The 50,095-nt window shown below is 57.9% G+C and carries 45 protein-coding genes and 1 pseudogene (1 of these 46 running past the window's edge); 14 read left to right on the top strand and 32 right to left on the bottom strand.

What is annotated here, in order from left to right:
* The coding region (locus GHO42_RS10815; protein ID WP_153384151.1) for a phosphoenolpyruvate carboxylase at positions 1–1,742 on the bottom strand (1,742 nt) is incomplete at its 3' end.
* 270 nt (positions 1,743–2,012) lie between these two features.
* Between GHO42_RS10815 and GHO42_RS10810 the strand changes: the two genes are divergently transcribed.
* On the top strand, positions 2,013–2,426 hold the full coding sequence (locus GHO42_RS10810) for a DUF4398 domain-containing protein (protein ID WP_019822131.1): 414 nt from the start codon (positions 2,013–2,015) through the stop codon (positions 2,424–2,426).
* 66 nt (positions 2,427–2,492) lie between these two features.
* A complete protein-coding gene (locus tag GHO42_RS10805) occupies positions 2,493–3,272 on the top strand; it encodes an OmpA family protein (protein WP_095001282.1) in 780 nt (259 codons plus the stop codon).
* Positions 3,273–3,431: 159 nt separating this feature from the next.
* On the opposite strand, the gene GHO42_RS10800 is transcribed toward GHO42_RS10805, so the two are convergent.
* The 7 genes from GHO42_RS10800 to prfB all read right to left on the bottom strand — a co-directional run bounded on the left by GHO42_RS10800 (position 3,432) and on the right by prfB (position 10,233).
* Positions 3,432–3,758, bottom strand: coding sequence for a hypothetical protein (locus GHO42_RS10800; protein ID WP_029611547.1), 327 nt, complete (start codon positions 3,756–3,758; stop codon positions 3,432–3,434).
* Positions 3,755–4,666, bottom strand: coding sequence for an alpha/beta hydrolase (locus tag GHO42_RS10795; protein WP_138738570.1), 912 nt, complete (start codon positions 4,664–4,666; stop codon positions 3,755–3,757). Before GHO42_RS10795 ends, GHO42_RS10800 begins: the two co-directional genes overlap by 4 nt.
* 117 nt (positions 4,667–4,783) lie before the next feature.
* Positions 4,784–6,061: a flavohemoglobin expression-modulating QEGLA motif protein gene (locus GHO42_RS10790; protein WP_095001280.1), complete on the bottom strand. Its 1,278-nt coding sequence runs from the start codon at positions 6,059–6,061 to the stop codon at positions 4,784–4,786.
* 25 nt (positions 6,062–6,086) lie between these two features.
* Positions 6,087–6,635: a hypothetical protein gene (locus GHO42_RS10785; RefSeq protein ID WP_095026621.1), complete on the bottom strand. Its 549-nt coding sequence runs from the start codon at positions 6,633–6,635 to the stop codon at positions 6,087–6,089.
* Between the two features lie 12 nt (positions 6,636–6,647).
* A complete protein-coding gene (locus tag GHO42_RS10780; RefSeq protein ID WP_095001278.1) occupies positions 6,648–7,352 on the bottom strand; it encodes a TetR/AcrR family transcriptional regulator in 705 nt (234 codons plus the stop codon).
* 170 nt (positions 7,353–7,522) lie between these two features.
* On the bottom strand, positions 7,523–9,025 hold the full coding sequence (gene lysS / locus GHO42_RS10775; RefSeq protein WP_095001277.1) for a lysine--tRNA ligase: 1,503 nt from the start codon (positions 9,023–9,025) through the stop codon (positions 7,523–7,525).
* A gap of 112 nt (positions 9,026–9,137) precedes the next feature.
* Positions 9,138–10,233, bottom strand: a protein-coding gene (gene prfB / locus GHO42_RS10770) for a peptide chain release factor 2 (RefSeq protein ID WP_130872011.1) whose coding sequence is annotated in 2 segments (ribosomal slippage) — positions 9,138–10,160 and positions 10,162–10,233 — 1,095 coding nt in all. Because the reading frame shifts where the segments join, the coding sequence is not laid out codon by codon here.
* Between the two features lie 362 nt (positions 10,234–10,595).
* Here prfB and GHO42_RS10765 point away from each other — a divergent pair.
* From GHO42_RS10765 to GHO42_RS10740, 6 genes are read left to right on the top strand one after another with little or no spacing between them, the layout of a single operon-like run.
* Positions 10,596–12,104 (top strand): gamma-glutamyltransferase, encoded by a 1,509-nt coding sequence (locus GHO42_RS10765; protein ID WP_095018185.1) that lies wholly within the window; start codon positions 10,596–10,598, stop codon positions 12,102–12,104.
* Entirely contained in the window at positions 12,101–13,498 is a 1,398-nt protein-coding gene (locus GHO42_RS10760) for an MFS transporter (protein ID WP_146541357.1), read from the top strand. Before GHO42_RS10765 ends, GHO42_RS10760 begins: the two co-directional genes overlap by 4 nt.
* A 14-nt stretch (positions 13,499–13,512) precedes the next feature.
* Positions 13,513–14,157 carry a GTP cyclohydrolase II RibA gene (gene ribA, locus GHO42_RS10755; RefSeq protein ID WP_232527636.1) on the top strand — a complete coding sequence of 215 codons (645 nt, stop codon included), beginning with the start codon at positions 13,513–13,515 and terminating at the stop codon, positions 14,155–14,157.
* Positions 14,158–14,162: 5 nt separating this feature from the next.
* On the top strand, positions 14,163–15,035 hold the full coding sequence (locus GHO42_RS10750) for a 3-keto-5-aminohexanoate cleavage protein (protein WP_153326489.1): 873 nt from the start codon (positions 14,163–14,165) through the stop codon (positions 15,033–15,035).
* Between the two features lie 16 nt (positions 15,036–15,051).
* Positions 15,052–15,840, top strand: coding sequence for a bifunctional 2-polyprenyl-6-hydroxyphenol methylase/3-demethylubiquinol 3-O-methyltransferase UbiG (locus tag GHO42_RS10745; protein ID WP_165484566.1), 789 nt, complete (start codon positions 15,052–15,054; stop codon positions 15,838–15,840).
* The gene (locus tag GHO42_RS10740; RefSeq protein WP_095018188.1) at positions 15,840–16,466 is read left to right on the top strand and encodes a riboflavin synthase subunit alpha; all 627 of its coding nucleotides are present in this window, start codon (positions 15,840–15,842) and stop codon (positions 16,464–16,466) included. The genes GHO42_RS10745 and GHO42_RS10740 overlap by 1 nt, the downstream gene beginning before the upstream one ends.
* A 144-nt stretch (positions 16,467–16,610) precedes the next feature.
* Here GHO42_RS10740 and GHO42_RS10735 read toward each other — a convergent pair whose 3' ends face one another.
* The 12 genes from GHO42_RS10735 to GHO42_RS10680 form a co-directional block, all read right to left on the bottom strand.
* On the bottom strand, positions 16,611–17,612 hold the full coding sequence (locus tag GHO42_RS10735) for a diguanylate cyclase (RefSeq protein WP_095001271.1): 1,002 nt from the start codon (positions 17,610–17,612) through the stop codon (positions 16,611–16,613).
* Between the two features lie 52 nt (positions 17,613–17,664).
* Complete coding sequence (locus GHO42_RS10730; RefSeq protein WP_153326487.1) at positions 17,665–18,675, bottom strand: chemotaxis response regulator protein-glutamate methylesterase; 1,011 nt, start codon at positions 18,673–18,675, stop codon at positions 17,665–17,667.
* Positions 18,672–20,981 (bottom strand): hybrid sensor histidine kinase/response regulator, encoded by a 2,310-nt coding sequence (locus GHO42_RS10725; protein WP_153326485.1) that lies wholly within the window; start codon positions 20,979–20,981, stop codon positions 18,672–18,674. Before GHO42_RS10725 ends, GHO42_RS10730 begins: the two co-directional genes overlap by 4 nt.
* Entirely contained in the window at positions 20,978–21,664 is a 687-nt protein-coding gene (locus GHO42_RS10720) for a chemotaxis protein CheW (RefSeq protein ID WP_095001268.1), read from the bottom strand. The genes GHO42_RS10725 and GHO42_RS10720 overlap by 4 nt, the downstream gene beginning before the upstream one ends.
* Positions 21,661–22,947, bottom strand: coding sequence for a protein-glutamate O-methyltransferase CheR (locus GHO42_RS10715; RefSeq protein ID WP_153326483.1), 1,287 nt, complete (start codon positions 22,945–22,947; stop codon positions 21,661–21,663). Before GHO42_RS10715 ends, GHO42_RS10720 begins: the two co-directional genes overlap by 4 nt.
* Positions 22,944–23,459 carry a chemotaxis protein CheW gene (locus tag GHO42_RS10710; RefSeq protein WP_153326481.1) on the bottom strand — a complete coding sequence of 172 codons (516 nt, stop codon included), beginning with the start codon at positions 23,457–23,459 and terminating at the stop codon, positions 22,944–22,946. Before GHO42_RS10710 ends, GHO42_RS10715 begins: the two co-directional genes overlap by 4 nt.
* The gene (locus tag GHO42_RS10705) at positions 23,459–25,081 is read right to left on the bottom strand and encodes a methyl-accepting chemotaxis protein (protein WP_095001265.1); all 1,623 of its coding nucleotides are present in this window, start codon (positions 25,079–25,081) and stop codon (positions 23,459–23,461) included. The genes GHO42_RS10710 and GHO42_RS10705 overlap by 1 nt, the downstream gene beginning before the upstream one ends.
* 139 nt (positions 25,082–25,220) lie before the next feature.
* On the bottom strand, positions 25,221–26,897 hold the full coding sequence (locus GHO42_RS10700; RefSeq protein WP_153326479.1) for an acid phosphatase: 1,677 nt from the start codon (positions 26,895–26,897) through the stop codon (positions 25,221–25,223).
* 191 nt (positions 26,898–27,088) lie between these two features.
* Positions 27,089–27,796, bottom strand: a complete 708-nt coding sequence (locus GHO42_RS10695; RefSeq protein WP_095018194.1) for a tellurite resistance TerB family protein — start codon at positions 27,794–27,796, stop codon at positions 27,089–27,091.
* Positions 27,797–27,874: 78 nt separating this feature from the next.
* Complete coding sequence (locus tag GHO42_RS10690) at positions 27,875–28,981, bottom strand: NADH:flavin oxidoreductase/NADH oxidase (RefSeq protein WP_095001262.1); 1,107 nt, start codon at positions 28,979–28,981, stop codon at positions 27,875–27,877.
* Between the two features lie 205 nt (positions 28,982–29,186).
* Entirely contained in the window at positions 29,187–30,896 is a 1,710-nt protein-coding gene (gene recJ / locus GHO42_RS10685) for a single-stranded-DNA-specific exonuclease RecJ (RefSeq protein WP_153326477.1), read from the bottom strand.
* A 41-nt stretch (positions 30,897–30,937) separates the two neighbouring features.
* The gene (locus GHO42_RS10680) at positions 30,938–31,480 is read right to left on the bottom strand and encodes a YaeQ family protein (RefSeq protein WP_016781928.1); all 543 of its coding nucleotides are present in this window, start codon (positions 31,478–31,480) and stop codon (positions 30,938–30,940) included.
* A 134-nt stretch (positions 31,481–31,614) separates the two neighbouring features.
* Here GHO42_RS10680 and GHO42_RS10675 point away from each other — a divergent pair, with 134 nt between their 5' ends.
* Together GHO42_RS10675 and GHO42_RS10670 are read left to right on the top strand one after the other, a co-directional pair.
* Positions 31,615–32,814 carry a CaiB/BaiF CoA-transferase family protein gene (locus GHO42_RS10675; protein WP_095018197.1) on the top strand — a complete coding sequence of 400 codons (1,200 nt, stop codon included), beginning with the start codon at positions 31,615–31,617 and terminating at the stop codon, positions 32,812–32,814.
* 43 nt (positions 32,815–32,857) lie between these two features.
* Complete coding sequence (locus tag GHO42_RS10670; RefSeq protein WP_153326476.1) at positions 32,858–33,670, top strand: TIGR02285 family protein; 813 nt, start codon at positions 32,858–32,860, stop codon at positions 33,668–33,670.
* A 164-nt stretch (positions 33,671–33,834) separates the two neighbouring features.
* Here the strand turns inward: GHO42_RS10670 and GHO42_RS10665 are convergent, their stop codons facing one another.
* The 6 genes from GHO42_RS10665 to xerD form a co-directional block, all read right to left on the bottom strand.
* On the bottom strand, positions 33,835–34,254 hold the full coding sequence (locus GHO42_RS10665; RefSeq protein WP_095001258.1) for a response regulator: 420 nt from the start codon (positions 34,252–34,254) through the stop codon (positions 33,835–33,837).
* 131 nt (positions 34,255–34,385) lie between these two features.
* Positions 34,386–36,482, bottom strand: coding sequence for a transporter substrate-binding domain-containing protein (locus GHO42_RS10660; RefSeq protein ID WP_095001257.1), 2,097 nt, complete (start codon positions 36,480–36,482; stop codon positions 34,386–34,388).
* A gap of 120 nt (positions 36,483–36,602) precedes the next feature.
* A complete protein-coding gene (gene thrC / locus GHO42_RS10655) occupies positions 36,603–38,012 on the bottom strand; it encodes a threonine synthase (RefSeq protein ID WP_095001256.1) in 1,410 nt (469 codons plus the stop codon).
* A gap of 105 nt (positions 38,013–38,117) precedes the next feature.
* Positions 38,118–39,422: a homoserine dehydrogenase gene (locus GHO42_RS10650; RefSeq protein ID WP_016781922.1), complete on the bottom strand. Its 1,305-nt coding sequence runs from the start codon at positions 39,420–39,422 to the stop codon at positions 38,118–38,120.
* Positions 39,423–39,558: 136 nt separating this feature from the next.
* The gene (locus GHO42_RS10645; RefSeq protein WP_095001255.1) at positions 39,559–40,290 is read right to left on the bottom strand and encodes a DsbC family protein; all 732 of its coding nucleotides are present in this window, start codon (positions 40,288–40,290) and stop codon (positions 39,559–39,561) included.
* Between the two features lie 122 nt (positions 40,291–40,412).
* Positions 40,413–41,309: a site-specific tyrosine recombinase XerD gene (gene xerD / locus GHO42_RS10640; RefSeq protein WP_095001254.1), complete on the bottom strand. Its 897-nt coding sequence runs from the start codon at positions 41,307–41,309 to the stop codon at positions 40,413–40,415.
* Between the two features lie 120 nt (positions 41,310–41,429).
* On the opposite strand from xerD, the gene GHO42_RS10635 reads away from it, so the two are divergent.
* Complete coding sequence (locus tag GHO42_RS10635; protein WP_095001253.1) at positions 41,430–43,226, top strand: sodium:proton antiporter; 1,797 nt, start codon at positions 41,430–41,432, stop codon at positions 43,224–43,226.
* A gap of 6 nt (positions 43,227–43,232) precedes the next feature.
* Here the strand turns inward: GHO42_RS10635 and GHO42_RS10630 are convergent, their stop codons facing one another.
* The 6 genes from GHO42_RS10630 to ffh form a co-directional block, all read right to left on the bottom strand.
* The gene (locus GHO42_RS10630) at positions 43,233–43,646 is read right to left on the bottom strand and encodes an acyl-CoA thioesterase (RefSeq protein WP_095001252.1); all 414 of its coding nucleotides are present in this window, start codon (positions 43,644–43,646) and stop codon (positions 43,233–43,235) included.
* 97 nt (positions 43,647–43,743) lie between these two features.
* Entirely contained in the window at positions 43,744–44,094 is a 351-nt protein-coding gene (gene rplS, locus GHO42_RS10625) for a 50S ribosomal protein L19 (protein ID WP_003440273.1), read from the bottom strand.
* 45 nt (positions 44,095–44,139) lie between these two features.
* Positions 44,140–44,892, bottom strand: a complete 753-nt coding sequence (gene trmD / locus GHO42_RS10620; RefSeq protein ID WP_003440270.1) for a tRNA (guanosine(37)-N1)-methyltransferase TrmD — start codon at positions 44,890–44,892, stop codon at positions 44,140–44,142.
* Between the two features lie 2 nt (positions 44,893–44,894).
* Complete coding sequence (gene rimM / locus GHO42_RS10615; protein ID WP_048363294.1) at positions 44,895–45,434, bottom strand: ribosome maturation factor RimM; 540 nt, start codon at positions 45,432–45,434, stop codon at positions 44,895–44,897.
* A 5-nt stretch (positions 45,435–45,439) separates the two neighbouring features.
* A complete protein-coding gene (rpsP, locus tag GHO42_RS10610) occupies positions 45,440–45,691 on the bottom strand; it encodes a 30S ribosomal protein S16 (RefSeq protein ID WP_095001251.1) in 252 nt (83 codons plus the stop codon).
* 249 nt (positions 45,692–45,940) lie between these two features.
* A complete protein-coding gene (ffh, locus tag GHO42_RS10605; protein ID WP_095001250.1) occupies positions 45,941–47,317 on the bottom strand; it encodes a signal recognition particle protein in 1,377 nt (458 codons plus the stop codon).
* A 208-nt stretch (positions 47,318–47,525) separates the two neighbouring features.
* On the opposite strand from ffh, the gene GHO42_RS10600 reads away from it, so the two are divergent.
* The 3 genes and pseudogenes from GHO42_RS10600 to GHO42_RS10590 form a co-directional block, all read left to right on the top strand.
* Positions 47,526–48,338 carry an inner membrane protein YpjD gene (locus GHO42_RS10600; RefSeq protein WP_095001249.1) on the top strand — a complete coding sequence of 271 codons (813 nt, stop codon included), beginning with the start codon at positions 47,526–47,528 and terminating at the stop codon, positions 48,336–48,338.
* Positions 48,339–48,524: 186 nt separating this feature from the next.
* Positions 48,525–49,229 (top strand): annotated as a pseudogene (locus GHO42_RS10595) (transporter associated domain-containing protein); the annotation flags it as partial.
* A gap of 257 nt (positions 49,230–49,486) precedes the next feature.
* Positions 49,487–50,095 carry the beginning of an MFS transporter gene (locus tag GHO42_RS10590; RefSeq protein ID WP_153326471.1) on the top strand. It continues 708 nt past the right edge of the window, so only the first 609 of its 1,317 coding nucleotides appear in the window; its start codon is at positions 49,487–49,489; its stop codon lies beyond the right edge, outside the window.

Genomic DNA, 50,095 nt, shown 5'->3' with positions numbered 1-50,095 from the left:
GTACCGCCGCGACCATGAAACAACAGCAGCTCGACGCCTTGCTCACGGCAGATATTGACCAGGGCTTCCTGCGCCCGGTACTGCGCCCAGGCGGCCGCGGTGGTGCCCGCATCCTTGGCCGAGTCGGAATAGCCGATCATCACTTCCTGCGGGCCCTGCAGGTGCGCGCGATAACCCGGCAACAGCAGCAGGCGCTCGATCACCGGCCCCGCATTGTCGAGGTCGGCGAGGGTTTCGAACAGCGGTACAACCCGCATCGGCCGCTCCAGCCCAGCCTCCTTGAGCAATAGTTGCACCGCCAGTACATCCGAGGCAGCACCGGCCATCGAGATCACGTAGGAGCCCAGCGAGGCGCCCGGTGCGGCAGCGACTTCGCGGCAGGTCGCCAGCACTTCGGCGGTGTCGGCACCCGGCTTGAAATATCCGGGCAACAGCGGCCGACGGTTGTTCAATTCGCGCATCAGAAAGCTAAGACGCGCATCTTCGTCCCAGTCCTCATAGCGGCCCAGGCCCAGGTAATCGGTGATTTCAGTCATGGCCGAGGCATGGCGTGCAGCATCCTGGCGCACATCGAGGCGCACCAGGAACAGGCCGAAGGTTACAGCCCGACGCAGGAAATCGAGCAGCGGGCCATCGGCAATTACGCCCATGCCACAGGCATGCAGGGACTGATAACACAGCTGCAACGGCGCCAGCAGTTCGCGATTGTCCTGCAGCACTTCAGGCGGCGCGGCCTGGGTGCTCTGCAAGGCTGTATGCGCCCAATTGCGGGTGGCCCGCAGGCGTTCACGCAATTGTTTGAGTACGGCGCGATACGGCTCGGCGCTGTCGCCTGCGGCGGCCAGCAGTTGCGCCGAGGCCTGTTGCATCGACAGATCGGCCGCCAGTTTGTCGATATCGCGCAGGTACAGGTCCGCCGCCATCCAGCGCGCCAGCAGCAGTACTTCACGGGTAACGCTGGCCGTGACATTGGGATTGCCATCACGGTCGCCGCCCATCCAGGAAGCAAAGCGGACCGGTGCGGCCTCAAGCGGCAAATGCAGGCCGGTCGCGGCATGCAGGGCCTTGTCAGCCTTACGCAGCATATGCGGCACGGCGTGCCATAACGAATGCTCGATCACCGCAAAACCCCACTTGGCCTCATCCACAGGGGTAGGTCGGGTGCGACGGATTTCTTCGGTGTGCCAGGCCTCGGCGATCAACCGCTGCAAGCGCTGATGGATCTCGGATTTTTCCGCGAGGGTCAGGTCACGATGGTCCTGGGCCGCCAGTTGCTCGGCTATGGCATCGTACTTCTGGATCAGGGTGCGGCGAGTCACTTCAGTGGGGTGTGCGGTGAGTACCAGTTCAATTTCAAGACGGCTGACCTGGCGCGCCAGCGACTCGGGGTCATGGCCTTCGGCGAGCAGGCGCGCAAGCAGTTGCGGCAACACCAGCGCCTCAAACGGCTGGGGCTGGCCTTCTTCACGGCGGTGGATCAGTTCGTACTGCTCGGCAATGTTGGCCAGGTTCAAAAACTGGTTGAAGGCTCGCGCAACGGGCAGCACTTCGTCATCGCCCAGGGCGTCCAGAATGGCGCTTAACTCCTCGCCGGTGGTGCCGCGCCGGTCGGCTTTGGCCCCCTGGCGAATGCGCTCGATCTTGGCGAGAAAAGCTTCGCCGTATTGGTCACGAATCGTATTACCCAACAGCTCACCCAGCAGGTGAACATCATCGCGCAAGCGTGCATCAATATCGGTCATCAGCAGTTTCTCCAGCAGGATCCGGGGACAGCTCGTGCCCCAAGAGTGCGTTGCAAAGGCAGTTGGAGGCAAGCCATGGGAAGCACAGATTTAAAAAAATGCGCTGACCAATCGGTCAGAAAATCTTTTAGGCCAAATGCCATCTTTTATTGAACTATTCAAAAAACGCTTCGGTCACAGCCATTAACCATCACCGCTGGAACTCGTGTTCCAACACTCCGGGTGACGTCGCCAGTCGTGATGGAATTTGCTTTTTTAAGGAGCTTCCCAATGGAGTTGAAGACCATGATGACCCGCACTGTCAAAACCACCTCACCTCGCCTGCGCGGGCTAAAACTGGCTGCGCTGGCAATCGGCACCAGCTTCGTTCTGGCCGGTTGTGCTGGCAATCCACCTTCAGAGCAGTACGCCGTGACGCAATCGGCGGTGAACAACGCCGTGAGCGCAGGTGCCACTGAATATGCACCGGTGGAAATGAAGTCAGCCCAGGACAAGCTCAAGCAGGCCGAGCTCGCCATGCATGACAAAAAATATGACGAGGCCCGCCGCCTGTCCGAACAGGCTGAGTGGGATGCTCGCGTAGCAGAGCGCAAGGCCCAGGCAGCTAAAGCAGAGAAGGCTGTTCAGGATGCTCAGAATGCCGTTCAGCAATTGCGTCAGGAAGGCATGCGCAGCGTTCAGTAAACGCTGCCCTTTTTTGACTGCATCTGACGACACAGCATTCCTAATCGATAGAAAGGACGACATATCATGCGCAATACAGTAATGATCCCTGCCCTGTTGGCCCTGAGCGTTGGCCTGGCGGCGTGCTCGCACCAGCCCAACGTCAACCTGGAAAACGCCAAGACCAACTTCTCGGCTCTGCAAACCAACCCTGAAGCGACCAAGGTTGCAGCGCTCGAAACCAAGGACGCCAGCGAATGGCTGGACAAGGCTGAAAAGGCTTACCTGAACAAGGAAGACGAGTCCAAGGTTGACCAGCTGGCTTACCTGACCAACCAGCGTGTGGAAGTGGCCAAGCAGACCATCGCGTTGCGAACCGCTGAAAACAATCTGAAAAACGCCGGTGCGGCGCGCAACCAGGCCTTGCTCGATGCCCGTGATGCGCAGATCCAGCAACTCAAAGGCATGAACGCCAAGCAAACCGAACGCGGCACACTGGTGACCTTTGGTGATGTGCTGTTCCAGTTCGGCAAATCCGAGCTGCAACCCAACGGCATGCGCAATATCAACACCCTGGCCGAATACCTGCTGCAGAACCCGGACCGCAAGGTGATTGTCGAGGGTTACACCGACAGTGTCGGTTCGGCGGCTTTCAACCAGACCCTGTCCGAGCGCCGTGCCGAGTCGGTGCGTAATGCACTGGTGCGCAAAGGCGTAGACCCTACCCGCATCGTGGCGCAGGGCTATGGCAAGGAATACCCGGTGGCCAGCAACAGCACCGATTCTGGCCGCGCCCAGAACCGCCGCGTTGAAGTGACCATCTCCAACGACAACCAGCCGGTTGCTCCGCGTTCAACCATGAAGTAAGACATGAAAAAGCCCCGCCTGAGTAATCAGGCGGGGCTTTTTTTTGCGCAAATATATCCACAACTGTGGGAGCGGGCTTGCTCGCGATGCAGACAGCGCGGTTAGTCAGGCATACCGAGGCGATTCAATCGCGAGCAAGCCCGCTCCCACAACAGAACGTTACTGCTCCAGCTTCGGCGTTTCCTGGCCCAGGCAACGTACGGCCTGTTTCTTGTTGTTGACCAGCACACCGGTCAGGCCTTTTTGCTCGGTATCGAACAAGACGATGATGCCGTCGATGCACTGCGCCACCTGGTTGGCCGGCGTGAGCGAGACCTTATAGTCCTCCCCCGGGATAGTCTTGAGCATGGTGAAGTCGCTGAGCAGCAAGGCGTCCTCGGGCTTGGCAAAATGCAGGTAACCGTAGTACCACAGGGCGCCCACGGTGCCGATAATGCTGCAGATACCGGTGATGATCAGGGGGATGGCGTTGCGTTCTTCACTCATTGTTGGCTCTCGGATTCAAGTTCGGTGTTCGGTGACGCGGGGTAATTGGCAATTTCGCCCAGGCGCCGCACGCCATTGAAATGTTGCGGGTCATCCAGGTAACGCAGCATTACCTGACGCCAGGTCGGGTCGGCAAACGTCTGTACATGGCCGCCACGGGTCAGTTGCAGCACCTTGGGCGGTGGCGCAGCCTGGTACAGGCGCAGGCCATTGGAAAGCGGCACGATGGGATCATCGAGGCTGTGGAAGATCAGCATCGGCGTGTCGCCCATGTTCGGTATCGCGTAAAGAGCACTGTCGGCATCCGGTACCAGCCAGGACAGCGGCACCTGCAGCGGCCAGGTCAGCCAGGACGTACTCAGGGCAAACTGCCCCACTTCGCGGTAACTGGCCGGCACGCCATCGAGCACCACCGCCTTGACTCGCGCGCGCTGCTGCGGGTGCTCGCTCAGGTAGTGGATGCCCATGGCGCCGCCCAGGCTTTGCCCCAGCACAATCAGCGGCAGGCCCCGGGCTTGCGGCTCATGCTGCAACCAGTCAAAAGCGGCATCGATGTCCTGATACACCGCCGGCAGCCCGGGCTCTCCTTGGGACAGGCCGTAACCGCGGTAGTCGAGCATCAGCACTTGATAACCCTGCTCCGGCAACCAGGCAGTGGCGCCGAGATGGTAAGCCAGGTTGCCGCCATTGCCGTGCAGATGCAGCACCGTGCCCTTGAGCGGCACGCCTTTCTTGGCCGGTAGCCACCAACCGTGCAGGCGCGTGCCATCGGCGGCAGTCAGGGTGACATCGCTATAATCCAGGCCAGCGGCCTTCGGGGTAACCGGCTGGCCGGGCTCAGGGTAGAACAACAGGGAACTGCATCCGCTGAGGGTCAACAGCAGGCAGAGTGCAGCCAGGGTTTTCATCAGAAAGATTCGCCTGAACGAGTGAGTGTGGGAGCGGGCTTGCTCGCGATGGCATCGACGCGGTTCAACTGAAACGCAGCAGCGCCTGTATCGCGAGCAAGCCCGCTCCCACAGGGTTCACAAAATGTTGGAGTAATCCGCTTCGATACGGTCAAGGCTCAAATGGTTGAGGAAGTTGCTGAAGCACATCCAGGCCGAGAGCGCGTTCATGTCGCGGAACTGGTCCGGCAGGTACTTGGGCGCTACCACCAGGCCTTCATCCACCAACTGACGCAGGGTTCGCATGTCCTCCAGGGTGGTCTTGCCACAGAACAGCAGCGGCACTTGTTCCAGCTTGCCTTTACGTACGGCCAACTGAATGTAGTTGTAAACCATGATGAAGCCCTTGAGGTAGGACAAGTCTTTGGTGAATGGCAGTCCATTTGGCACCGACCCACGGAAAACCCGACTCGCGTTACCATAACTTTCTGGCATCTCGAAGCCTTGCTCGCGGAAAAACTCGTACACCTGCATGAAATCTGCGCCCTCCTCCACCATATGGATGGCGCGGGTTCGGTTGGTCAGTTTGCGCAGGCGACTGGGGTAGGAGGCAAAGGTGATGATCTCCATCAGGATTGCCAGGCCTTCCTGGGTCACGGTGGAAGAAGGCGGCCCCTTGGACAGGAAGGTGCAGATCGGCTGGTTCAGGCCATTGAGCGTGGTGCCCACATGCACCAGCCCTTCGTGGACTTCGAGGGCGCGCACGTCGCGTTCGTTGAACATCGCATCGGTTCGGATCTTGATGTAATCGGCACCCGCCGCCGCATCTGCCACGATACCGTCGGACTCGAACACGCGGATGGTTTCTTCAGCCTCGCCAAACACCTTGTTCAGGCGGCTTTGCAGCAGATTCACGGCATCCTTGGCGGTCAGGATCTTGGCTTCGTCCTTGAGCGCCCCGCGCCCGTCGATGTTGTCCAGGTAATCGGACATCATCAGGCCCAGGTCAGCCAGGGTCGGATCGCCAGCATGAAACGCATCGGAAGCTGCGCCATACAGCTCCTGGGAAATAAGCCCGAAATCCTCGGTGCCACGGGCTTCGAGCATGCGCACCACCATGCGGTATTCCTTGCACATGCGCCGCATGATCTGCCCGACCGGGTTGAACTGCCCCAGCTGGCGGGTGATATCCCGCTCGATGTTCTGGAACTCGGACTTCACCGCCGCCGAATCAAAAGCCAGTGGCCGGCCCAGGTAATAGTCGCGATCAACTGCAGGCATGGCCTTGCCTTTGGCCTTTAAAAAGCCCTGGCGGATGCTGTCATCCCACTTCACCGCATCCAGCACGCGGATCGGTGTCTGTGCCAGCACGATGCGGTCAGACAAGGTGCGTATCGTGCGCTGGTAGTCGTCCACCGGCAGCTTCCTTCAGTTAACAGCGTTATTTGGCCACACGTTTATAGCGGGCCGCTTCGACAAATACGTCGGAATTGGCCGGGTCATCCAGATAGGCAAAGACTTCAGCCGACGGGCTTTTGATCAGGGTACCCGTCCCTTCAGCGGTTTCCACCGGCTCACCGTTCAATGCGGACTGGCCAATGGCCTGCTTGATCTGATCCAGGTCAAGATCGTAGATCACCAGTTCGCCGTTATCGGTCAGCTCAAATCCGCTGAGGGTATGGTTGCCGCCCAGTTTGGCCGGTATCGCGGCCGAGGCATACCAGCGGCTGCCGTGGCGGGCGACGATAAAGACATAGCGCTCACGGGCCTTGGGTTCGCCCTTGGGGTAAACGACGGCCTGGTAGCGTGTTTTGTCGATGGCACTGATATCGAGATTGCGCGCCTGGCCCCAGGCATCCTTGCTGACCCATTTGCCCAGCAGCTGTTTGGGTGCCGGCTGCGCCTCGATCGGGGCCTGGCTGAAGGTCACGAGACAGCCGTTCAACATCAAAAACGACAATGCCATAAGCATCACGCGCCAAACTTTCATGCCTGCATCCTTCTATAGAGCGGCCAACACCAAGTGCATGTAACGCGTAAGAATAGCCAGACGGTCGTCATCCGCCTCGGGCTGCGCGCCATCAAGTAGGGCCTGATATTCCATCCGACCGATAATCGCCGTCAAGACTTTGGCATCCTGCTGAGGTTGTGTGGAGCCTAGCACTTCGAAGATCTGCCCGGCACCCTGCAGGAAAATCTGCTGATGGGCACGTACCAGCACCGCCAGCCGCGGGTTGATCAATGCGGCCTGATGAAAAGCTTGCTCGGCCATCAACTGGTCGCGGCGGGTGAGCAGTTGGCGCTGAAGGTAATCGGCGGTCATCCGTGCAATATCATCGGCCAGCAGCCCCCGCGCCCGGTGGCTGCCATCGCCCTGGGCCATCATTTCCCGCAACTTGCCTTCGGTGCCCTGCCACAGCTTGGCCATAAAGGCCGCACTGCGCTCCACATACTGGGCGAAGGTGTCGTTGATCAGGTCATCGATATCCTTGAAGTAATACGTGGTTGCCGACAACGGCACCCCCGCTTCGGCGGCCACCGCCCGATGGCGCACGCCCCGCACGCCGTCGCGTATGACGATGCGCATGGCAGCATCGAGAATCAACTGGCGGCGCTGCTCGCTGCCATGCCGGCTGGCCTTGCGACCCTGGTATTCGACACTTTGGGCAAGCGCCACCGCAACATTTGCTGCGCCTTGAGGAGGCATCACAGATTCCTTCTGAATTGAGCGGCGTTACCGAAACTGTGGGAGCGAGCCTGCTCGCGAAAGCCACCTTCGCGAGCAGGCTCGCTCCCACAAACTCTCCTGATTATTCTGCTGGCTGCATGCCAGGCAATAAAAAGCCGCCTTTAACGGCGGCTTCTTATTCTGCATCGTTACGCTTGCGGGCGCATATGCGGGAACAGGATCACGTCGCGAATCGACGGTGAGTTGGTCAACAACATCACCAGACGGTCGATACCGATACCTTCACCGGCAGTCGGCGGCATGCCGTATTCCAGGGCGCGGACGAAGTCGGCATCGTAGTGCATGGCTTCGTCGTCACCGGCGTCCTTGTCGGCTACCTGTGCCATGAAGCGCTCTGCCTGGTCTTCTGCGTCATTAAGCTCGGAGTAGGCGTTGGCGATTTCACGGCCACCGATGAACAGCTCAAAACGGTCAGTAACGTTCGGGTTCTCGTCGTTGCGACGGGCCAGCGGCGACACTTCGAACGGGTACTGGGTAATGAAGTGCGGTTGCTCCAGCTTGTGCTCGACCAACTCTTCAAAAATCATCACTTGCAGCTTGCCCAGACCTTCGAAGCCCAGCACCTTGGCGCCGGCTTTCTTGGCGATGGCGCGAGCCTTGTCGATGTCGTTGAGGTCGTCAGCGGTCAGCTCGGGGTTGTACTTGAGGATCGAGTCGAATACCGACAGTCGCACAAACGGTTCGCCAAAGTGGAACACCTTGTCACCGTACGGTACGTCTGTAGTGCCCAGAACCAGCTGCGCCAGTTCACGGAACAGCTCTTCGGTCAGGTCCATGTTGTCTTCGTAGTCGGCGTAAGCCTGGTAGAACTCCAACATGGTGAATTCAGGGTTGTGACGGGTCGACACGCCTTCGTTACGGAAGTTGCGGTTGATCTCGAACACTTTCTCGAAACCACCCACCACCAGACGCTTGAGGAACAGTTCCGGCGCGATGCGCAGGTACATGTCCATGTCCAGGGCATTGTGGTGGGTTTCAAACGGCTTGGCCGCAGCGCCACCCGGGATGGTTTGCAGCATCGGCGTTTCGACTTCCAGGAAGTCGCGTGCCATCAGGAAGCTGCGAATGTGGGCAATCACTTGCGAACGTACACGGAAGGTGTGACGCACGTCTTCGTTAACGATCAAGTCAACGTAACGCTGGCGATAGCGCTGCTCGGTGTCGGTCAGGCCGTGGTGCTTGTCCGGCAGCGGACGCAGGGATTTGGTCAGCAGGCGCACGCTGGTCATTTCAACGTACAGGTCACCTTTGCCGGAGCGGGCCAGGGTGCCTTCAGCGGCAATGATGTCGCCCAGGTCCCAGGTTTTTACTTCGGCCAGGGTTTCTTCCGGCAGGGTCTTGCGGTTGACGTAGACCTGGATGCGACCGGTCATGTCCTGGATCACCATGAACGAGCCACGGTTAAGCATGATGCGACCGGCAACCTTCACCGGAATGGCGGCTTCGGCCAGCTCTTCCTTGGACGCTTGCGCATACTTCTTCTGCAGGTCAGCGCAGAGGCTGTCACGGCGGAAGTCATTCGGGAAGGCATTGCCCTTGGCACGCACGGCAGCAAGCTTTTCCTTGCGCAGGGCGATCAGGGCATTTTCTTCCTGTTGCAGGTCTTGCGGGTCGAGTTGTTGGTCGCTCATGTCTTTAAAAATTCCATCACAGTTCTGTTGCCCCCGCCTTGCGGCAGGGGGAAGCGGGCTTTGGCGCGCCCTCTGGGCATCGCACTGGCTTCGCACACGTTTTGTTGCCGACTTACAGCCCTTGTTTCAGGCTGGCTATCAGGTATTCGTCGATATCGCCGTCGAGCACCTTGTCGCAGTCGCTGCGCTCGATATTGGTACGCAAATCCTTGATCCGCGAGGCGTCGAGAACGTACGAGCGGATCTGATGACCCCAGCCGATGTCCGACTTGGTGTCTTCCAGGGCCTGGGAAGCGGCATTGCGCTTCTGGATTTCCTGCTCGTAAAGACGCGCCCGCAGCATTTTCATCGCGGTGTCTTTGTTCGCATGCTGGGAACGTTCGTTCTGGCAGCTCACCACGGTATTGGTCGGCACGTGAGTGATACGTACGGCCGAGTCAGTGGTGTTTACGTGCTGACCACCCGCTCCGGAGGAGCGATAGGTATCGATCCGCAGGTCAGAGGGGTTGATGTCGATTTCGATGTTGTCATCGATTTCCGGCGAAACGAATACAGCCGAAAACGAGGTATGACGACGGTTGCCCGAATCGTACGGGCTTTTGCGTACCAGACGATGGACGCCAATCTCGGTGCGCAACCAACCAAATGCGTATTCGCCTTTGATATGAACGGTTGCACCCTTGATACCGGCAACTTCACCGGCGGACAGTTCCATGATGGTGGCATCGAAGCCGCGCTTGTCGGCCCAACGCAAATACATCCGCAGCAGGATATTGGCCCAGTCTTGCGCTTCGGTGCCACCGGAGCCAGCCTGGATGTCCAGGTACGCGTTGTTGGCATCCATCTCACCACTGAACATGCGGCGGAATTCGAGTTTTTCAAGGGCTTCGCGCAGGCGTTCAACTTCAGCGGCCACGTCATCGACGGCGCCCTGGTCTTCTTCCTCGGCGGCCATCAACAGCAGGTCTTTGGCATCGGCCAGGCCTGTGTGCATCTCATCGAGGGTTTCAACGATCTGCGCCAGCAGGGAGCGCTCGCGCCCCAGTTCCTGGGCGTATGCAGGGTTGTTCCAGACACTCGGATCTTCAAGCTCGCGATTGACTTCGGTCAGACGCTCATGCTTTTGATCGTAGTCAAAGATACCCCCGAATGGTTTCGGAGCGCTCTGACAGGTCCTTGATGCTGTTAAGGATCGGGTTGATTTCCATGGCTGGCGGCACTCTCAGGCGATTTTTACAAAGCCGGGGAGTATACCGTAAACCGAGCGTATCAGCAGCCCGCCTGGCGGGGTTATGTGGCCAGTGACAACAGGTCGCAAGCCTTCTTCGATGAGCGATACGTCGCACACGATTATGGGCACAGAATTACATCTGAAAGACGAGGCCATCTCAGCCGTACGACAAGTTTGAATACTACATAGGAATAATTACCCAATTTGAGAGAAAAGTACTACACGCCAAATAATTGCACTTAAAAACCTGCACCGCTATACCTACAACACACTTACAACACCTGATTACCTGATACCCACACGCCATATCCGAACAACCAATAATTAAATGGCAGCCCCATGTCGAACTTAGCGAACGGTCACTCATTCGGTATAGCGACCCCCCACTTCAAGTCCTCGATGATGGCCATGCAGGCCTATCTAACATCAGGGGCGACCCCGCATGCCGTATTAAGTGCAGCCGTGTCACTGACGTATAACCTCCCGCACTTATGCGGTCTGGGAGGCGACGCAATTATCATGCAATCAACCCCCCATAACCTGGCCATTTTCAATGGAACGGGCAGAACAGGTTTTCACCAGCATCACGACAACTACTTGCATAAAGGCCTTGTATCAATTCCTCGCAGAGGGATTTACAGCACCATGATCTATGGCTGCCCTTCAGCTTATGATCGTTATACACGCCTACATGACATCGACTTGAACGGCGTATTTAAACACCTGCACGACAATGACTTGAAACATGGCGTGGTGGCGTCCAGCAGTTTGATTCAGGCGTTTGATAACAGCACTAAAGACTCACTCAGACAGACACGGTTTTCACAATGGAACAAATACTTTATTCAACAGCAAGATCCAGCGCCCTTCTACCGTCAAACCCTGGCCACTTTGGCGCGTGAAGGTTTTGCATCCATGTACAGGGGGCAGTTGGCGGCGCAGGTATTTGACGCGCTGTCGACCTGCGACCCGCATTTGTATACACCTGAAGATTTTTCCGACTTTACCCCTAACCCCTCTGAAGTAAAAAAAACCACCTTCATGCACGCCAATGTCACGGCGCATGGCAGTAACAGTCCATGGAAAGAGCTGTTCCTGCTCTTGAAAGTCTACCAGTGGAGTGCCGAAGACACGGCCTTGCTCACACCGGCACAGCTCTGTACGGCAGCCGGGCTGATCGACAGCTGGGTGGCATCGCCGCTTTCTTCAGAGACGCACAGCGATGACAGCCTGAGCCAACAGGCCGCCCTGATCTATCAACAGCTCAAATTCGACAACCCCGAACCTGTGCCTCAATTGTCCAAACCCTCCCACACCATCTTTATGGCATGTGCCGAGGCCGACGGGACCCTGACCGGCATAACCAACTCGATCTTTACCCCCCTGGGGTCACTGTTCGAGATCGATGACACAGGCATTATCCTGAGCAACCGGGCATTCTCATTCAATGGCCCCCACCTGGGTTCGACCTTCAAAGGCAACACAGCCGCCAAACACACCACCAACTGCGTGCGCGTCACCACCGATCACCTGGAATTTATCATTGGTACATCCGGGGGACCTGTGCAGTCCCAGACACTGGCGTACGTCATCTACAAAATTATCGCTGAGCAATGCCCGGTTCAAACCGCGCTGTCGAGCCCGCGCTTTGCCAATCTGGGCCGGCACCCGAAGACAAACGGCATTACCTATTTAAGCGAATCCGCACAAACGAACCCGATATTTACCTGTACTCACGGGCTATCCGATAAATTCGGGGTGGTACAGCTGGCTGGCATCAACACCCTGACCGGTCAGGTGTTCGCCGCTGCAGACCCTCGTGGCAGCGGTGTGGCGCTGGCGGTATGAAGGCTCACAGTTGCGGTTCAGGCCATGCAGCCATACTGACTGTCGCCAGTGCTTTCTTTCTGGAAGTACTGGATGCAACCATCATGCTGATGGCCATCATCCCCATGGCCAACGACCTGGGCGCCAGCATCAGCGGCGTGACACTGTCACTGGCCACCTATCTACTGGCCCTGGTCTTGTTCCTGCCCCTGAGCGGGCATTTGTTCAACCGTTTCGCGCTTGCCCAACAATTCCTGTGCGGCCTGGCGATTTTTTGCCTCGCCTCCCTGGCCTGCGCCATCAGCCAGAATATTTACCTGCTGTGCATCGCCCGCCTTGTCCAGGGCTTTGGCAGTGCGTTGGTGGTACCTGCCGGACGAGCCTTGATCCTGGCCAACACCCCGAAGATTGCCATTCCCAAAACCATGGCCTGGCTGATTGCGCCTGCGCTCGTCGCCCCGATGGTTGCCCCCTATATGGCCAACCTGCTGTTAAACATCGGCAACTGGCGACTGATTTTTGCCTCTATCGGACTCTTTGCCGCAGGATTGATTATTGCCTGCCGCATCACCCTGTACTCACTGCCTGCCCCTGAAACCCCGCGTTTACAGCTTGATAAACATGCCTACGCACTATGGGCACTGTCCTCATCGGCCTTGTTCATGATGTTTATGGCGGCTTCGAATAACTGGCTCTTCTGCAGCGTTCTGGCCGCAGGTGCAATGCTCTATGGCAGCAAACGACTGTGCACAAGGCTGCACCAGCACGCGAAGGCGCAATTGTTTGATCTGTCCTTGCTCAATGATCCAGCGTTCAAGTTCAACATTTTCTCCGGCAGTTTGTTCCGTATCAGCATTTATGCATTTCCAACGCTGCTGATTATTCACCTCATGAAAAATTCGAATTATTCGCCCGTTTCGATTGGCCACTGCCTGTTGTTTATTTTCGCCGGCAACCTTGTTTCAAAACCCGTGGCAGCCCGGCTATTAACAGGCTGCCGCTGCCTGAAACGCTATTTCATCTATTCGGCACTGACGACATCCGTCACGTTGGGCCTGTTTCTTTTCCCGCCACTGCTCAGCCAACTACCGGCACTGTGGTTGATGTGTTTTCTACACGGTTGCGCACGCTCATTTCAATTTCTCGGCTACTCATCCACCGCACTGCGCAATGTGCAACAGCACCGCATGCATCACGCCAATATCCTGATCAGTTCGGTGATGCAACACAACGCCCTGATCGGCCAGGCAGTACCTGCCCTTCTGAGTGCCTTCTTTATTCCCGAACACCTGCCGTTCTTCACGATCGGCATGTCCACCGTGACGCTTGCGTCACTTCTTACCGTGCTTGGCGCACTGCGCCTGCCCAACTCAAACAGGAGCCATATCGACCCCATGCACTTCAAGTCCGATTAACGGAAAACCTGGGTATGTCCCGTACTCATGTGGTGTTACGCAAGGAGCTGAAGATGAAAGCATTGACGTTGAAAACCACCGTTGAAATTCCGATAGAGGGCGTTCCTCAACTCACCCGATTTGTGTCATTTGAAGGTGTCGATAAAGAACACTTCGCGCTATTGATTGGTGACTGTCAAACCACTCCCGTACTCACCCGGGTTCATTCCGAGTGCCTGACAGGCGATGTATTCGGCTCAAAGCGTTGCGATTGCGGCGCCCAGCTCAAAGAAGCCCTGTCGCAAATAGCCGCGCGAGGGGGTGGCGTATTGATCTATCTGCGTCAGGAAGGGCGCGGTATTGGCCTGTACTCCAAGTTCGATGCCTACCTGCTGCAAAACCAGGGCATTGATACCTTCACTGCCAACGAGATGCTCGGGTACGCCGATGACTTGAGAGAGTTTGAAAGTGCGGGGGCCATGCTCAAGGCCCTGCATATTCATCACATCGACCTGATTACCAACAACCCGGCAAAAATCCTGGCCCTGGAAAATTGCGATATCACCATCAATACCACCCTGCCCTCCGGGGTTTTCCTGACCGTCGAAAACGAGGACTACCTGCGCAGCAAAATCAATAAAAAACACCATACGATCAACTTGAAAAACAAAAAATGGTGATCGCAATGAGCACTTACATTCTGAATTTTTCACCTACAGGCATGCTACCAACAAAGCAGATGAACCCCCACACACCCATCAGCACCTCAGAAATTATCGACGATGTATTGATGGCCGCCGAACTGGGTGCGTCCATTGCGCACCTGCACGCCAGGGATCAAAAAACCGGCGAACCGACCTGCGACCTCAACACATTTGCCACTCTCTTCGAAGGCATCAGAAAATATAATAAACAACTGATTTTATGCGCCTCACTCAGTGGTCGAAACATTTCCGATCCAACTCTCAGAGCGCTGCCCCTGTCATTGGACGGTGACGCAAAACCCGATATGGGTTCATTGACCTTGTCGTCCATGAACTTTTCCACGCAGCCCAGCATTAATGCCCCGGCGACAATCAACTACCTCGCCGAACAAATGGCGCTAAAAGGCATCTCGCCCGAGGTTGAGATATTTGATAGCGGCATGTCGAACTACCTGCATTGCCTGATCAAAAAATCGTTAATGCCGCCCACTGTCTACGCCAATATTTTGCTGGGCAATATTTTTGGCGCACAGCCCAGTTTTGCGCACATGGCAGCCATTACCAGCTCACTGCCGGGCAATGTCGTCAGTTCTTTCGCCGGGCTGGGTAGCTATCAACTGCGCAGCAATACCCTGGCTCTCGCCTCTGGTCACGGCATCCGCATCGGCCTTGAAGACAATATCTGGCTCGACCATAAACGCACCATCCTGGCGAGTAATCGCAGCCTGCTCGAGCGCATCACCGCCATTGCCAACCTGCAGGAGTTGACACCCGCCACCCCCAGGCAGGTCAGGGAACAACTAGGACTGCAACCTGGACAAGGTCGCTATGGCTTGCCCCCTATCGTTGACTGATACGAGGAAACAGAAAATGGAGAATGTCTGGTTTACTCCCGAAAATTATCAACGCACCTCCAAAAACCTGCAGAGACGCTGTTTGAAACTATTGCTGTCGTTCGCGCCCCCCCAAGGCACATTGCTGGATGTCGGGTGCGGAACCGGTAATACCCTGCTCTTCACGGACAAAGAAAAGATTGAGCAGTACGTGGGCATTGATATTTCCGCTGACATGATTGCGTACGCCAACCGCGCTCATGCAGCACCCAATATCAGATTTATGGTCAGCGACTTCCTGGACTGTCCCCTCGAACACTGGCCAGCGTTTGACGCAGCCGTCTGTGCCGCCTGCCTGCATTGGTTTATTCCCAACGAACAAACTGTTATCGATAAATTATTCAGGGCTTTGAAACCGGGCGGTTACTTATATTTATCCTGTGCTTTCGACTTCGATTATGTACAAGGTGAGCGATCGATCCAGGAGCGGGTGCTGACCGCTATCCGCCAGCAATACCCCTGTATTGCTGAGCCCGTGGTATTCGATGATTTCAGGTTCAACAGGCACTCCCTTGTCACGGCACTTCACGGTTTCGAGATCATTCGCTCGCACCGTATCGAGGAACCCGTGCACTTCAAGACGTTTGAAGATTTCAGGGATTGGCACCTGGGTAGCGGCTCCGTGGTCTATGGACAGTTCGAAGAAAGCGTCCGCGACCTGGCAATCGCCGCTTACTATCAAAAACTCTATGAGCACTATTGCGCCGCAGAATACAAAACCGCGTATTCCACTGGCTTGATGCTGCTTAAAAGGAGGGCTGCCTGATGTATACCGGAATTGTTCAAGGCACTGCCCGAGTGCTGTCGGTGCACACGCAGGCTGGGCACAAACGTATCGTCCTGGCCCAGAAAGCCTCTCTATTCGAAAACGTTGATATCGGTGCCAGCGTGTCGGTCAACGGCACCTGCCTGACCGTCGTTGCCTACTCTGCAGGCACCGCGACGTTTGATATTTCTCACCGAACGGCCGAAATCACGACACTCAAACACTTGAGTATCGATGAGCAGGTCAATATTGAACGCTCACATCGAACTGGCGATGAGAATGGCGGGCACGCACTGTACGGCCATGTTGAAAGTACCGCGCAGGTCGTGTCGTGGCAGCCACTGGGCGAAACGGTGACTGCGCAACTCCAGCTGGATGCGTCGACCTTTGCCTACCTGTTCAAAAAGGGTTTTGTCGGTATGCATGGCTGCAGCCTCACCATCGATAGCCTGGATGAAGAGCGGCACTGGGTGACGGTCAACCTGATTGCGCAAACACTCGCCCTGACCAATTTGAGCAGCTTGCGGGTGGGCGACCGGGTCAATATCGAAATCGACCAGACCACCCGCACCCTGGTGGATACCCTTAGGACTACCCTGGCCCGCCTGCTCCCGGGAAACCTGTAGCGTGCGGCAAAGCCGTCATCGTTGATGCCATCGCGCGCAGGCTCGCTCCCACGACAGTGCTGTAAGCACTCCGGCTGTGTAAACGACACAAAACCTGTGGAAGCTGGCTTGCCTGCGATGCAAGCGACAAGGTCTTGAGAGCAATCACTCAATACCCACCTGATTACGCCCATTCTTCTTGGCCAGGTAAAGCCCCTTGTCCGCCGCCGAAATCAGCTCACGGCAGTTGCTACCCTGCTGCGGGGTCATGGTCGACAGGCCAATACTGATGGTCAGGCTGGAGCCTGCTGTCGGCGAAATATGCGGGATTTTCATCGCTTCAACCGCCATGCGCAGTTTTTCTGCCACCAGCCGCGCGCCGCCCTGGGAAGTGTTGGGCAGTACAATGGCAAATTCCTCACCGCCATAACGGGCCGGCAAGTCAGATGGCCGGCTGCTGGCATCACGGATGCCCGCCGCCACCTTGCGCAACGCTTCATCGCCGTCCAGATGGCCAAATGAGTCGTTGTATGATTTGAAGTAATCAACATCGATCATCAACAACGACAATTGGTTCTGCTCACGCATGGCGCGACGCCATTCCAGCTCAAGGTATTCATCAAAGTGGCGGCGGTTGGACAGCCCGGTCAGGCCATCGGAGTTCATCAGCCGTTGCAGCACCAGATTGGTGTCCAGCAATTGCTGTTGGCTGACCCGCAGCGCACGGTAGGCAGCATCACGCTGCAACAGCGTCATGTAGGAGCGCGAGTGATAGCGGATACGCGCCACCAGTTCGATGTTGTCCGGCAGCTTCACCAGGTAATCATTGGCCCCGGCCGAGAACGCCGCGCTTTTGATCAACGGGTCCTCTTTGGTGGACAACACGATAATCGGGATATTTTGCGTCGCCGGGTGGTTGCGGTATTCGCGCACCAGGCTCAAGCCGTCCAGGCCCGGCATCACCAGATCCTGCAAAATCACCGTCGGCTTGATGCGGATAGCCTGGGCAATGGCCTGGTGCGGGTCGGCACAGAAGTGAAAATCAATGTTCTGTTCAAGGGCCAACCCTCGGCGCACGGCTTCGCCGATCATTGCCTGATCGTCTACCAGCAACACCATGGCCGCGTTTTCATCAGTTTTAACGTCGTCCAACTGCAAGTCGCTCATGCGCGTTCACCTGAATTACTGCCTTCAAGCCACTCTTGCCGGGTTCTACCAGTCATTTGGCAAATTTCTCCAGCAAGCGTGGCGCAATCTTGTCCAATGGGCGAATCTCGACTGCGGCATCGATGGCCGCTGCCGCTTTGGGCATTCCGTACACCGAGCTGCTCTGCTGATCCTGGGCAATGGTGAGAAACCCCTGCTGGCGCATGAGTTTAAGACCTTGAGCCCCGTCACGCCCCATGCCGGTCAACAGCACTCCCACCGCTTCACCATTCCAGTAGCGGGCAACACTTTCAAAAAAAACATCGATCGATGGCCGATAAATCTCATTGACCGGCTCGGCGGTGTAAGCCAGCGTGCCATTTTTCAATAGCCTGATATGGTGATTGGTGCCCGCCAGCAGCACAGTGCCCACCTGCGGCGTCTCCCCGTCGCGGGCCAGGCGCACATCAAGTCCGCACGAAGTGCTCAGCCACTCGGCCATACCTGCAGCAAACACCTGATCAACGTGCTGAACCAGTACGATAGCTGCCTCAAAGTTTCTCGGCAGACCTTTAAGCAGGGTTTCAAGTGCAGCCGGACCACCTGCCGACGAACCGATGGCCACCAGCCCTGCCCGCACACCCGGTACACGAGCATGGGTCACTACCGGCTTGACCAGTTTCTCACTCTGCCCCATCAACCAGCCAACATTGAGTATCTTGCGCAGCAAAGGCGCCGCCGCCTCTCTGGGGTTGCTGCCGCCCAGCACGGGGGTATCCACCACATCCAGCGCACCAAAGCCCATGGCCTCAAAAACACGGTGCACATTCTGCTCGCGGTCGATGGTGACAATCACAATCGCACAAGGGCTTTCAGCCATGATCCGGCGCGTGGCCTCGACGCCGTCCATGACCGGCATGATCAAGTCCATCAGAATCAGGTCCGGGGTGTTCTCGGCGCACAGGCGCACCGCCTCCTGACCATCACCGGCAACCCAGATCACATGGTGCGCGGGTTCGAACGCCAGCGCCCGGCGCAAGGCCTCAACCGCCAGGGGCATATCGTTGACGATGGCGATTCTCATGTCTGGGCTCCACCAATGAGTTCAACCACTGCGTCGAGCAGGGCATCGTCATGGAAACTCGCTTTGGCTAGATAATAGTCGGCGCCTGCATCCAGGCCGCGCCGACGGTCTTCTTCACGATCTTTGTACGACACCACCATCACCGGCATTGATTGCAATCGGTTATCGCGACGCAACAGGGTAACCAGTTCGATGCCATCCATGCGCGGCATATCGATGTCGGTAATCAACAAATCGAAATGTTCGGCACGCAGCGCGTTCCAGCCGTCCATGCCGTCAACCGCCACAGCCACTTCATAACCACGGTTGATCAGCAACTTGCGTTGCAGTTCGCGCACCGTCAATGAGTCATCCACCACCAGAATACGTTTGCGGGTCAATTCGGCGGTGTGCCGGTTACGCCGGTCGATACGCTCAAGACGCCCGGTATTAAGCAGTTTGTCTACCGAACGCAGCATGTCTTCGACATCTACGATCAGCACCGGTGAACCATCATCCAGCAAGGCCCCGGCGGAAATGTCCTGGACCTTGCCCAGACGCGGATCAAGGGGCAGGACCACCAGGGTGCGCTCGCCGATAAAGCGCTCAACGGCCACGCCATAGACCGCGTCGCGTTCGCGAATCACCACCACCTTGAGGGTTTCGTCATCGCTCTGGCTGGCAGGGCGCTGCAACAATTGGCTGGCGGCAACCAGCCCCACATGGCGGCCTTCATGCCAGAAGTGCTGACGGCCTTCGAGCTGCACGATGTCGTCGGGCTCCAGGTCGCGCATGCGCTCGATATGGGCCAGCGGGAAGGCATAGGCTTCGTCGGCCACTTCAACCACCAGGCTGCGCACCACCGACAGAGTCAACGGCACTTCAAGATGGAAGCGGCTGCCATGCTGGGGGGTGTGCTCCAGCACAATGGCACCGCGCAACAGGCGCACCATATGCTGTACGGCATCCAGCCCCACACCGCGCCCCGATACTTCGGTGACGGTGTCGCGCAGACTGAAACCGGGTAAAAACAGAAAGGTCAGCAGCTCTTCTTCGCTCAGTTGCGCCACCGTCTCCTCGGTGGACAACTGACGCTCGACGATGGTGCGACGCAAACGGTCCAGATCGACACCGGCACCGTCATCGCTCAACTCCAGCACCAGCAGACCGGCCTGATGGGAGATGCGCAGGCGGATCAGGCCTTCGGCCGGTTTACCCGCCAGCAAGCGCTGTTCCGGGGTTTCAATACCGTGGTCGACGGCATTGCGCAATAAATGGATCAAGGGTGCTTCGAGCTTTTCCAGCACGTCGCGGTCAACCTGGGTTTTCTCGCCTTCGATTTCCAGGCGGATCTGCTTGCCCAGGGCGCGACCCAAATCACGCACCATGCGCTCCTGCCCGACCAGCACATCGGCGAAGGGCCGCATGCGACACGCCAGTGCAGTGTCGTAGAGCAATTGCGCACGCTGGCCAGCCTGCCAGCAAAATTCGTCAAGTTCGGCGGTCTGCTCGCTGAGCAGGTGCTGGGACTCGGCCAGCATCTGCCGGGCATCGACCAGTGCCTGCTCGGCTTCATGGCTGATGCCCGAGACCTTGAGGTGTTCATTGAGCGTGTCCATGGCCCGCAAGTTGGTGCTTTGCATGCGTTTAAGCCGTTGCAATGTCACCAGAAAGGGCTTGAGGCGCTGGGTTTCCACCAGGGATTTGCTCGACAGATCGAGCAGGCTGTTAAGGCGCTGGGCCGTGACCCGCAGTACCCGCTCGCCGCTTTCGGTCAGACGCTGGGGGCGACGTGCTGGCTCCGCTGCCGGCTCGGCTGGCACCTCGACCTGACGCTCAACCACAGGTTCTGGCGCAAGTTCGGGTACAGCTGGCGAGGGCATCAACAACAGCTGCGACACGTCAAATTCGGGCGGCGCCACCCGCGCACCGGGGGCAGACGGATCCAGCAGCTCATTCATGTGCACCACATAGGCGTCGATGTCGTGAGGCGTGACAGTGTTGCCGGGGGTGGCAATGCGCATCAGCAGGTCGGTACCTTGCAACAAGGCATCAATGTGTTCGCGTTGCAGGTACAAACGGCCTTCCTGGGCACTGACCAGGCAGTCTTCCATGACATGGGACACGCTGACCCCGGCATCCACCCCGACAATCCGGGCTGCGCCCTTGAGCGAGTGGGCCGCGCGCATGCAGGCTTCCAGCTGGTCAGCCTGGGTCGGGTTGCGTTCCAGCGCCAGCAGGCCTTCGTTGAGCACCTGGGTTTGCGCCTCGGCCTCCAGGCTGAACAGCTCAAGCAGCGAGGCGTCGCGCATTTGCTCGGGGGTCATGTCAGGCTCCGGGTGATTGCGCTCAACAGTTGCTCTTCATCCAGTAAACGCAGGCTGCGGGTTTTCCACTGCAGCACACCCCGGGTGTATTTGGCGCTGACATGCTCGCCGGAGAGCGATGCAGCATTGATGTCGCCCTCGGCAATATTATGAATGCCATCCACCTCATCCACCGGCAGCACCACGGCTCCACCGTGGGCGGCCACAATCAGCATGCGCGGCATCACCCGCTGCGATGAGGCTCCCGGCGTGGCTGGGTCAAGCCCCAGCAGTTCAACCAGCGACAGGCACGGCACCAGAGTACCGCGCACATTGGCCACACCGCGCAAGGCCCGGGAACGCTGGTGCGGCAGGGAGTGAATGGTTTGCATCGGTGCCACTTCATCCAGGCAACGCGTGGGCAGCCCCAGCCACTCCTCACTCAGGCGGAAAATCACCAGTGAGCAGGTTGCAACCTTTTGCTCATGGGCCTGCGGGGCATAAAGCTCCTGGCTTTGCTGCTCAAATGAATAGCGGTCGAGCAAACGGGTCGCGGCAGCAGCATACGTGTCGCAGTTGCGGCAATGGATATGCTGGGGCAGCAACGGGCAGCTTTTGTCACCGTAGATGCCAATGCGGTTCCAGCAGTCATCAATGGCCTGCGCTTCGGAGTGAATCAAGCTCTGTGCTGCTAAAGCGCTCATTGTTTACGCTCACTTTGAGTGGAACGCCCGTTACGGGCTGCGCGCTCGTGCAAGCGCCGGGCGCCTGCTTCATCGCCTTGTGAAGCCAACAGCGCTGCCAGATGGCCCAGCGCTTCCGAATGCTGGGGTTCCAGGTACAGCGCCTTGCGATAGAAGCCCTGGGCCTCTGAGGTCTGGCCCTGCACATCGCTGAGCAGGCCCAACCAGTAAAACACCTCGGCCTGCGGGTCATGCCGCTGCAAGAACTGTTCGCAGACCGCACGCGCCTCAAGGCTTTTGCCTTCATTGGCCAGGCTGGCAATCTGTTCAAGCAACAGACCCGGCCCATCCACTGGCGAAGCCGATTTTTGCCCGACCGGGGCTTGCGCGCGCGGGGCAAAAGGCCGGCTGGCCGGTGTCGGCACAGGCGCTGGCGCTGGCGCTGGCGCTTTTGGTCGTGCCAGTGGCTTGAGTTCGGCAAGCACAGGGCGCGCTGCCGGCAATGGCTCATGATTGTGGCAAAAGGCAAACGACTGCGGAGCACCGATCGAACGCATGCCCAGCCGGTTGAGCAAGCTGCCTTCGGCCGGACCTATAAATAAAACACCATCATCACGGGTCAGGCGCTTGAGCACATCAAGGGCCTGCTGCTGGGTTTTAAGATCAAAGTAGATCAACAGGTTGCGGCAGAACACAAAGTCATAAGGCTCGTGGCTGGCGAGCAGTATCGGATCCAGCAGATTGCCTGCGGTGAAGCTGACCTGCCCGCAGACCCGCTCCGACAACTGATAACCATCGCTCTCGACACAGAAGTAGCGCTCACGAAAATCTGTTGGCTGGCCTCGAAAGGAGTTTTTGCCATACAGCGCGTTTTGCGCACGCTGCACCGAAAGCGGACTGACATCCAGGGCGTCGACCTTGAATTGGTGTGCAGCAAAGCCGGCATCGAACAGTGCCATGGCAATCGAATACGGCTCTTCGCCGGTCGAACACGGCAGACTCAGGATACGCAACGGGCGTCGGCTGCCGATTTCCGCCAGGCGCTGCCTGGCCAGGCGGCCCAGGGTGGCAAAGGATTCGGGGTAACGGAAGAACCAGGTCTCGGGCACGATCACCGATTCGATCAGGGCTTGCTGTTCATCCTGGGAACTGAGCAGGCGCTGCCAGTAGCGATCGTTATCAGCCATGCCCAATGCAATGCAGCGCTGGCGTACGGCACGTTCGATAATCGCCGGGCCGACCGATGCCACATCCAGGCCGATGCGCTGCTTCAAATAGTCAAAAAAACGCTGATCAAGACTCATGGCGCCACCTGGACGCAGGTGTCATCTTCGCCCTGGGCAAAAAGCAGAGCAGACACCGCAGGGCTGAGCAGATCGTCGACACTCAACCACTGCAACAGCCCGGCCTCATCTTTGCGCACCGGTCCCAGGTAAGGCGCATCGTGGTTATCGACACCGTAGGGCTGAAACTCCGCCGGATCGCAGCGCAAGGTGTCACTGGCCTGTTCAAGCAGCAGGCCGAGCAATTGCCCGCGATAATTGACCAGCACCAGCCGGGTGCTGGTTCGGGCTACGGCGGCGGTGCCAAAGGTCATGGCACTGATATCGATCACCGGAACCATTCGATCACGATGAGCAAAAACCCCCGCTACCCACTCGGGGGCATGGGCTATGGGCTTGAGTGGCAAGCGCGGCAACACTTCGACCACATCGCCAGCGGCCAGTGCATAGCGCTCGTTACCAATATAAAACACCAGAAACAGGCGTTTTTGCGACACCTTGGCGCCCGGTTTTTTGGCTGAAAGCTCGCTCATCAGACTTTGAAACGCGAAACGCCGCTGCGCAACCCAACGGCAACCTGACTCAATTCGTCGATCGCGAAGCTGGCCTGACGCAGGGACTCGACGGTCTGGCTGCTGGCATCACCCAATTGCACCAGCGCAAGGTTGATCTGCTCCGCACCGGTAGCTTGAGCCTGCATGCCTTCATTGACCATCAGTACACGCGGCGCCAGGGCCTGAACCTGATGGATGATCTGCGACAGCTGCTCGCCCACTTGCTGCACTTCGGACATGCCGCGGCGTACTTCTTCAGAGAACTTGTCCATGCCCATCACGCCCGCCGACACTGCCGACTGAATCTCGCGCACCATCTGCTCGATATCGTAGGTAGCCACGGCAGTCTGGTCGGCCAAACGGCGCACTTCGGTAGCAACCACAGCAAAACCGCGGCCGTATTCACCGGCTTTTTCAGCTTCAATGGCCGCGTTAAGCGATAGCAAGTTGGTCTGGTCGGCGACCTTGACGATGGTCACCACCACCTGGTTGATGTTACCGGCCTTCTCGTTGAGGATCGCCAGCTTGGCGTTGACCAGATCGGCAGCCCCCATCACCGAGTGCATGGTTTCTTCCATGCGGGCCAGGCCCTGCTGCCCGGAACCGGCCAGGATCGAGGCCTGGTCGGCTGCCGAGGTCACTTCGGTCATGGTGCGCACCAGGTCACGGGACGTGGCGGCAATTTCCCGGGAAGTTGCACCTATTTCCGTAGTGGTGGCTGCGGTTTCAGTGGCTGTGGCCTGTTGTTGCTTGGAGGTAGCGGCTATTTCCGTAACCGACGTAGTGACCTGCACCGAAGAGCGCTGGGCCTGGGACACCAACGTAGTCAGCTCGGCCATCATGTCGTTGAAGCCGGTTTCCACCGCGCCAAACTCGTCCTTGCGCTCCAGATTCAAGCGCGAGCTCAGGTCACCGGAACGCATCACTTCCAGAATCGTGACGATACGCTGCATCGGCGACATGATTGCGCGCAGCAACAGGAAGCCACACAGCGCTGCTGCAAGTACGGCAATAACCAGGGAAATGATCATGCTGATCTTGGCAGTCAATACGGCGTGACCAATATTGTCAGTGGCGAGCTTGGCCGACTCGCTGTTGCCTTCAATGATGCTGTTGAGCAACTTGCGGCCTTCCATCCAGGCTGGAGCCAGTTGCTCACTAAGCACCTTGTGGGCCTGGGCGTAATCCTTGTTCTGATAGAGATCAAGAATTTTCGCCAACACCACGCCGTACTCTCCATGCAGACGCTCGAAGTCGTCGAAGTGGGCCCTGTCTTCACCTTCAAAAATAGTGCCGCGATAGTTATCCAGTTCTTTGTTCAAGCGGTCTTCGTAGCTGGCGTACAACTTGCGGTCTTCATTGGTCAGGTCACGCTGATTAAGCGAGCCCACCAGCTCCAGGGTCAGGACATAGCTGTCGACCCAGGCGCTACGAATCATCGAACTGTAATAGACCCCGGGAATCGAGTCGGTTTGCACCTTTTCTTCACTGGTTTCGATCGACAGCAGGCGCGAGTAAGACGCAACAACCATCAGCAGCATAATGGCGATGATTACAGCAAAGCTCGCCAAGATGCGTTGGCGTAACGTCCAGTTCTTCACAGTCGATCCTCGGGTGCCATTCAAATGAAGGTGAGTATAGCCGAGGGTAAGCAATGATTCGTACAGGCGTTGAGACAGATCTCACAGCAATAGACAAAAATTCCTACATGCAAAACTTCAAACCTGTGGGGGGCTGTTGTCAAAACATCAATGCATTGGTCAGGTCGCCCATGGGCGCTTGCCCCCGCGTCTTCATGGCATCGTCACGCTGCTTGAGGCCATCCAGCACTTCCAGCTGATGCACCCGGCTAATCAGGCGCAGAATCGAAGCGGTGTCATACACCGTGTGATCCACCGTCCCCTTGCGTGCGAAAGGTGATACCACCAGAGCCGGAATCCTTGTACCCGGCCCCCAGCGATCACCTTTGGGCGGTGCAACGTGATCCCACCAGCCACCGTTTTCGTCCACGGTAAGCACGATCACCATGTTTTGCCATTGCGGGCTGTTGCGCAGCACCTTGAGTACACGGTCAAGGTGCCGGTCACCGGCAGCCACATCGGCATAGCCTGCGTGCAGGTTGAGGTTGCCCTGAGGCTTGTAGAAACTCACGGCAGGCAGGCTGCCAGCCTCGGCGTCAGCCAGAAAGCGGTTGCTGCCGGACTCATCGCCCAGGCCTGCGTCGCGCAGGCGCTTGCTGCGCTCCTGCGGGTTCTGCGGACCTTGTTGAACAAAGTAGTTGAATGGCTGGTGGTGGTACTGGAAGTTGGGGATCTTGGGGATCCCGTCCGAGCCCTTGAACTGCTCCAGCGTGGCCTGCCAGGCCCCCGCGTACCAGGCCCAGTCAATGTTCTTTTTGCTCAGTTTGTCGCCGATATGCTCATGGCTTTGTGGCACCAGTACGCTTGGCAGGTCGGGCTTGGCATAGTCAGGACGCTCGGGGTCGCGGATCCAGGTCGGCCAGTAAGGTGGCGCCATGGTGTTGACTGCAAAACCGTCCGGCGTGAGAGCGCTGGGACCGAACTGCGCGGCGCCGGTCATGGCGCTGGCCGGGGATTTGTCCAGAGGCTTCAAGCGTGTACCGGCAGGGTCATCGCCCTGCAAAACAGCAATCTGCGCCTCGGCAACAGAGGTATTCGCGTTCGGATAGAACGGCACCGCTGCGCTGATCAGGTATTGGTGGTTAAGGAACGAACCGCCAAAAGCCCCCTGGAAGAAGTTGTCGCACAGTACGAATTCACGGGCTACATCCCACAGACGCAGCGAATACTGCGACTGGGCGTAGTAGCCCATGGGCAAGCCGCCGGAATCCCCCCAGGCCACGAACTGGTCGTTCTTGCCATCGTTGATCTGCATCTGGTTCTGATAGAACACATGCCACAGGTCGCGGGTCACCAGATTCAACGGCAGATCTTGCTGATTCGGCCCTTTCAGCGCGAAGGGAGCGTTGGGCAGGTTCTCCTGAAACTGCTCACCCGGCGCATAGGTCACGCCATCTACCGTCTGCGGTCCCACTTGCAGCAGCCCGCCCCATATCGGTGGCAGGGTCTGTAGCAGGCTGCCATCACGGTCGCGTTGCTGGTAGTCGGCGGGTTTGAGGGCCGACAACGGCTTCTCGACACCGGGGAAATTTGCAAACAGGTTGTTGAAGCTGCGGTTCTCGGCATAGATCACCACGATGGTCTTGACCTGTTCGTGGAGCTTTTTGTCCAGCTCGGCCGGGGTCAGCGGTTGCGGCCTGACGGGGGGTTCATGCTGACTGCTGCCGCAAGCGCTCAAGGTGGCCGCGCCAACGCCCAGTGCGGCAGCACCGGCGAGGAAGCGACGGCGACTGCTGTCGGCCGGGCGTTGGGTGTCCTGGTCTTTCTTGTCGCTCATTGCGGCTTCCTGATTACACGTAACAAATTATTTCTGGCGGGCAGGCTAACAGGGGATTATGACGGGGAAGTTGCAGTGGATCGAAGCCACGAAGCATAAAAAAACGCCCCGGGCCGTTGCGGCTCGGAGCGTCTAAAACAAGCATGTTGCGGCGCCTGCATCGTGATGCAGGCTCGCGCCCACAGAGTGCGTTAGCCCTGCGCCTGCTTGACCTGGGCTTCCAGCTCGATCTTGAGCCCCGGGTCGAGCTTGAGCTGTTTGGCCAGCTCTTCCAGATAGGCGCGCTCCATGAAATGTTCTTCATCCACCAGAATCAGGCTGGCGATATACATTTCGGCCGCGATTTCCGGGGTGCTGGCAGCTCTGGCAACCTCTGCCGGGTCCAGCGGCTTGTTCAGTTCAGCTTGCAGCCATTGGCGCAATGCAGGGTCGCCATTGAGTTTGTTCAACTCGCCATCGATCAGTTGGCGCTCACGCTCATCCACATGCCCATCAGCCTTGGCAGCAGCCACCAGGGCCTTGAGGATCGCCTGGCTGTGTTGCTCCACTTGCGGCGCCGGAACACGGTCAATGGTTTGCGGCTCGGTCTGCGGTGCCGTGCCCTGATTGGCCTGCCAGTTGCCGTAGGCCTTGTAGGCCAGAACGCCCAGGGCGGCAAGGCCGCCATAGGTCAGTGCCTGACCACCGTATTTGCGCGCACTCTTGTTGCCCAGCAGCAGCCCCAGGGCACTGGCTGCCAGAGCGCCGCCACCCGCGCCGGAAAGCAGGCCGCCCAGACCACCAGACCCGAGCAGGTCACCCAGGCCGCCTTTATCGTCACGGGAGGCGCTGCCTTGGGCGCCGGTTTTTTTCGCCAGCATCTGTTGGCCGGATTTAAGCAGTTGGTCGAGCAAACTCATAAGCATCCTCTCTTAACAGGGTCAGGGGGCGCCAGAAAACCCGCCCGCAGGCAGGTTTATCGTAAAGAGCACTGGCTATCAGTCGCGCAGGTCGGACTCATGAATCGGTTGGTCGCGATGGGTCGCGCGCTGGTACTGGGCTGGCCAGATGGCCTTTTTACCGCCCAGGTCATCGTCTGCATGCAACGGCCAATACGGGTCACGCAACAGTTCACGCGCCAGCAGGATCAGGTTGGCCTGCCCGGTACGCAAAATATGCTCGGCCTGGGCCGGTTCGGTGATCATGCCCACCGTACCGGTGGCAATGCAGGCCTCCTTGCGCACGCGCTCGGCAAAACGGGTCTGGTAGCCAGGCCCCACCGGAATCTCGGCATTGGCTGCGGTACCGCCCGAAGACACGTCGATCAGGTCCACGCCCAATGCCTTGAGGCGTCGTGCCAGTTCGACGGTTTCGTCAGGGTTCCAGCCGTCTTCCACCCAGTCGGTGGCCGAGACCCGCACAAACAGCGGTAGCTCCTGCGGCCATACACCGCGCACGGCCTCGGTGACTTCCAACACCAGACGGATGCGATTCTCGAACGAACCGCCGTATTGGTCACGTCGCTGGTTGCTCAACGGTGAAAGAAATTGATGCAACAAGTAACCATGAGCAGCATGTACTTCAACCACCGAGAAGCCAGCCTCCAGCGCTCGCTTGGCGGCAGCCACGAACGCCTGGATAACCTCATTGATCTGGATCTCGTCCAGTTGCACTGGCGCAGTGTGCTGTGGGTCGAAGGCAATGGGTGACGGCCCGACAGGCACCCAGCCGCCCTCCTCCACCTTGACGCTGCCATGCTTGCCCAACCAGGGGCGGTGGGTGCTGGCCTTACGCCCGGCATGGGCCAGCTGGATACCGGCTACAGCGCCCTGGGCGCGAATAAAGCGGGTGATGCGTTGCAGGGGTTCAATCTGCTCGTCGTTCCACAGGCCCAGATCCTGGGCAGTGATACGGCCTTCGGGGGTGACGGCAGTGGCTTCGGTAAAAATCAGCCCGGCGCCGCCAACGGCACGGCTGCCCAGGTGGACCAGGTGCCAGTCATTTGCCAGCCCATCGACGCTGGAGTACTGGCACATTGGCGAGACCGCAATGCGGTTAAGAAGGGTCAGTTGGCGCAGGGTATAGGGTTCGAGCAGCAGACTCATGGGTCACCTCTAATTCCAGTGGGCAGGCTCCAAGTACTTCTGAAGAGCCTAGTCGACAACACTGGATGAGGGGGAGTTCATATCGCAACGGGACGTGGTGGTTTTGGTGGGAGCGGGCTTGCTCGGGATGCGGGCACCGCGGCCTGTCAGGCCAACCGCGGTGATAGCATCGCGAGCAAGCCCGCTCCCACAGGGGATTGGCGGATTAGCGCGGCTCGATATGGGCAATCATCAACTGTACGGTTTCGTTGCCGCGAAATTCGTTGAGGTCAAGCTTGTAGGCCAGTTCCACCCAGCGAATGGTCGGGTTCGGCCACACTTCGCGGTCGATCCCGAAAGCAATGCCGTCGAGCTTTACGCTGCCGCATTCGGTCTTGAGCACGACTTTCAAATGCCGCTCCCCCACGATGCGTTGCTCCACCAACTGGAATACCCCGTGGAACAGCGGTTCGGGAAAGTGCTGCCCCCATGGCCCGGCATTGCGCAGGGCACGCGCCAGCTCCAGGTGAAACTCTTCCACTGCCAGGCTGCCGTCAGACAGCATGCGCCCGGTCAGGTCTTCTTCACGCAATTGACGCCGCACTTCAACATCAAAGGCCTCACAGAACAGCGGGAAGTTAGCCTCAGGCAAAGTCAGCCCGGCCGCCATGGCATGGCCACCGTATTTGCTGATCAAGTCCGGATGCTGTGCAGCCACCACACTCAGTGCATCACGAATATGAAAGCCCGGCACCGATCGGCCGGAGCCCTTGAGCATGCCATCCCCGGCATCGGCAAAGGCAAAAGTCGGGCGGAAGTAACGCTCCTTGAGCCGCGAAGCCAGAATTCCGATCACTCCCTGGTGCCACTCGGGGTCGAACAGGCACAGGCCAAACGGCATGCTGTCGATGGTCAGATCCTTGAGCTGGGCCAGCGCTTCACGTTGCATGCCCTGCTCGATGGATTTACGGTCCTGGTTCATTTCGTCCAGTTGCGCAGCCATTTCCCGTGCGGCATTGGCGTCATCGGTGAGCAGGCATTCGATACCCAGGCTCATGTCGTCCAGGCGCCCGGCGGCATTCAGGCGCGGCCCGAGGATAAAACCCAGGTCGGTGGAGGTAATTTTCGAATGGTCACGCTTGGCCACTTCCAGAATAGCCTTGAGCCCGGGCCGGGCACGCCCGGCACGGATGCGCTCAAGCCCCTGGTGTACCAGGATGCGGTTGTTCGCATCCAGCGGCACCACGTCCGCGACGCTGCCCAGCGCCACCAGATCCAGCAACTCGGCGATATTCGGCGCCTTGCTGTCCTGGTACCAGCCCAGGCTGTTCAAGCGCGCCCGCAAGGCGATCAGCACATAGAAGATCACCCCTACCCCCGCCAGCGCCTTGCTCGGGAACTCGCAGCCGGGCTGGTTGGGGTTGACGATGGCATCCGCGGCCGGCAACTCGCTGCCCGGCAAGTGGTGGTCGGTAACCAGCACGCTCAAACCAGCTTTTTTGGCTGCGGCCACACCTTCGATACTGGAGATTCCGTTATCGACCGTGATCAACAAGTGCGGCGTGCGGGTCAGCGCAACTTCGACGATTTCCGGGGTCAGGCCGTAACCATATTCGAAGCGGTTAGGCACCAGGTAATCGACATGGGCCGCCCCCAGCAGGCGAAGACCGAGCATACCCACGGTGCTGGCTGTGGCGCCGTCGGCGTCAAAGTCGCCGACGATCAGGATGCGCTGGCGCTGCTCAAGCGCGACCACCAGCAAGTCCACCGCAGCATCGATGCCCTTGAGCTGCTGATACGGAATCAGCCGCGCCAGGCTCTTGTCCAGTTCTGCTTGCGACTGCACACCCCGAGCAGCGTAAAGACGGGTCAGCAGGGTTGGCATTTCGCCCAGAAAAGGCAGGGTTTCAGGCAGTGGACGAGGTTCGATGCGCATAAGCAGGTGAAGAGTCTCTAAGCGTAAAAAAGGGTTGGAACTTAGCCGCGTTCGCCTTGCAGCCACTGCAGTTGCACTTCGTGCTGGCCGCGATCATCTGTCACGAAAATCGTACCCTCGCTGATCATCACGTCCCACTTGATAACCCGTGGCATATCTTTGGCCAGCACCTCAAGAATCTCTTGCGGAACGGCTGCGATATTGACGTTCTTCAGGTTCTTGATTGCAGGAATCACCTTCCCTTCCCACACACGCAAGCTGCCATACGCCAGCAGGCTGGTGCGCTCGGTACGGCGCGAGCACCAGGTCAGACGGTCGGCATCGGGCTGTCCGACTTCGATCCAGTGCAGAACACGGTCATCCAGGCTTTTTTCCCACAGGGCCGGTTCGTCTACATCTGACAGGCCTCGACCAAAAGACAGCTGCTCGTTGTACCAAAAAGCGTAGGCCAGAAGGCGCACAGTCATGCGTTCTTCGGTCTCCGAAGGGTGGCGGGCGATGGTCTGCTTGACGCTTTCATAAACCCCGCGATCGAGATCGGTAAGGTTGAGTTCAAACTTGTAGGTCGTGGACGGCTGTGCCATGAACGGGCTTCTTGATACGGAGAAAGGCGACAAGTCTAACCGATACACCGTGATTGAACGAATCGGCCAGCTTCTTGCCAGCCGCCAGCTATGTTAAAAGGCTGTACTCGCTCGCCCTTGGACAAGGATTCCACATGCCGCTCGCCACCAAACCCCTTTCAGGCCTTAAAGTTGTTGAATTGGGTACCCTGATCGCCGGGCCATTTGCATCGCGCATTTGCGCCGAGTTTGGCGCCCAGGTGATCAAGGTCGAATCCCCTGACGGCGGCGACCCGCTGCGAAAATGGCGCAAGCTGTATGAAGGCACATCGCTATGGTGGTTCGTCCAGGCGCGCAACAAAAAATCCCTGACCCTGAATCTAAAACACCCCGACGGTCTGAGCATTCTCAAGGAGCTGCTGACAGACGCCGATATTCTGATCGAAAACTTTCGCCCCGGGGTTCTGGAGAAACTCGGACTGGGTTGGGATGTGCTGCATGCACTGAACCCCAAGCTGGTGATGGTGCGCCTGTCCGGCTTTGGCCAGACCGGCCCGATGAAAGATCAGCCGGGGTTTGGTGCGGTCGGCGAATCCATGGGCGGGCTGCGTTATATCACCGGTTTCGAAGATCGTCCGCCAGTGCGCACAGGCATCTCGATTGGCGACTCGATTGCCGCGCTGTGGGGTGTGATCGGTGCCCTTATGGCTTTGCGTCATCGCGAGGTCAACGGCGGCCAGGGCCAGGTGGTAGACGTGGCGCTCTACGAAGCGATTTTTGCCATGATGGAAAGCATGGTGCCCGAGTTCGATGTGTTCGGTTTCATCCGTGAACGTACCGGCAATATCATGCCGGGAATTACGCCCTCTTCCATCCATACCAGCCTGGACGGCAAGCACGTACAGATCGGCGCCAATGGCGACGCCATTTTCAAGCGCTTTATGCAGATTATCGGGCGCGACGATCTGGCCAACGACCCGGAGCTTGCACACAACGATGGTCGTGACGCACGCCGTGACGAACTGTATGGCGTGATTGACCGCTGGGTCGGCTCGCTGCCGCTGGCCACGGTACTTGAACAACTGGGCGCAGCGCAGGTGCCTGCCAGCCGTATTTTCTCGGCAGAAGACATGTTCAGCGATCCACAGTTTCTGGCCCGTGAAATGTTCCTGCAGGCCAAACTGCCTGACGGTAAAGACTTCAAGATGCCCGGTATCGTGCCAAGGCTCTCCGATACTCCGGGCACGGCAGATTGGGTAGGCCCCGAACTGGGTGCACATAACATCGAGGTGTTGAACAGCCTGGGTTACGACGCTGCAGCAATCGCCAACCTCAAGCAAGCGGGCGCCATCTAGGCGTGTTGCCCATTTTTAGTGGCCACCCAAGGAGATCAGCAGCATGACCCAGCGTTCGACCTTGCGAAGACTTTGGGCAGGCCTGATCACCGCATTGTTTCTGGCCTGGGCCCCTGGCAGTCAGGCAGCACCCACACTCATCTGGTTGTTGCGCGACCTGCCACCGTTAACGGTGTTTCATGGCCCGCAAAAAGGTAAGGGGATAGTCGACCAGGTGATGCCAGCCCTGATCGCAGGCATGCCGCAATACCAGCACGTGATAATGCGGGTTAACCGGGCTCGGGCCCTGCAGATGCTTGAAGAACCCTCGCTGACCTGCGATCCGGCGCTGATCTGGAATCCCGCCCGCGCCCTCTCGATCGTTTACTCCGAGCCCGTTGCGATCATGCACAGCAATGGCATGGCCATACTGCGTGAGAATCAGCATTTGATCGAACCCTTTGTCCATGACGACAAGGTAGACCTGCCGGGGCTGCTCAAGGCGCAAACCCTCAAGCTTGGAGTCATTGCCAAACGCAGCTACGGAGTATTGATTGATAGCCAGCTGAAGCTGAGCCCGCCAGGCCAGATTCTCATGCATTACGGTAACGATCCGTTGGGCAGTCTGCTGCAAATGCAACATGCAGGCCGTATGCCGACGCTATTGGGCTACTGGCCAGAAATCCAGGCCAAGGCCAGCCAGCAAGGTTTGTCATCCGACGAACTGCTGTTTTATCCGATTCAGGGCGCCCCGGAATATCAGTCGATTTACGTTGGCTGCTCGGACACTGCGCAAGGACGTGAGGTCATTCGCAGGGTCAATTCGATACTCACCACATTGGGCTCGCCATCCCTGTCTTACCTGGATGAGCAATGACACGTACGCATAAAAAAACCCCGAGCAGTGGGGAGGCTGCTCGGGGTTTAACAGGGTCATGATAACCCGCTCAACAGGCTACAAGTATCGGAGCAATAAACTTGCTCCTGCTGATGAAAAATCTGACAAACCAAACCTGCTGGAAGTTCCCCCGTTACTGGCAATTAATCTGCATTCGCGCCATCAGCACTTATCTGCTGTAGCTCGAAGGCACCCAACAATTGCCCCAGCGCCCCTATGGTCACGGGTTTTGACAGACACCCCAGCACCCTGAGACCTTGACTGCGGGCCACTCTGGCCGCCCTCTCGACCACCGGAGGTGCAGCAGCACTCAAAATGATCAACGCTGCAGCTTTGCGTTCAAGGGCCAACTCGCTGATCAGCTCCTGCCCTGACGCCCCTTCCATATACAAATCACAAATGGCCACGTCTATGGCACCGCGCCTGAGCAAGGACTCGCGGGCGCAATCAACGCTTTCGGCCGTCAACACGTCAAAAATGCGGAAGGCGTTCAACATCTGATGCAACACCATTAATTGAAACGGGTTGTCTTCAAGAATCAATACTTTCAAAGATCGCATCATGGGCCTTCAGGCATAAACCTAGCGCTACAGAGGAGGTAAACCTTAGTGGGCTCAACACTCAATACACATAGGACATATCTGTAAATACCATAGGAATCCACAACGCCTTTCATTTACTGGATCAAACCAGCTTACTGATCCCACTTTTTAGCTTCAGATTTGTCGAACCATCCTCCTACCAGCCCCTCCAGACGCCCAGTCTCTGAATAAAACGGAACAACCCACTGATAGATTTCCATGCCTCCGGACTTAAACTCCACCCAACGTTTTTGGTAACAGGGTTTGCGGCTTTGAATCATGCGCATTATTTCCCGCTGGAGCTTCTCGGCCAGCTCCTTCGAAAACAAATCAACATCAGTCACCTTCAACCCGCGAATCCGTCCCAACTGGACTGATAAACGCTGCTCATAGCTTTGATTGCAGGTAATCAGCTCTCCCTCCAGGCCAACCACGAAAATCGGGCTGGGAATGCCATCCAGAAAGCGGTGACTGAGCCCCAACTGCTCATTCAGGGTTTTCTCGGATTGACGCGCAATAATCAGTTGCCTGCGCAGAAACCAGTTGTACACAAACAACATAAGCCCGGCCGCAATCAAGACCGCTATCGCCCAATAAAGACGGGCTGAGTGATACAGGCCACTCTCGATGATCAGCGGTTTGCCCACCCCCCCCAGCCACTTGGTTCTCAGCGCCCGAATCTCGGCCATGGGCATGGCTTCCAACGCCTTGTTCATGATGCTGAAAAGCTCCGGGTATAGAACAGGGACCGAAAAGCTGGCGGCAGCCCATTGCCCGTCAACACTGCGTCCGACCTTGAGGCGCCCCGGTGGGTAAAGATGAGCCTGTGTCTCTGTTTGTATCGTCGCATCTGCCTCGCCATTGGCGACCGCGTGACGTGCCTGGGCGTAGGTATCAACCAGATGCAAGGTGATTGCGGGGTATTCACGTCGAATCAAGTCTTCGAGGGCATGCCTGGCTGGAAGCGCCAGAACCTTGCCGGCCAGTTCGTCCAATGAACCCAGCCGGGAATCATTGACTCGTACAACAAACACCCAGGGTGCCCCACCGTAGGAATAGGTGAAGTTCAAAAAAGCTTTGCGCTCACGACTTCTGGAGAGGCTTGAGTTCATCAGTGCCTCGCCACTTTTGAGCATGTCTAGGATTTGTACCGTTGAAAACGCTTCTTTATGTACAAACTGCAACCCGGTCATGCGAGAAATTCGCGCCAGAATATCCACACTCAGCCCTACCCAACGACCGTCCCCGGTCTTGAATGCGTACAAGGGGAACTGCTGGGTCGCCAGGGCTACAACCGGATTGCGCTGGATCCACTCAAGCTCGCCAGGCAGCAGGTTGATATGCGATTGAACAGCGTGCCCTTCAAGCCCGATGATCCAGCGTGAAAGCACCATGCGCGATGTATTGTCATCAAGGCTGCCCAGCGCGCGGTTGATCAGCAACCCAAGTTCGGGGTCAGAGAGGCGTGTAGCAAATGCAAAACCGGAGGATGGCAAGGCGCTATCACCGATAATGCGCACCCCCGAATGAGGCCGGACACTTTTGAATGACTGCACGATAAGTTCATTGCCGATAAACCCGTCGATATCCCCCTCAACCAGCGCGTCCATTGCATTATGCAGGTCACTGATGGTGGTGATTTCACTGTCAGGGTAAAACGCCTGGGCGGTATGAATATCGACGTAGCCCTCCATAAAGCCGATTTTTTTCCCGACCCAGTTTTTGACCGGCTCTTCCTCACATGAGCGACAAACGATAACCAGTCGATCAGTCATGTACTCCCGGGAAAAAGCTACACCTTCAATCCCTCGCTCAAACCCGCTGGCGCTGGCCAGAATATCGATATTGCCGGCCAGCAGCTCTGCAACGGCCTGATCACGACGCCTGTAGCCCAGGACTTCAACAGGCACGCCCAACGTGTCTCGAACGATGCTCAGGTAATCTGCGCTGATGCCCTGATAGTTATTGCGGTCGTCGGTGATGTCGACCGGTTCGTAATCACCGATGGCGATACCAACCCGTAGCGTTCCATGATTGGCCAGCCATTGCCGCTCCGGGGCATCCAGTTGCAGAGGCTGGATATCCACAAAGCGTGTTGCGAGCCTGAAAGGCGTTCCGGAAGCGCCCATCACCGGCAGGGCCAGGCTCAACAAGGCCATGCCCAGCACTATGCGCATCCATGATTCAAATGTCTGGTGAATACGTGACATGACAGCATCCTTGACCGGGTATTCGCCAGCACAGAAGGGGCGAAGACCTGGCAAGTTTGCCATGCACCAATAAAAAAGCCCGTCAGATGACGGGCTTCAAATTACGTAAGACGAATGCCGTTAAAGCGGCTTGCCACGGTTGCCATGCTGGCTGACAAAGCCCTGGACAGCCTTGAGGTCATTAGCCAGTACGGTGTAACGCTCCTCTCGCTCAAACAAGTCAGAAAGGTGAGACGGCAGTTCGAGCGCTTTTCCTATGCCGGCTTTTTCAACCGCTTCAGGGAACTTGACCGGATGTGCCGTGCCCAGAATGACCATCGGGATATCCAGACTGCGTCGGCATTCACGGGCCGCACGCACACCGATAGCGGTGTGCGGATCGAGCACTTCGCCGCTTTCGACAAATACCTGAGCGATGGTTTCGCAGGTTTGCTCATCATCAACCGCCAGCGAATCAAACAGACGACGCGCTTCGGTCCAGCGATCTTCATCAACGCTGAAATTACCGGTTTGCTTGAAGGTATCCATCAGACCGGCAACGGCTGCGCCATTGCGACCATGAAGGTCGAATAGCAAGCGCTCGAAGTTCGACGACACCATGATGTCCATCGACGGCGACAGAGTCGCGTGCAAGGTGTCCTTGGCGTACTGATTGCCGCTCATGAAGCGGTGCAGGATGTCGTTGCGGTTGGTGGCAACGATCAGCTGGTTGATCGGCAGGCCCATGTTGCGTGCCAGGTAGCCCGCAAAGATGTCGCCGAAGTTGCCGGTAGGCACCGAGAACGACACGGAACGGTGTGGCCCGCCCAGTTGCAGGGAGGCATGGAAGTAGTAAACGATCTGGGCCATGATCCGCGCCCAGTTGATCGAGTTTACGGCGACCAGGCGTGTACCCTTGAGGAAACCCTGGTCGGCGAAGCTGGCCTTGACCATTTCCTGGCAGTCATCGAAGTTGCCTTCGATGGCGATGTTATGAATGTTGTCACCGAACAGCGTGGTCATCTGCCGACGCTGGACTTCCGATACCCGGTTGTTGGGGTGCAGGATAAAGATGTCGACGTTTTCGCAATGCTTGCAGCCTTCGATCGCCGCCGAACCGGTATCCCCGGAAGTCGCGCCGACAATCACTACACGCTCGCCACGTTTTGCCAGCACGTAATCGAGCAAGCGGCCGAGCAATTGCAGGGCAAAGTCCTTGAACGCCAGGGTCGGACCGTGGAACAGCTCAAGTACCCATTCATTGCCGTTTAGCTGACGCAGTGGCGCTACAGCTGCGTGGGAAAACGCGCCGTAGGTTTCTTCGAGAATCTTTTTGAAGTCTGCATCCGGAATGCTGCCGGTCACGAACGGGCGCATAACCCGAAAGGCCAGTTCGTGGTAAGGCAAACCGGCCCAGGAAGCGATTTCTTCCTGGGTAAAGCGCGGCAGGTTTTCCGGTACATACAAACCGCCATCACTGGCCAGACCGGCCAGCAACACATCTTCAAAATTCAGGGCCGGTGCCTGGCCACGAGTACTGATATAGCGCATGGGTTCAAACCTTCGGTTTGAGCGCCAAGCGGTTTAGCGCCAGGCAACAAGTAAAAGCCGATGTGCTCTTGCTTGCCGCTTGCCGCTGCCGCTTGCCGCTCTTAATTAATTAAGATGCTCAACGCGGATGCGAACGACCGGACCCACAACGCCCTGCAATGCTTCAAGCGCGGCAATGGCATCGTTGATGTGCTGTTCAATTACCCGATGGGTCAACAGGATCATTGGCACCAGGCCGTCATGCTCTTCGACTTCTTTCTGCATGATCGATTCGATGTTGATGCCGCGCTCGGACAAGATGCTCGCTACCTGGGCCAATACGCCCGGGTGATCTTTGGCCTGGATGCGCAGGTAGTAGGCGCTTTCGCACGCTTCGATCGGCAGGATCGGATGGTCGGAGAGCAGATCCGGCTGGAAGGCCAGGTGCGGTACGCGGTTTTCCGGGTCGCTGGTCATGGCACGCACCACGTCTACCAGGTCGGCAACCACGGACGAAGCCGTTGGTTCCATACCGGCGCCAGCACCATAGAACAGGGTCGAACCGGCAGCGTCACCGTTGACCATGACTGCGTTCATTACGCCGTTGACGTTGGCGATCAGGCGGTCAGCCGGAATCAGCGTCGGGTGAACCCGCAACTCGATGCCGTTGGCCGTGCTGCGTGCAACACCCAGATGCTTGATGCGATAACCCAGCGCCTCTGCGTAATTCACATCAGCGGTTGTCAGCTTGGTGATGCCTTCGGTGTAGGCCTTGTCGAACTGCAACGGGATACCGAAAGCAATCGACGCCAGAATGGTCAGCTTGTGCGCCGCATCGATACCTTCAACGTCAAACGTCGGATCTGCCTCGGCATAACCCAGCGCTTGTGCTTCAGCCAGCACGTCTTCGAACGTACGGCCTTTTTCGCGCATTTCGGTGAGGATGAAGTTACCGGTACCGTTGATGATGCCCGCCACCCAGTTGATACGATTGGCCGAGAGACCTTCACGGATCGCCTTGATCACCGGGATACCGCCTGCAACGGCCGCTTCGAACGCCACGATCACGCCCTTTTCCTGGGCTTTGGCGAAGATTTCATTACCGTGAACGGCAATCAGCGCCTTGTTCGCGGTCACGACATGCTTGCCGTTTTCGATGGCCTTGAGCACCAGTTCACGGGCGATGGTGTAACCACCAATCAGCTCGATAACAATGTCGATTTCAGGGTTGGTCGCAACAGCGAATACATCGTTGGTAATGGGGGTACCGGTAATGTCGCACTGAGGGTTTGGCGTACGCATTGCAATTTGCGCAACCTGGATACCACGCCCGGCACGGCGGGCAATCTCCTCGGCGTTACGCTTTAGTACGTTGAAGGTGCCGCCACCGACGGTCCCGAGCCCACAGATACCTACTTTGACCGGATTCACGCTGAACTCCCCATAAAACGGCCGACTCAAGGTCGGCCGTGAAAAACAACCGTGGATTGCCACGGTTCTCTATTAATGGCCGGGCAACTGAACTGCCCCGCCATGATCGTCACAGGCTTATCGTGACGACACTGGATTATTTAACACTGAGTGCCAGCTTGCCAACCTGCGCAGCAGGCTGATAACCCGGAATCACCTGACCGTCAGCCAAAACGATGGCTGGCGTGCCATTGACGCCGATGGACTGGCCCATGGCGAACTGCTTGGCAACCGGATTGGCGCATTTTGGCGCCTCGACGGTTTTACCATCAGTCATCTTGTCCATCGCCGTTTTTTTGTCCTTGGAACACCACACCGCCTGCAGCTGCTGGTCACCCGGTGAGCCGAGGCCCTGACGCGGGAACGCAACATAGCGCACTTCAATCCCCATCTTGTTCAGTTGCGGGACTTCGGCATGCAATTTGTGGCAATACGGGCAAGTGGTGTCGGTAAATACCGTGATATGCGACTTGGTTTCGCCGATGGCAGGGTAAACGACGGTCTCTGCCACCGGAATGCCATTAATCAACTTGGCCACGCCAACACGTTCGGCCTGCTCGGTCAGGTTCACCGGCTTGCCGTCCTTGAGCTGGAACATGTAGCCCTGAACGATGAACTGGCCATCGGCACTGGCATACAGCACGCGGCTGCCCTTGAGCTTGACTTCATACAGGCCGGCCATGGGACTGGCACTGATGCTCTCGACCGGCACATCCAGTTGCAGGGTTTCGAGGCTCTTGCGGATTGCTTGTTCGGCGCCGGTATCGGCGAACGAGAAGGTGCTGACCAACGCAATGGCTGCGGCGGCGAAAATCTGGATCACACGCATGGGAACTCCTGAAGACGGGCAAAGCTGCCAACCCCGATACCCGTCCTGAAACAACGGGTTTGGGCGGCGCGCTTTCTAAACCGGCAAAGCCTACCACAGATGGCCTGCATGACCGACTCCGACTAGCCACGCGGGTGATGGAGGGCATGCAGGTCCTGCAGTCGGGCACGGGCAACATGGGTGTAAATCTGCGTCGTCGAGAGGTCGCTGTGCCCCAGCAGCATTTGCACCACACGCAAATCGGCGCCGTGATTGAGCAAATGGGTGGCGAAGGCATGGCGCAAGGTATGTGGCGACAGCGACTTGTCGATCCCGGCCACCCTGGCCTGATGCTTGATGCGATGCCAGAAGGTCTGGCGGGTCATCTGTTCACCGCGCTGACTGGGAAATAGCACATCACTGGGGCGACCGCCCAGCAGCTCATGCCGGGCATCGCGCATGTAGCGCTCGACCCGGACGATGGCCTCCTCCCCCATCGGCACCAGGCGTTCCTTGCTGCCCTTGCCCATCACGCGCAAAACGCCCTGGCGCAGGTTGACCTGCTCCAGGGTCAGGCTGATCAATTCGGTTACGCGCAGGCCACAGGCATACAGTACTTCAAGCATGGCCCGATCACGCTGGCCGATGGCCTCACTCAGATCAGGGGCGGCGAGCAGCGCTTCTACGTCTGCCTCTGACAGGGACTTGGGTAATGGCCTGCCCAACTGGGGCATATCGACCTGCAAGGTAGGGTCGACGGCAATCAGGTTTTCTCGCAGCAGATAACGATAGAAGCCACGCAAACCTGAGAGCAAGCGCGCAGTCGAGCGAGGCTTGTAGCCCTGCTCCAGGCGCCAGGCGAGATGATCGAGGATCAACTCGCGCCCGGCGCTGGCCACAGCGATACCGCGCTCCTGCAACCAGCCATTGAATAAGGCCAGGTCACTGCGATAAGCACCGCGGGTGTTGTCCGACAAGCCTTTTTCCAGCCACAGGGCATCCAGAAAACGGTCGATAAGTGGGTCGTCTATAGCGGGCATTGGCTCTCGAAACGCACAGGCCGGAGGCTGCGCACAAATATAAAGTGAACTGCAAAAGTGAGCGCTAGTCTTTCATGGCTGGCGGATGCCATAAACCCCAAGTTTTCACAGGATGACCTTATGACCGAACAACAGATTTTGCTGTCTTTCGGCGGCATCGGCATCGCTGCCCTGGGCTCACAGTGGCTGGCCTGGCGACTGAAGCTGCCGGCCATCCTGTTTCTGCTGTTGAGCGGGATCCTGGTCGGCCCGGTATTGGGCTGGCTGGACCCGCAAGAATTGTTCGGCCCGCTGCTGATGCCGCTGGTCTCACTGGCGGTGGCGCTGATTCTGTTTGAAGGCAGCCTGACCCTGCATTTGTCCGAGTGGCGCGAAATCGGCACTGTGGTCCATCGGCTGGTCACTATCGGTGCGCTCTCGACCTGGGCCGTGATCACCCTGGCGACCCATTGGCTACTGGGCTTTGACTGGCTTCTGGCCTTGCTGTTCGGCACGCTGACACTGGTCACCGGGCCTACGGTGATTGTGCCGATGCTGCGCGTAGTACGGCCCAAGGCATCGATTGCCAATATCCTGCGCTGGGAAGGCATTGTCATCGACCCGATTGGCGCGCTGCTGGCGGTGGTGGTCTACAGCTTTATCATCGCCAGCGCCACGGGCGAGGGCCTGAGCCACAGCCTGCTGACCTTTGCCGGGGTGATTGTATGCGGCAGCTTGTTCGGCATTGTAGGTGGCTGGATCATGGGGCAGATCGTACGCCGCCAATGGCTGCCGGAGTACCTGCACAGCCTGGCCACGCTGGCAGCAGTGCTGGGCGTATTTATTGGTGCCAATACGGTGATGCATGAGTCCGGACTGCTGGCGGTCACCTTGATGGGCATGTGGATGGCCAATATGAAGGGGGTGGATGTACGCAACATCCTGCACTTCAAGGAAAACCTGAGCATCTTCCTGATCTCGGGGCTGTTTATCCTGCTGGCGGCGCGCCTGGACTTGAACGCCATGATCGGCCTGGGGCCTGTGGTGCTGGTGTTGCTGCTGATTATTCAATTTATCGCCCGGCCTCTGAACGTGGTGATTTCGACCTTTGGCTCAAAACTGAACTGGCGCGAACGCGCCTTGCTCGCCTGGATCGCCCCACGCGGGATTGTCGCGGCAGCCGTTTCAGCAATTTTTGCGATCCGCCTGGACGAAGCAGGCCATGACGGCGCGCTGCTACTGGTGCCCCTGACCTTTGCAGTGATCATCGGTACGGTGGTGCTGCAAAGCGCGACGGCACGGCCCCTGGCCCGCCTGCTCAAAGTCGCGGAGCCGGCCCCCAGCGGCTTTTTGATCGTTGGCGCCAATGGCCCGGCCCGGGTTATTGGCAAGGCATTGCAGCAACTGGGCAGCCGCGTACTGCTAACCGATTCCAACTGGGAACACATTCGCGCCGCGCGCATGGACAACTTGCCCACTTACTTTGGCAATCCGGCTTCAGAGCATGCCGAGAGTCACCTGGATCTGGTGGGGCTGGGGCATTTGCTCGCACTGTCACCCTCTGGCGAGTTGAATACCCTGGCAGCGGCACGCTTTCATCACGAGTTCGGGCTGCAGCGCTTGTTTACACTGACCAATGGCCAGGAAATTCGCCGCACTGACAAGCATCGCGCCAGCCACGAGTACCGCGGTCAAGCCCTGGGCAACCCGGCGCTGACCTACGGTCAGCTCGCCAGTGAGTTGAGCCAGGGAGCCGAGCTGTACAGCACCACACTGACCGACAACTTCACCTGGGCGGACTACCTGGCCCTGCATGGCAAGCGCGTCACCCTGCTCTTCGCCCGCGACAACACTGGCTGGGTGCATGTAGTGACACCTGACAGTGAATTGAAACCAGGCTCCGGGTGGACGCTGCTGGCGTTGATCAGGCACCCGTAGCAGCTGTTACGAGGCAAACCCTGGCAACACCGGTACCGGGCGCTTGTCATCATCGATGGCGACAAAGCTGAACAAGCCCTGGATCGCCAGTTCGCGACCATCGCAGCTCATGCTTTCGACATACACCTCGACCTCAACCTTGAGGCTGGTGTTGCCAACTTTAACCACACGCCCCACCAGCTCAACGATGGAGCCAGCCGCGATCGGATGGTTGAAATCAATACGGTCCGTGGACACAGTCACCAACGGCAGACGACAAAAACGCGTTGCGGCAATAAACGAAACTTCGTCCATCCACGCCAGCGCGGTGCCGCCAAACAGGGTGTTGTGGTGATTGGTGGTAGAGGGGAATACCGCTTTGGTAATACGGGTAACGGAGAGGTCGGTACGGCGTTGAATCTCTTGCTCACGCGAAGTCATGCTTTCTTACTACCTACAACTGGACAAAGGTCTGACAAATCTCAGGCAACAAAAAAGCAGCCCGAAGGCTGCTTTTTTCTGCATCGGGAAGCTGGACTTAAGCCAGTTTTTCCTTGATGCGAGCTGCTTTACCCGACAGGTCGCGCAGGTAGTACAGCTTGGCTTTACGCACGTCACCGCGACGCTTAACAGCCATGCTGTCGATTTGCGGGCTGTAGGTCTGGAAAGTACGCTCTACGCCAACACCGTTGGAGATTTTACGAACAGTGAAAGCACTGTTCACGCCACGGTTACGCTTGGCAATCACTACACCTTCGAAAGCTTGCAGACGCGAACGATCGCCTTCCTTCACTTTCACCTGAACGACAATGGTGTCGCCCGGGGCAAAAGGAGGGATCTCTTTAGTCATCTGCTCTGCTTCGAGTGCAAGGATGATTTTGTTAGTCATGCTGTGCTCCTAAGGTAGATCAACTGATCTACCATCGATACGTTGTTAACTATCGTCCCGCTCGCGGATGTATTCCTCGAGCAGCTTCTTCTCTTCTCCAGAAAGCGAGCGGCTTTCCAGAAGATCGGCGCGTCGTTCAAAGGTCCGCCCAAGGGACTGCTGTAAACGCCAACGCCGGATGTGTGCATGATTGCCACTAAGCAATACGTCGGGAACACGCTGATCCGCATACACCTCCGGTCGGGTGTAGTGCGGGCAATCCAGCAGACCATCCGTGAAGGAATCTTCCTCCGCGGAGTCCGCATGCCCTAAAGCTCCAGGCAGCAGTCGTGTAACCGCATCAATCAGAACCATCGCCGGCAGCTCGCCACCAGAGAGTACATAGTCACCAATTGACCACTCTTCATCGACATAAGCGTCTATAAAACGCTCGTCAATGCCTTCATAACGACCTGCAATAAGGATTAATGCTTCCTCATTCGCCAGCTCGCGTACCGCCGACTGATTCAGTTGACGGCCTTGGGGCGACAGGTAAATCACCTTCGCCGCCTCTCCGGCTGCTTCTCTGGCCTGAACCAGTGCATCTTCCAGAGGCTTGATCTTCATCACCATGCCCGGACCACCGCCAAATGGGCGATCATCCACAGTGTGATGCCGATCCGTTGTGTAGTCTCGCGGGTTCCAACAAGTCAGCTGCAAGAGCCCTTGTTTCACCGCACGACTAGTGATGCCGTAGTCGCTGATGGCGGAAAACATTTCGGGAAACAAACTGATCACTTCTACGCGCAATTTAGCCACGCTTAGAAGTCCGCATCCCAATCCACCTTCATCTCGCCAGCTGCAAGGTCGACGCTCAACACGCATTGCTCTGTATAGGGCAACAAGCGATCACGATCATCCAGGCTACCTGGGCAAGGTTTGACTTCCATGACATCGTTCGAGCCAGTTTCCATCAGGTCAACAATCTTGCCGAGCAATTGCCCTTCAAGGTTGGTCACTTTCAGTCCCTGCAGCTGGTACCAGTAGTACTCGCCGTCGGTCAGCTCAGGAAACAGGTTACGCGGCACGCAGATTTCGAATTCACGAAGAAGACCAGCTTCATCACGGTCATCGAGACCCTTGAGCTTTACAACCAGAAACTTGCCGTTATGAGAACGGCCACTGACCAGCTCTGCCTGTCGTACATCATTACCGCGCCGAAGCGTCAGTTTTTTGTAGTCCAACAGGTTATCAATTGGATCCGTAAAGGAATAAACCTTCACTTCGCCGCGCACGCCGTGAATCGAGTAGATTTTGCCGATAACGATCAAATCATCAGCAGTTTCAGGCGTCACGCTCATATTGCTCAGGCCGCAGCCTTAGCGTTTTCTTTAACCAGCTGAGCAACACGCTCAGACAGTTGAGCACCAACGCTCAGCCAGTAGGCGAGGCGGTCTTCTTTAACGGAGAAACGGATTTCCTGACCACGGGCAACCGGGTTGAAGAAACCAATTTGTTCCTTGTGGGAACCGTCACGTGGGTTACGGCTGTCGGTAACGGTCAAGTGGTAAAACGGGCGCTTTTTGGAGCCGCCAAGGGCAAGACGGATTGTTAGCATGTGAACATCGTTCCTGTAGTCGGTGCTGCAAATCTAAAGGCACAGCGGGCATAGGTGCCCGAAAGGCCGCATATTCTAAGGAATATCCGGACTTTTGCAAATGTCTTTTTCTGGCGCCTATCGGCATGCCGTACAGACTTGCAACTAGGTCACCACGAATGGTGACAGGTCAGCTCCCGCACAGTGCGGGTTTGCCGGGTGTCTCGCATTGCTGCGAGTTGCCCGGACGCAAGCGTCCGGGCGGGTAAATTACATTTTTGGCATGCCGCCGCCGGGCATCATCGAGCCCATGCCGCGCATCATTTTCGCCATCCCACCTTTGGTGGAGAATTTTTTCATCATCTTTTGCATCTGCTTGTGCTGCTTGATCAAGCGGCCGATGTCCTGCACCTGAGTGCCGGAGCCCATGGCAATCCGGCGTTTGCGCGAACCGCTGATCAGCTCAGGGTCGCGGCGCTCGGCCGGGGTCATGGAGTTGATGATGGCTTCCATCTGCTTGAACTGTTTCTCAGCTGCGCCCTGGGCATTGCCCATTTGCGCCAGATTGACACCACCCATGTTCGGCAGTTTGTCCATGAGGCCGCCAAGGCCACCCATGTTCTTCATCTGTTGCAGCTGGTCGCGGAAGTCTTCGAGATCGAAGCCTTTGCCTTTTTTAAGCTTTTTAGCCAGTTTGTCGGCTTTGTCTTTATCGAGGGTCTGTTCGGCCTGCTCGATCAGGCTGAGCACGTCGCCCATGCCGAGGATGCGCGAAGCGATACGATCCGGGTGGAACGGCTCGAGCGCATCGCTCTTCTCACCCATACCGATGAACTTGATCGGCTTGCCGGTAATGGCTCGCACGGACAACGCCGCACCACCCCGGGCATCACCGTCGACCTTGGTCAGGATCACCCCGGTCAGCGGCAATGCATCACCGAACGCCTTGGCGGTGTTGGCCGCATCCTGGCCAGTCATGGCGTCGACGACAAACAGGGTTTCTGCCGGCTTGACGGCCGCGTGCAGCTCCTGGATCTCGGTCATCATCTCGGCATCGATATGCAGGCGACCTGCGGTATCGAGGATGACCACGTCGATGAACTTCAGCTTGGCTTCCGCAATGGCGGCGCGAGCGATGTCTACCGGCTTCTGGCTAAGGTCGGACGGGAAGAAGGTTACACCGACTTCATTGGCCAGGGTTTCGAGCTGTTTGATCGCAGCCGGACGATAAACGTCGGCCGAGACCACCATCACAGTTTTCTTTTTGCGCTCTTTAAGGAAGCGCGCCAGCTTGCCGGCAGTCGTGGTTTTACCAGCGCCCTGCAAACCGGCCATCAATACAACGGCTGGCGGCGTGACATTAAGGACCAGGTCCTCGTTGGCAGCGCCCATCAGGCTTTCAAGTTCAGCCTGAACAATTTTTACAAACGCCTGGCCCGGCGTCAGGCTGCGCGACACTTCAGTGCCGACAGCGCGCTCTTTGACCGCAGCGACGAAGTCTTTGACCACTGGCAAAGCCACGTCGGCTTCCAGCAACGCCATGCGTACTTCACGCAGGGTGTCTTTGATATTGTCTTCGGTCAGCTTGGCCTTGCCGGTGACATGGCGCAGCGTCTGCGAAAGACGGTCGGTTAAATTTTCAAACATGCGCGATCCTTTCAGGCCCAAAGTAGACCGGGGTTATTGCGGCCCAGCCCGTGTAAAACTGATGCTCGGCGAGCCTGCGGCGTGGGCAGGTCGCGGATTATAGCGAAGACTGGCCGTGTCCGACACCATGCCGTCGGCTTATGTGGTCTTTCGTGCACAGGCGGTTGTATGCCAAACTCAGTCCTTTCGGGCTTGCCTAACAGGATTTATGCTCCCCTTGTCACCCAGTTTGCTACCCAGCCTCGCCGCCGCCTGCTTGTATGCCGCTGCGACCTTCTATCAGGGCTCTTGTCTGCGCCAGGGCGCAAAGGCAAACAAACGCCTGTTGGTGACGCTCGGCATTCTTGCCGTACTTGCCCACGCCGCCAGCCTGTTCACCCACCTGATGACGCCTGCAGGCCTTGAACTGGACTTCTTCAGTGCAGCCAGCCTGATTGCCGTGGCCGTGATTACCGTGACCCTGGCGGCCTGCGCCCGCATACCGGTCGAGAACCTGCTGCTGCTTTTATACCCGCTGGGCATGCTGACAGTACTGCTGTCCGAATTCGCCCCGCCCGGCACGGTTCAGGTCATTAATGAAGAGCCAGGCATACTCGCGCATATCCTGCTGTCGATTCTGGCCTATGGCATGTTCACCATTGCGGTGTTCCAGGCGCTGTTGCTGTCGCTGCAGAACTATCAGCTCAAGCACAAGCATCCCAAGGGCCTGATCAAGAACTTCCCGCCACTGCAAACCATGGAAAGCCTGCTCTTCGGCTTTCTCTGGGCCGGCTGGTCGCTGCTTTCGCTGTCCCTGGTTTCCGGTTGGCTGTTTCTGGGCAACCTGTTCGCCCAGCACCTGGTGCACAAGACCCTGCTGGCCTGCCTGGCCTGGATCGTATTCAGCGTGTTGCTGTGGGGCCGTCACCACCTCGGCTGGCGCGGTCACAAGGCCATCCGCTGGACCTTTGCCGGTTTTTGCCTGCTGATGCTGGCCTACTTTGGCAGCAAGCTGGTTCGTGAATACATTCTGCATATCTGACGGGCGATAATTATGGATAGCTTGCCCCCTGGGCCGATTCTGACAATTTCGGCACTATTGATCGCAGGAGCCGCTGTATTTATCGGCTTTATACTGGGCAAAAGCAGTGCCCGCGCCAGGCGCACCAACGCCCAGCAGCTGCGAGAGGAGGCTCCCCAGCAACAGGACGAGCAGCCCAACAGCCGCCCGGCCCTGCTATCAGGCATCCATGCGCTGGACAACATCACGGTCAACGATATCCTGATCCCGCGCAACGAAGTCGAAGGCCTGAACCTCGACGACCCGATCGAAGACCTGATTGAGCAGTTGCGCCAGACCTCGCGCACACGCCTGCCGGTGTTTCACAACGACATCAACCAGGTCGAAGCCATCCTCAATACCCGCCACATCCAGCACATGCTGCCCGACGCCAGCCTGACCAAAGAAGCACTGCTGGCCGTTTGCCACGAACCTTACTTCATCCCCGAAAGCACCCCGCTGCAACTGCAACTGCTTAACTTCCACAAGCAGCAGCGCCGCCTGGGCGTGGTGGTCGATGAATATGGCGAAGTGCTTGGCATCGTGACGCTTGAGGACATCCTCGAAGAGATCGTCGGCGAGTTCGAAGACGAGCAGAATATCGATAACCCCCATATCGACCCCCTGCCCGACGGCCGTTATGTTGTCGATGGTGCAGCCTCCATTCGCGAGCTGAACAAAGCCCTGGGCTGGCACCTGCCCTGCGACGGCCCGAAAACCCTCAATGGCCTGGTCACCGAAGCGCTGGAAACCATCCCCGAGACCACCGTGTGCCTGAAAATCGGCGGCTATCGCCTGGAGATCCTCCAGACCGAAGAAAACCGCGTCAGCCGCGTACTGATCTGGCACAACAGCGTCAAGCCCGCGGTTTAATCGCCGCGCAAGGTCTTGTTACATTTGAGCGGGCCTCCCTATAATCATCATCGCTTACCCAAGCCTCGCCAACACGCGTGTTACCCGCACCCAGCGCTGTCGGCGCGTTGTATGACGCAGTACCTGCGTACGTTCCCATCCTGAACTGCGCTTGCACCCTGTTATCCCTCAGGGCCAACGACCATAAAAATTGCTCGCCATGTCGCACCGCCAAAGCGGACATCGGCACAGGGCTCATAACTGTCAGGGATATACGCATGACCTCCAGCACAACCTATAGCGAAGCTACGCCCGACAAGCCGGCCAACTCCGCCACCCGCGTTGCCACGGCCAGCTTTATTGGCACGGCCATCGAGTTCTACGACTTTTATGTGTATGCCACCGCCGCTGCACTGGTGATAGGCCCGGTATTTTTTCCGCAGACATCCGGTACCGCACAAATGCTGTCGGCGTTTCTGACCTTCGGCATCGCCTTTCTCGCCCGCCCGCTGGGCTCATTCCTGTTTGGCCACTTCGGTGACCGCATCGGACGCAAATCCACCCTGGTGGCCTCACTGCTACTGATGGGCGTGTGCACCACATTGATCGGGGTGCTGCCGGGCTACGCCACGATCGGCGCCTGGGCCCCGATCCTGCTGTGCGTGCTGCGCTTCGGCCAGGGCCTGGGGCTGGGTGGCGAATGGGGCGGCGCGGCATTGCTGGCCACCGAGAACGCCCCCAAGGGCAAGCGCGCCTGGTATGGCATGTTTCCGCAACTGGGGCCTTCGATCGGTTTTCTGGCGGCCAATGGCCTGTTTCTGATTCTGGCCATGAGCCTGAGCGATGAGCAGTTCCGCTCCTGGGGCTGGCGCATCCCCTTCCTGCTT

It is taken from the genome of Pseudomonas sp. FSL R10-0056 (assembly GCF_009600105.1).
Lineage (GTDB): Bacteria > Pseudomonadota > Gammaproteobacteria > Pseudomonadales > Pseudomonadaceae > Aquipseudomonas > Aquipseudomonas bubulae.
Note: the sequence above shows the minus strand (reverse complement) of the source record. Positions and strands in the feature narration are given on the sequence as shown.

Excerpts from the sequence above, each read along its gene's own strand:
- GHO42_RS10810 (WP_019822131.1), top strand. The coding sequence starts at position 2,013 with ATGGAGTTGAAGACCATGATGACCCGCACTGTCAAAACCACCTCACCT.
- GHO42_RS10805 (WP_095001282.1), top strand. The coding sequence starts at position 2,493 with ATGCGCAATACAGTAATGATCCCTGCCCTGTTGGCCCTGAGCGTTGGC.
- GHO42_RS10800 (WP_029611547.1), bottom strand. The coding sequence starts at position 3,758 with ATGAGTGAAGAACGCAACGCCATCCCCCTGATCATCACCGGTATCTGC.
- GHO42_RS10795 (WP_138738570.1), bottom strand. The coding sequence starts at position 4,666 with ATGAAAACCCTGGCTGCACTCTGCCTGCTGTTGACCCTCAGCGGATGC.
- GHO42_RS10785 (WP_095026621.1), bottom strand. The coding sequence starts at position 6,635 with ATGAAAGTTTGGCGCGTGATGCTTATGGCATTGTCGTTTTTGATGTTG.
- GHO42_RS10780 (WP_095001278.1), bottom strand. The coding sequence starts at position 7,352 with ATGCCTCCTCAAGGCGCAGCAAATGTTGCGGTGGCGCTTGCCCAAAGT.
- lysS (WP_095001277.1), bottom strand. The coding sequence starts at position 9,025 with ATGAGCGACCAACAACTCGACCCGCAAGACCTGCAACAGGAAGAAAAT.
- GHO42_RS10765 (WP_095018185.1), top strand. The coding sequence starts at position 10,596 with ATGTCGAACTTAGCGAACGGTCACTCATTCGGTATAGCGACCCCCCAC.
- GHO42_RS10760 (WP_146541357.1), top strand. The coding sequence starts at position 12,101 with ATGAAGGCTCACAGTTGCGGTTCAGGCCATGCAGCCATACTGACTGTC.
- ribA (WP_232527636.1), top strand. The coding sequence starts at position 13,513 with ATGTCCCGTACTCATGTGGTGTTACGCAAGGAGCTGAAGATGAAAGCA.
- GHO42_RS10750 (WP_153326489.1), top strand. The coding sequence starts at position 14,163 with ATGAGCACTTACATTCTGAATTTTTCACCTACAGGCATGCTACCAACA.
- GHO42_RS10745 (WP_165484566.1), top strand. The coding sequence starts at position 15,052 with ATGGAGAATGTCTGGTTTACTCCCGAAAATTATCAACGCACCTCCAAA.
- GHO42_RS10740 (WP_095018188.1), top strand. The coding sequence starts at position 15,840 with ATGTATACCGGAATTGTTCAAGGCACTGCCCGAGTGCTGTCGGTGCAC.
- GHO42_RS10735 (WP_095001271.1), bottom strand. The coding sequence starts at position 17,612 with ATGAGCGACTTGCAGTTGGACGACGTTAAAACTGATGAAAACGCGGCC.
- GHO42_RS10730 (WP_153326487.1), bottom strand. The coding sequence starts at position 18,675 with ATGAGAATCGCCATCGTCAACGATATGCCCCTGGCGGTTGAGGCCTTG.
- GHO42_RS10725 (WP_153326485.1), bottom strand. The coding sequence starts at position 20,981 with ATGACCCCCGAGCAAATGCGCGACGCCTCGCTGCTTGAGCTGTTCAGC.
- GHO42_RS10720 (WP_095001268.1), bottom strand. The coding sequence starts at position 21,664 with ATGAGCGCTTTAGCAGCACAGAGCTTGATTCACTCCGAAGCGCAGGCC.
- GHO42_RS10715 (WP_153326483.1), bottom strand. The coding sequence starts at position 22,947 with ATGAGTCTTGATCAGCGTTTTTTTGACTATTTGAAGCAGCGCATCGGC.
- GHO42_RS10710 (WP_153326481.1), bottom strand. The coding sequence starts at position 23,459 with ATGAGCGAGCTTTCAGCCAAAAAACCGGGCGCCAAGGTGTCGCAAAAA.
- GHO42_RS10700 (WP_153326479.1), bottom strand. The coding sequence starts at position 26,897 with ATGAGCGACAAGAAAGACCAGGACACCCAACGCCCGGCCGACAGCAGT.
- GHO42_RS10695 (WP_095018194.1), bottom strand. The coding sequence starts at position 27,796 with ATGAGTTTGCTCGACCAACTGCTTAAATCCGGCCAACAGATGCTGGCG.
- GHO42_RS10690 (WP_095001262.1), bottom strand. The coding sequence starts at position 28,981 with ATGAGTCTGCTGCTCGAACCCTATACCCTGCGCCAACTGACCCTTCTT.
- recJ (WP_153326477.1), bottom strand. The coding sequence starts at position 30,896 with ATGCGCATCGAACCTCGTCCACTGCCTGAAACCCTGCCTTTTCTGGGC.
- GHO42_RS10680 (WP_016781928.1), bottom strand. The coding sequence starts at position 31,480 with ATGGCACAGCCGTCCACGACCTACAAGTTTGAACTCAACCTTACCGAT.
- GHO42_RS10675 (WP_095018197.1), top strand. The coding sequence starts at position 31,615 with ATGCCGCTCGCCACCAAACCCCTTTCAGGCCTTAAAGTTGTTGAATTG.
- GHO42_RS10670 (WP_153326476.1), top strand. The coding sequence starts at position 32,858 with ATGACCCAGCGTTCGACCTTGCGAAGACTTTGGGCAGGCCTGATCACC.
- GHO42_RS10665 (WP_095001258.1), bottom strand. The coding sequence starts at position 34,254 with ATGATGCGATCTTTGAAAGTATTGATTCTTGAAGACAACCCGTTTCAA.
- GHO42_RS10660 (WP_095001257.1), bottom strand. The coding sequence starts at position 36,482 with ATGTCACGTATTCACCAGACATTTGAATCATGGATGCGCATAGTGCTG.
- thrC (WP_095001256.1), bottom strand. The coding sequence starts at position 38,012 with ATGCGCTATATCAGTACTCGTGGCCAGGCACCGGCCCTGAATTTTGAA.
- GHO42_RS10645 (WP_095001255.1), bottom strand. The coding sequence starts at position 40,290 with ATGCGTGTGATCCAGATTTTCGCCGCCGCAGCCATTGCGTTGGTCAGC.
- xerD (WP_095001254.1), bottom strand. The coding sequence starts at position 41,309 with ATGCCCGCTATAGACGACCCACTTATCGACCGTTTTCTGGATGCCCTG.
- GHO42_RS10635 (WP_095001253.1), top strand. The coding sequence starts at position 41,430 with ATGACCGAACAACAGATTTTGCTGTCTTTCGGCGGCATCGGCATCGCT.
- GHO42_RS10630 (WP_095001252.1), bottom strand. The coding sequence starts at position 43,646 with ATGACTTCGCGTGAGCAAGAGATTCAACGCCGTACCGACCTCTCCGTT.
- rplS (WP_003440273.1), bottom strand. The coding sequence starts at position 44,094 with ATGACTAACAAAATCATCCTTGCACTCGAAGCAGAGCAGATGACTAAA.
- rimM (WP_048363294.1), bottom strand. The coding sequence starts at position 45,434 with ATGAGCGTGACGCCTGAAACTGCTGATGATTTGATCGTTATCGGCAAA.
- rpsP (WP_095001251.1), bottom strand. The coding sequence starts at position 45,691 with ATGCTAACAATCCGTCTTGCCCTTGGCGGCTCCAAAAAGCGCCCGTTT.
- ffh (WP_095001250.1), bottom strand. The coding sequence starts at position 47,317 with ATGTTTGAAAATTTAACCGACCGTCTTTCGCAGACGCTGCGCCATGTC.
- GHO42_RS10600 (WP_095001249.1), top strand. The coding sequence starts at position 47,526 with ATGCTCCCCTTGTCACCCAGTTTGCTACCCAGCCTCGCCGCCGCCTGC.